Source organism: Bacillus sp. NS1, assembly GCF_058248265.1.
On sequence record NZ_JBZAZF010000006.1, the window covers coordinates 57672 to 115342 of the forward strand.

At 45.4% G+C, this 57671-nt stretch carries 55 protein-coding genes, 2 pseudogenes and 1 other annotated feature (2 of these 58 cut by a window edge); of the genes and pseudogenes, 39 read left to right on the top strand and 18 right to left on the bottom strand.

Going from position 1 to position 57671, the window contains the following annotated elements; translation table 11 throughout:
* A protein-coding gene (locus AC4CV5_RS18715) for an MFS transporter (RefSeq protein WP_490923656.1) crosses the window boundary here: on the top strand, positions 1-878 show its 3' portion. Its footprint begins 376 nt before the window's first position; the window shows 878 of its 1254 coding nt (coding positions 377-1254); its start codon lies off the left edge, out of view; the stop codon is at positions 876-878.
* Positions 879-909: 31 nt separating this feature from the next.
* Here AC4CV5_RS18715 and AC4CV5_RS18720 read toward each other — a convergent pair whose 3' ends face one another.
* From AC4CV5_RS18720 to AC4CV5_RS18745, 6 genes are all read right to left on the bottom strand, one after another.
* Entirely contained in the window at positions 910-1338 is a 429-nt protein-coding gene (locus AC4CV5_RS18720) for a hypothetical protein (protein ID WP_166854437.1), read from the bottom strand.
* 60 nt (positions 1339-1398) lie between these two features.
* The gene (locus AC4CV5_RS18725; RefSeq protein WP_490923566.1) at positions 1399-3576 is read right to left on the bottom strand and encodes a glycoside hydrolase domain-containing protein; all 2178 of its coding nucleotides are present in this window, start codon (positions 3574-3576) and stop codon (positions 1399-1401) included.
* A 73-nt stretch (positions 3577-3649) separates the two neighbouring features.
* Positions 3650-4570 (bottom strand): DMT family transporter, encoded by a 921-nt coding sequence (locus AC4CV5_RS18730; RefSeq protein ID WP_490923568.1) that lies wholly within the window; start codon positions 4568-4570, stop codon positions 3650-3652.
* Complete coding sequence (locus tag AC4CV5_RS18735; RefSeq protein ID WP_490923570.1) at positions 4567-5394, bottom strand: AraC family ligand binding domain-containing protein; 828 nt, start codon at positions 5392-5394, stop codon at positions 4567-4569. The genes AC4CV5_RS18730 and AC4CV5_RS18735 overlap by 4 nt, the downstream gene beginning before the upstream one ends.
* Positions 5395-5563: 169 nt before the next feature.
* Positions 5564-6589 (bottom strand): ADP-ribosylglycohydrolase family protein, encoded by a 1026-nt coding sequence (locus AC4CV5_RS18740; protein ID WP_166854433.1) that lies wholly within the window; start codon positions 6587-6589, stop codon positions 5564-5566.
* A gap of 12 nt (positions 6590-6601) precedes the next feature.
* Positions 6602-8644, bottom strand: a complete 2043-nt coding sequence (locus AC4CV5_RS18745; protein ID WP_490923572.1) for a T7SS effector LXG polymorphic toxin — start codon at positions 8642-8644, stop codon at positions 6602-6604.
* 340 nt (positions 8645-8984) lie between these two features.
* On the opposite strand from AC4CV5_RS18745, the gene purT reads away from it, so the two are divergent.
* From purT to trhO, 11 genes are all read left to right on the top strand, one after another.
* Positions 8985-10169, top strand: coding sequence for a phosphoribosylglycinamide formyltransferase 2 (gene purT, locus AC4CV5_RS18750; RefSeq protein ID WP_490923573.1), 1185 nt, complete (start codon positions 8985-8987; stop codon positions 10167-10169).
* 141 nt (positions 10170-10310) lie between these two features.
* Complete coding sequence (gene mpr / locus AC4CV5_RS18755; protein ID WP_166854430.1) at positions 10311-11249, top strand: extracellular metalloprotease Mpr; 939 nt, start codon at positions 10311-10313, stop codon at positions 11247-11249.
* Positions 11212-11610 carry a YbfJ family protein gene (locus AC4CV5_RS18760; RefSeq protein WP_222143462.1) on the top strand — a complete coding sequence of 133 codons (399 nt, stop codon included), beginning with the start codon at positions 11212-11214 and terminating at the stop codon, positions 11608-11610. Before mpr ends, AC4CV5_RS18760 begins: the two co-directional genes overlap by 38 nt.
* 172 nt (positions 11611-11782) lie before the next feature.
* The gene (cesB, locus tag AC4CV5_RS18765; protein WP_373923969.1) at positions 11783-12667 is read left to right on the top strand and encodes an enantioselective carboxylesterase CesB; all 885 of its coding nucleotides are present in this window, start codon (positions 11783-11785) and stop codon (positions 12665-12667) included.
* 198 nt (positions 12668-12865) lie between these two features.
* Positions 12866-13399 carry a CDP-diacylglycerol--serine O-phosphatidyltransferase gene (gene pssA, locus AC4CV5_RS18770; protein ID WP_166854427.1) on the top strand — a complete coding sequence of 178 codons (534 nt, stop codon included), beginning with the start codon at positions 12866-12868 and terminating at the stop codon, positions 13397-13399.
* On the top strand, positions 13390-13878 hold the full coding sequence (locus AC4CV5_RS18775) for a DedA family protein (protein WP_490923574.1): 489 nt from the start codon (positions 13390-13392) through the stop codon (positions 13876-13878). The genes pssA and AC4CV5_RS18775 overlap by 10 nt, the downstream gene beginning before the upstream one ends.
* On the top strand, positions 13871-14662 hold the full coding sequence (locus AC4CV5_RS18780; protein WP_490923576.1) for a phosphatidylserine decarboxylase: 792 nt from the start codon (positions 13871-13873) through the stop codon (positions 14660-14662). Before AC4CV5_RS18775 ends, AC4CV5_RS18780 begins: the two co-directional genes overlap by 8 nt.
* Before the next feature lie 54 nt (positions 14663-14716).
* On the top strand, positions 14717-14995 hold the full coding sequence (locus AC4CV5_RS18785; RefSeq protein WP_373923970.1) for a hypothetical protein: 279 nt from the start codon (positions 14717-14719) through the stop codon (positions 14993-14995).
* A gap of 104 nt (positions 14996-15099) precedes the next feature.
* Positions 15100-16440, top strand: a complete 1341-nt coding sequence (locus AC4CV5_RS18790) for an erythromycin esterase family protein (protein ID WP_490923578.1) — start codon at positions 15100-15102, stop codon at positions 16438-16440.
* A 107-nt stretch (positions 16441-16547) separates the two neighbouring features.
* Entirely contained in the window at positions 16548-17435 is an 888-nt protein-coding gene (locus AC4CV5_RS18795) for a helix-turn-helix transcriptional regulator (protein WP_490923579.1), read from the top strand.
* Positions 17436-17634: 199 nt separating this feature from the next.
* The gene (gene trhO, locus AC4CV5_RS18800) at positions 17635-18603 is read left to right on the top strand and encodes an oxygen-dependent tRNA uridine(34) hydroxylase TrhO (RefSeq protein ID WP_166854421.1); all 969 of its coding nucleotides are present in this window, start codon (positions 17635-17637) and stop codon (positions 18601-18603) included.
* 37 nt (positions 18604-18640) lie between these two features.
* Here trhO and gltP read toward each other — a convergent pair whose 3' ends face one another.
* From gltP to nagB, 3 genes are all read right to left on the bottom strand, one after another.
* The gene (gene gltP, locus AC4CV5_RS18805) at positions 18641-19885 is read right to left on the bottom strand and encodes a glutamate-aspartate/proton symporter GltP (protein ID WP_490923580.1); all 1245 of its coding nucleotides are present in this window, start codon (positions 19883-19885) and stop codon (positions 18641-18643) included.
* A gap of 142 nt (positions 19886-20027) precedes the next feature.
* The gene (ptsG, locus tag AC4CV5_RS18810; protein ID WP_490923582.1) at positions 20028-21923 is read right to left on the bottom strand and encodes a glucose-specific PTS transporter subunit IIBC; all 1896 of its coding nucleotides are present in this window, start codon (positions 21921-21923) and stop codon (positions 20028-20030) included.
* A gap of 11 nt (positions 21924-21934) precedes the next feature.
* Positions 21935-22684, bottom strand: coding sequence for a glucosamine-6-phosphate deaminase (gene nagB, locus AC4CV5_RS18815; protein ID WP_166854418.1), 750 nt, complete (start codon positions 22682-22684; stop codon positions 21935-21937).
* 218 nt (positions 22685-22902) lie between these two features.
* Between nagB and gamR the strand changes: the two genes are divergently transcribed.
* The 3 genes from gamR (at position 22903) to AC4CV5_RS18830 (ending at position 25199) form a co-directional block, all read left to right on the top strand.
* Positions 22903-23610 carry a transcriptional regulator GamR gene (gene gamR / locus AC4CV5_RS18820; RefSeq protein WP_166854417.1) on the top strand — a complete coding sequence of 236 codons (708 nt, stop codon included), beginning with the start codon at positions 22903-22905 and terminating at the stop codon, positions 23608-23610.
* A gap of 33 nt (positions 23611-23643) precedes the next feature.
* Complete coding sequence (locus AC4CV5_RS18825; protein WP_166854416.1) at positions 23644-23919, top strand: DUF1648 domain-containing protein; 276 nt, start codon at positions 23644-23646, stop codon at positions 23917-23919.
* A gap of 212 nt (positions 23920-24131) precedes the next feature.
* A complete protein-coding gene (locus tag AC4CV5_RS18830) occupies positions 24132-25199 on the top strand; it encodes a branched-chain amino acid aminotransferase (RefSeq protein WP_490923584.1) in 1068 nt (355 codons plus the stop codon).
* A 35-nt stretch (positions 25200-25234) separates the two neighbouring features.
* Here the strand turns inward: AC4CV5_RS18830 and mmuP are convergent, their stop codons facing one another.
* From mmuP to AC4CV5_RS18850, 4 genes are all read right to left on the bottom strand, one after another.
* Positions 25235-26647: an S-methylmethionine permease gene (gene mmuP / locus AC4CV5_RS18835; protein WP_166854414.1), complete on the bottom strand. Its 1413-nt coding sequence runs from the start codon at positions 26645-26647 to the stop codon at positions 25235-25237.
* 120 nt (positions 26648-26767) lie between these two features.
* Positions 26768-27715, bottom strand: coding sequence for a homocysteine S-methyltransferase (mmuM, locus tag AC4CV5_RS18840; RefSeq protein WP_490923586.1), 948 nt, complete (start codon positions 27713-27715; stop codon positions 26768-26770).
* Positions 27716-27839: 124 nt separating this feature from the next.
* Positions 27840-29276 (bottom strand): alanine/glycine:cation symporter family protein, encoded by a 1437-nt coding sequence (locus AC4CV5_RS18845; protein ID WP_490923588.1) that lies wholly within the window; start codon positions 29274-29276, stop codon positions 27840-27842.
* A gap of 21 nt (positions 29277-29297) precedes the next feature.
* Positions 29298-30281 (bottom strand): glutaminase, encoded by a 984-nt coding sequence (locus tag AC4CV5_RS18850; RefSeq protein WP_166854411.1) that lies wholly within the window; start codon positions 30279-30281, stop codon positions 29298-29300.
* Between the two features lie 299 nt (positions 30282-30580).
* Here AC4CV5_RS18850 and glnK point away from each other — a divergent pair, with 299 nt between their 5' ends.
* The 15 genes from glnK (at position 30581) to AC4CV5_RS18925 (ending at position 46826) form a co-directional block, all read left to right on the top strand.
* A complete protein-coding gene (glnK, locus tag AC4CV5_RS18855; protein ID WP_166854745.1) occupies positions 30581-31813 on the top strand; it encodes a two-component system sensor histidine kinase GlnK in 1233 nt (410 codons plus the stop codon).
* Between the two features lie 10 nt (positions 31814-31823).
* Positions 31824-32768, top strand: coding sequence for a glutamine utilization two-component system response regulator GlnL (gene glnL / locus AC4CV5_RS18860; RefSeq protein ID WP_222143468.1), 945 nt, complete (start codon positions 31824-31826; stop codon positions 32766-32768).
* A 228-nt stretch (positions 32769-32996) separates the two neighbouring features.
* Entirely contained in the window at positions 32997-33923 is a 927-nt protein-coding gene (gene kdgD, locus AC4CV5_RS18865; protein WP_490923589.1) for a 5-dehydro-4-deoxyglucarate dehydratase, read from the top strand.
* 32 nt (positions 33924-33955) lie between these two features.
* Positions 33956-35422, top strand: coding sequence for an alpha-ketoglutaric semialdehyde dehydrogenase GucD (gucD, locus tag AC4CV5_RS18870; RefSeq protein WP_490923590.1), 1467 nt, complete (start codon positions 33956-33958; stop codon positions 35420-35422).
* Positions 35423-35506: 84 nt separating this feature from the next.
* Positions 35507-36874 carry a glucarate transporter GudP gene (gene gudP, locus AC4CV5_RS18875; protein WP_490923592.1) on the top strand — a complete coding sequence of 456 codons (1368 nt, stop codon included), beginning with the start codon at positions 35507-35509 and terminating at the stop codon, positions 36872-36874.
* A 36-nt stretch (positions 36875-36910) separates the two neighbouring features.
* Positions 36911-38278 carry a glucarate dehydratase gene (gene gudD, locus AC4CV5_RS18880; RefSeq protein WP_326222723.1) on the top strand — a complete coding sequence of 456 codons (1368 nt, stop codon included), beginning with the start codon at positions 36911-36913 and terminating at the stop codon, positions 38276-38278.
* Between the two features lie 69 nt (positions 38279-38347).
* Entirely contained in the window at positions 38348-39049 is a 702-nt protein-coding gene (locus AC4CV5_RS18885; protein ID WP_166854405.1) for a FadR/GntR family transcriptional regulator, read from the top strand.
* Positions 39050-39142: 93 nt separating this feature from the next.
* Positions 39143-40675 carry a galactarate dehydratase gene (gene garD, locus AC4CV5_RS18890; protein WP_490923594.1) on the top strand — a complete coding sequence of 511 codons (1533 nt, stop codon included), beginning with the start codon at positions 39143-39145 and terminating at the stop codon, positions 40673-40675.
* A gap of 272 nt (positions 40676-40947) precedes the next feature.
* Complete coding sequence (mphK, locus tag AC4CV5_RS18895) at positions 40948-41868, top strand: macrolide 2'-phosphotransferase MphK (RefSeq protein ID WP_166854403.1); 921 nt, start codon at positions 40948-40950, stop codon at positions 41866-41868.
* A gap of 56 nt (positions 41869-41924) precedes the next feature.
* Positions 41925-42173: a binding site (T-box leader), on the top strand.
* 95 nt (positions 42174-42268) lie between these two features.
* Positions 42269-42430 carry an anti-TRAP regulator gene (rtpA, locus tag AC4CV5_RS18900; RefSeq protein WP_003241325.1) on the top strand — a complete coding sequence of 54 codons (162 nt, stop codon included), beginning with the start codon at positions 42269-42271 and terminating at the stop codon, positions 42428-42430.
* Positions 42431-42450: 20 nt separating this feature from the next.
* Positions 42451-43389, top strand: coding sequence for a DMT family transporter (locus tag AC4CV5_RS18905; protein ID WP_490923596.1), 939 nt, complete (start codon positions 42451-42453; stop codon positions 43387-43389).
* Between the two features lie 96 nt (positions 43390-43485).
* The gene (ycbL, locus tag AC4CV5_RS18910) at positions 43486-44166 is read left to right on the top strand and encodes a two-component system response regulator YcbL (protein WP_490923657.1); all 681 of its coding nucleotides are present in this window, start codon (positions 43486-43488) and stop codon (positions 44164-44166) included.
* Between the two features lies 1 nt (position 44167).
* Positions 44168-45103, top strand: coding sequence for a HAMP domain-containing histidine kinase (locus tag AC4CV5_RS18915; RefSeq protein WP_490923598.1), 936 nt, complete (start codon positions 44168-44170; stop codon positions 45101-45103).
* A gap of 94 nt (positions 45104-45197) precedes the next feature.
* Positions 45198-46121, top strand: coding sequence for an ABC transporter ATP-binding protein (locus AC4CV5_RS18920; protein ID WP_166854400.1), 924 nt, complete (start codon positions 45198-45200; stop codon positions 46119-46121).
* Between the two features lie 18 nt (positions 46122-46139).
* Entirely contained in the window at positions 46140-46826 is a 687-nt protein-coding gene (locus tag AC4CV5_RS18925; protein ID WP_166854399.1) for an ABC transporter permease, read from the top strand.
* 20 nt (positions 46827-46846) lie between these two features.
* Here the strand turns inward: AC4CV5_RS18925 and AC4CV5_RS18930 are convergent.
* Both AC4CV5_RS18930 and AC4CV5_RS18935 read right to left on the bottom strand, forming a co-directional pair.
* Positions 46847-46909, bottom strand: a pseudogene (locus AC4CV5_RS18930) (hypothetical protein); the annotation flags it as partial.
* Positions 46881-47267, bottom strand: coding sequence for a YndM family protein (locus AC4CV5_RS18935; protein WP_166854398.1), 387 nt, complete (start codon positions 47265-47267; stop codon positions 46881-46883). The pseudogene AC4CV5_RS18930 and the gene AC4CV5_RS18935, both read right to left, overlap by 29 nt.
* Before the next feature lie 114 nt (positions 47268-47381).
* Between AC4CV5_RS18935 and AC4CV5_RS18940 the strand changes: the two genes are divergently transcribed.
* From AC4CV5_RS18940 to tatC, 7 genes and pseudogenes are all read left to right on the top strand, one after another.
* A complete protein-coding gene (locus tag AC4CV5_RS18940) occupies positions 47382-48617 on the top strand; it encodes a serpin family protein (RefSeq protein WP_326222728.1) in 1236 nt (411 codons plus the stop codon).
* 81 nt (positions 48618-48698) lie between these two features.
* Positions 48699-49127 carry a cell wall hydrolase CwlJ gene (cwlJ, locus tag AC4CV5_RS18945; RefSeq protein WP_166854396.1) on the top strand — a complete coding sequence of 143 codons (429 nt, stop codon included), beginning with the start codon at positions 48699-48701 and terminating at the stop codon, positions 49125-49127.
* A 78-nt stretch (positions 49128-49205) separates the two neighbouring features.
* Positions 49206-49915: pseudogene (locus AC4CV5_RS18950) on the top strand (vWA domain-containing protein).
* Between the two features lie 79 nt (positions 49916-49994).
* The gene (locus tag AC4CV5_RS18955) at positions 49995-50171 is read left to right on the top strand and encodes a hypothetical protein (protein ID WP_166854395.1); all 177 of its coding nucleotides are present in this window, start codon (positions 49995-49997) and stop codon (positions 50169-50171) included.
* 18 nt (positions 50172-50189) lie between these two features.
* A complete protein-coding gene (phoD, locus tag AC4CV5_RS18960) occupies positions 50190-51941 on the top strand; it encodes an alkaline phosphatase PhoD (protein ID WP_490923602.1) in 1752 nt (583 codons plus the stop codon).
* Between the two features lie 12 nt (positions 51942-51953).
* A complete protein-coding gene (gene tatAD, locus AC4CV5_RS18965) occupies positions 51954-52166 on the top strand; it encodes a sec-independent protein translocase protein TatAD (RefSeq protein ID WP_166854393.1) in 213 nt (70 codons plus the stop codon).
* Between the two features lie 60 nt (positions 52167-52226).
* Complete coding sequence (tatC, locus tag AC4CV5_RS18970; protein ID WP_166854392.1) at positions 52227-52952, top strand: twin-arginine translocase subunit TatC; 726 nt, start codon at positions 52227-52229, stop codon at positions 52950-52952.
* Here tatC and pcp read toward each other — a convergent pair.
* Positions 52949-53596: a pyroglutamyl-peptidase I gene (gene pcp / locus AC4CV5_RS18975; protein WP_166854391.1), complete on the bottom strand. Its 648-nt coding sequence runs from the start codon at positions 53594-53596 to the stop codon at positions 52949-52951. The genes tatC and pcp overlap by 4 nt on opposite strands.
* A gap of 79 nt (positions 53597-53675) precedes the next feature.
* Between pcp and AC4CV5_RS18980 the strand changes: the two genes are divergently transcribed.
* Positions 53676-54779 carry an aminotransferase class V-fold PLP-dependent enzyme gene (locus tag AC4CV5_RS18980; RefSeq protein ID WP_490923604.1) on the top strand — a complete coding sequence of 368 codons (1104 nt, stop codon included), beginning with the start codon at positions 53676-53678 and terminating at the stop codon, positions 54777-54779.
* Between the two features lie 48 nt (positions 54780-54827).
* On the opposite strand, the gene lmr(B) is transcribed toward AC4CV5_RS18980, so the two are convergent.
* Positions 54828-56261 (bottom strand): lincomycin efflux MFS transporter Lmr(B), encoded by a 1434-nt coding sequence (lmr(B), locus tag AC4CV5_RS18985; RefSeq protein ID WP_166854389.1) that lies wholly within the window; start codon positions 56259-56261, stop codon positions 54828-54830.
* Between the two features lie 48 nt (positions 56262-56309).
* Positions 56310-56876, bottom strand: a complete 567-nt coding sequence (gene lmrA, locus AC4CV5_RS18990; RefSeq protein WP_373923982.1) for a transcriptional regulator LmrA — start codon at positions 56874-56876, stop codon at positions 56310-56312.
* Between the two features lie 368 nt (positions 56877-57244).
* On the opposite strand from lmrA, the gene estA reads away from it, so the two are divergent.
* Positions 57245-57671: the 5' portion of a lipase EstA gene (estA, locus tag AC4CV5_RS18995; protein WP_166854387.1), read on the top strand. 212 nt of this gene lie beyond the right edge of the window; the window shows 427 of its 639 coding nt (coding positions 1-427); its start codon is at positions 57245-57247; the stop codon falls past the right edge of the window.

Consider the following 57671-nt stretch of genomic DNA (forward strand, 5'->3'; position numbering starts at 1 on the left):
ATTGGTTCAGCAAAAAGCGGGGACTAGCCTTTGGGATCATGGAAGCAGGCTTTGGCGCTGGGCAAATGCTTCTCGTTCCCGGCTCACTTATGCTGATCCATTGGTTTAGCTGGAAGCTGACGGTTGTGGTGTTGGGCTTGCTGTTAAGCGTGATTGTCTTTCCGGCTGCACTGCTGATGCTGCGGAACAATCCTTCAGAAAAGAATACAGAGCCGATTGGCGGGCTTGCTGCTGCGGAAAAAGAAACAGCATCTAAAACAACTGCTCTTTCAGTGACCGGAATGTTTCGGATGAAGCAATTCTGGTTTCTGATTTTGCCGTTTTTGATCTGCGGATTTACGACCGTGGGGCTGATGGATACCCATTTGATTCCGTTTTCTCACGATCACGGCTTTTCGACGACAGTCACAAGTGCTGCTGTCAGTCTGCTTGCCGGCTTTAACATTGCTGGGATCTTACTGTCCGGAATTGTAGCAGACCGGTGGAGCAGCCGGAAAATCCTGTGCTTTTTATATGCGGTACGCGCGCTGTCGATCGTGATTCTGATTTACAGCCACGAGCCCTACTTGCTTTTAGCCTTTGCGATTCTGTTTGGATTAGTGGACTTCGCCACGGTAGCGCCGACTCAAATGCTCGCTACCCAGTACTTTCAAAACTACTCGATCGGCCTCATGATCGGCTGGCTGTCTCTTGCCCATCAAATCGGCTCGGCACTCGGCGCATATGTGCCCGGCGTCATCTATACTGTAACGGGTGAGTATACACTGGCTTTTTATTTGTCGATTGGGATGCTCGTGCTGGCGAGCGTGATGAATGTGTTGCTGAGGGAGCCTGCGGGAGTCACACGTGACAGTGTGGCTGTGATAGAGAAGGGATGAGAGCAGAAAGTGAGCATCTCTGATTTCGGGATTATTCAGAGATGCTTTTTTTGTATTTTTGTTCTAATACGAAGTCAATCATACTGACAATGCGGGCGTTTTCGGATTTTTGTTTGAAGTTCTGGGAGATTTGAACTTTTCTTGAAAATGGGAAAACAATAAAAACCCAAAAAAGGCCGATCAAGGCAAAAAACATTTGTATAGCTAATTCTATTAATTCATTAAAACGAGTGCTAAAAAAATAAATATATAAAGTTACGAATGACACGAAACAAACGATTTTGACGGTGTGTTTGAATGTGAGCTGTGGTTCAGTTAAGCACACTTTCATTTGGCTGAGTGTGAGTGAGTCTTGTTGCATTAAGTATAAAAGTAAATCACTTTGATTTTGGCTAATTGGGTACAGATCCGTTTCTATTTTTTTGGTGATTTCCTGATACTTATGTATATTGTTTTTCATAAAGAATCCCCCTTAAGAATAACTCCATGAATCCTCTAAAAGGATCCATGGAGACCAAGATTATTTAAAAGCCGCTAATAATGTACGGAAGAGTACTGCAACTGCTCCTGCTTCAGCGCCTACCGTTAAAGCTAAGGCACCGATACCAGCAACAATAACAATACCTATACCTATCTGAACCATGTTGTTGACAATAGTATCCCAATCTGGTGAATATACTTCCTCAGTATCTGGTAATCTAAAGTGCTTCTGTTTTATTTTAAACGTAATCGTAGTTGTAAGTCCAGTTGTTGCACTGTCACCAACTGGAATATCAGGAGTATAGATTTTAACTTGAATATTTAACGATTGGGCAGTTGGATTTACATAAACCTCCAAATAACCGTTGCGTACTGACAAGCTGAGGCTGTTTAAAAGGTTTTGATAAGAGTCAATTTGTGACGCAGTGAGAGACGTTTGGGTGTCTCCCAATAAACCCGTGATATAGGCACCTGGTTTACCATTTGTAATGGTAATTGTGTTTGGTGAACCTTCACTTGGGATGGTTGCCAGAAGTGAAGTTGATAGAATAATATCCAACTCAGGTGATGTAAAAATGGTTTCTGTCGTATCAAATTCAAACATCGCGTTTGCAAGAGTAGATAGATTTTCTAAAGCCGGAATGGTAGATAAAATGTCTGTCAGTGTACGTAGTCTTGCATCATATACCGGATCAGACGGCGGATTCAAATTGCTTGCACCTGAGTCTCTTCCTGAAAATCCGTCTTTATCAATTCCGATGCTTCCAGAGCCGCTTCCGATTGTCCCCTCATAAAATTGATCAAAGGCCCAGTTGTTTGGCATCGGATAGCCGAGATTGCCGCTAAATCCAGTTGACATATTTGCCACAAAACTATATTTTGTCAGCCCGGCTTCTGAAGTGCGGATACAAATGTTTCTCGGTCCGTAAACCCCAATTTCATATTTAGGTGCGGTTGAAAATGTCTGCATTTTTGTAAATGCTGACTTGATCTCTTGAAAATAAGGGATAATTTTATCGGTCACTTCATAATCATATGCATCAAAGTCGACGGCAAAATAAATGATCGTGCCTGACGGGAAACCTAATCTTCGAGCCGCTGAAGCAGCGCTGTATGCATCTCTTGTGCCTTGGTCTTTTACAAAATAAGAAGATTCATAACCGCCGTCTTGATAAATTGGAAAAACCTTTAATCCGGCATCAACAATAACTGAAAGTTCCTCAGATGTCAGGGCCTTCGAAGTAAGGCCATTGCTTGTCCGCACATTTCCGGTCAAATATCTTCCAACTGTTTTATAACCGTTATTCCGCAGGGTCTGAGCTTTTTCTGCTGTTATTATTGTAGCAGTGTCACAAGCAGAAGCGGTCCGTGTTGTGTCTCCTGAGCTTGATAATAAAGCTTTGATGGTTGGCATGTCGGCATAACCTGTTTGAGGCAGGCACATGAACTCTTGAAATGCTTTAACGGCTGAAACAACACCGACGCCATATTTGCCGTCAAACTCACCAGGATCGAATGACTTTCCATTGCAATAAAGGGCGTACTGAACAATTAAAACAAAGCCTGTTCTTGAATCGCCGGGAGTTAAAGTAGGGCATAAGCTTGTTGTGCCGTTTCCGAAAAATCCATTGGCGACACTTGTGCTCATGCCTTCTTCTTTTTGCAAAGCATAAATAAGGGCCTTGTTGGTATCGCGGGCATATAGTCCGTCACAAGGCATTAAACCGATATAGTCATTGTAGTCCCGGTTTAAGTTTTGTTGAATCTGACGGATTCTTGGATCCCCCCCAGACACTAGCTTAAAAGCACTCATGTTCAATAAGGCTTTCATAATCAACGTGGTGACAATTCCATCCTGAGCTGTCAGTCCTGCAGCTTTCTGAAATTCCTTCACCGCATTTTCTGTTTTTTCGTAAAAGACACCTGTAAAACCGCCGGGATTAAAGCCTTTGCACCATAAAGCCCCCTGTAAAATAAAATTCATGTTGCTTGGTTCTGAATCTGGAGCTTGACGTTTAAGAGGCTTAAATAAGCGCTGTGTTGTCGGCCCGAAGTTATCAGCTGGCTCCGAGATACCCAGTTCAATTTGAAGCGCACGAGTCAGACCGTAGATCGTATCCCACCCAGTTTTCCCGCTTTCTTCTACTGGGTTATACCCGTGTTTGCCGCTGTACGTTTCGTTCAGCCACTGCTGTGTGATTAAGACCATTTCATCCATTTCGATTCCTCCTTCTTTAGGTCGCGTTCATTTATAGGTGGCAAACGTAGGACAAAATAAAAAATGGATGCCGTTAAGCATCCATATGACTTCCGTTCTCCATCAGCTTCGCTTTCGGTTTCTGCTCAGAAATGTAGAGTCCTAAAAGCGTAAGTGCACCTCCTAGAAGAGCGATCCATGTCATGTTTTCGTGAAGGATCAGGATGGAGGCTGTGATTGTGATGACCGGGACCATGTAAATATATGCGCTGGATTTTACGGCGCCGAGCACGCCGACAGAGTAATTCCATGTTGCGAAACACAGGGCGGAAGCACCGATGCCGAGGAAGAGCATGTTGAGTACATTTGAAGCGGATGAAAATCGGCTCAGTTCAAAATGAAAGTCGAACAAAAATAAAGCGGGAACCATAAACAACAAACCGTACAAAAACACTCTCTGTGTCAGCTCGATGATGTGATAATCGTAAGCGCTTAATTTTTTCATCAATATCGAGTAGCCTCCAAACACGAGAGCGGCCCCGACTGCCATGATGTCTCCGAACGGATTCAGCCGCAGTACGACATTGCCGTTGAACGTAATCAATAAAAGCCCGATCAGTGCTGCCCCAAATCCAATGAAAAAAGTCAGCCGCAGTTTTTCGCCTTCAAGCAGAAAGTGGGCAAGAACAGCAGTAATCATCGGGATAATGGATACAATCATGCCGACATTTGAAGCGTATGTATACGTAAGGGCTATATTTTCTAATAAAAAGTAAAGGGTGACGCCAAATAAACCTGCCTCGGCAAATAACAGCTCCAGCCGCCAATTTTTGAACGGAATTATTTTAGGACGTACGAGAATAAGTGCAATAAAGCCCATCAAAAACCGGTAAAATAATATTTCCATTGGAGTAAAGTCAGCCAGCAGAACCTTTGTCGAAATAAAGGTTGTCCCCCAAATCAGAATGGTCACAATGGCTGCGGTATGTCCGGCCGTTTCCCTTTGTATGCTCATCTTTGAAGCTCCTTTTCAAAAATCTTCATGTATTGTTTCGGCGTCAGCCCCACCTGCCGTTTGAAAAACTTCGTCATGTGGCTCTGATCGCTGAAGCCTGTCTGAAATGCCGCATCAATCGGTCTACCCCCTTGTTCCAGGAGTTTTTTCGCTTGATTAATCCGGATTGTCTCTAGGTAGCTATTAGGCGTAATTCCTTTTTGTTTTGTAAATGATCGCAATAAATGATACTTGCTCCAGCCTGTTAATTCACTCAAATCATTGAGTGTGACGTTCTCGGCATAATGTTCTTCTAGAAATCCGCAAACCATTTTGACTTCGTCGGATGGTTCCGGAATGCTGTTGAGGAACGTGACGTCTGAATAACGGCGGATCAGCTCTTCCAGCAAATGAAGAAACAGCTCCTCCTTGCGCAAAGCCTGCTTTTCCTCGGAAATCAGAATGTGCAATTCCTGCAGGCTGGATGTCAGCTCGTGGCGGAATAACACATGCTGGGAGAAATATGGGAGATGCCCGGCGCCAGTAATCTCTTCGACCGCCTTCTCCATGACATCCGGCATCACATTGATACAACGATAATCAAGCGTCCGCCCGTCAATCTGCTCACAGCTATGCGTGTCACGGGGGTTAAAGAGGAGAAGATCACCTGGATTGATAATATATTCTTGATCCTGACAGGCCAGATACCGCTGTCCTTTTTCGATAAAGCCAATCACATAATAATCGTGAAAGTGGTTCGGGAATTTTTGCATAATCCCCTTGAAGCGGTATGCTTCTATATTAAGGTGCGGGTCAAGCTGCAGTGTTCGGGTTTCGTTTTGCATGGGATGCCTCCTGTCGGTGTGGTGGTCTTGGGTTAAGTGTAGCATGATTTTTAGGGATTTCTTGTATGATGTTGCTGTTTGGAATAGAGAAAGCAGACCTTGATTGGTCTGCTTTCTTTTCCATCCCACATATGAAAATGCTAGATAGTGTTTTTCTTTTAACAAGAATTTAAAGATTTCCATATTCCTCAATAATAGCTTTATCTGCACAATACTCGTAGAAATTGTTTATTAATTTATCAACATCTTGCTTGCGAGCCATTTTGTCTAACCAATCTTCTGGGATTCCGTCCATCTTATAATACATTCCCGCTATTGATCCAGTTATTGATGCTACGGTATCAGTATCCTCTCCTAAGTTCACTGCTGCTAGTACTGCTTCGGTAAATGAAGATGTAGTGCCGAAACACCATATTGCCGCTTCTAAAGTATGAACGGCATACCCGTCTGATCGAATTTCTTCTCTTGGTGTATTCAAAAAACTTTTGTCGAAAATTCTTTCATAATGTGTTAATTCTTTATGGTATACATGTTCTTTTGCAAAATTCTCATCGAAAAGCTCTTTCACTTCTCTTAAAGATTTATCAATTGAATTGTTATAATATAGCCTTAGTAATAGCTCAACATAAATAATGGAACCAACTATAGCACGCGGATGGGCATGAGTTATTTCTGTATATTTCTTAATCATCTCCGCTTTTTTCACAAAATCAAATTCTTTATGCAAAATAAACACTAATGGTGAAATTCTCATTAATGCTCCATTTCCGTTATCGAATTCCGACTGACCACCGCATTTTTCTGGCAGAACACCTTTTCTAAATCGGGTAATCGCTTCAACAGTCGTCCTGCCAATGTCAAACATTTCACCATACGGCGTCCAGTAACCTTCATCTTGATACTGTTTAAATTTCTGCATTAAATCATTTATGTTCCCTTTTTCAATCATATTTTCCATCAGGCACAAGGTCAGAGATGTATCGTCAGACCAGGTTCCAGGAGGTTGATTATAGGTGCCGTATCCTACTATATCCTGCACATGAAAATCTCCTCTTTTTTTGAATTCAACTGGAACTCCTAACATATCTCCTATAATGCCACCGTATATTGTTGGAAGAACTTTGTTTTTTATATTAAGTTTAAGAAAACTCTTATTGTCATCTTCCCATCTATCTATCATTCTTCTGCTTCTCATTTTTTCACCCTCTTAAATTAAGTCTAAAATAATATGTAACTTATTGCTGCTATCAACATGTGCGCTTTTAATAACCATCTCTTGCCCAAAATTTAAAAGTAACTCAGCTTCATTAGGGAAGTGACTTATCTTTCCGAGATAGGCTGCATTAGTTCCTGCTGGAACATTTATTTCCCATGAGACTTTCATGTGATCAAAGGATGATTCTTTAACAATTGCAGTACTAATAAAACCATTGTCTCTGAAAGTCTTCCCAATTAACGATTCAGCATTAATGTCTCCATATTTGTCAAATTGGATTAATGATTCTAAAGGTCTTAGGTCTGTCCCTCTATAAACTTGCAAATTGTGTGGAACTCTCGCTTTATCCAACCCATTCTTTATATTATAGATTGTATCTAAATCAATGCCATCTAAAGAATCATTAATTCCTCTTAAATAATCATTTATTTTTTTATAATCGTCACCAGTATATTGCTTAATTGCAACTTGTTCACGTGGAGTTAATGAATTCATCCAATCGTCATAATACTTGCTCCCCCATTGGTGTGCTTCCTCTACTGTTTTAATATCACGTGTAATTTTAGAACTTTCATTGGGGCCTACGCCACCTGATTTGCTATGATCGCTGCCATTAATCTGGACAAAGTTTTCATGTTTTTTATCAAAATCCTTCTCCAGTTTCGAAATAGGGCTTTCAAAATTCTGTGCTCCTTGTATTGCAGGTTCTAGTTGATTGTTACTTGGCAATTTGAAATAAGGTTTTGCTTTTTCAGTAATGTTCTTTGCTAAAGATTTGTGATCGTTCAAAAATGTTTTTGTTTCTTTTGTCACGAATTTCCCAGCTTTTGTTGCTGATGCCGCTTTTCCGAGTCCTTTGGCCCCAAATAGGGAGGCAACTGCGTAGGTGATATAGTGGGAGCGGCTATAGACATCACCGTGAACCATGTTGTCGTTCCATGATTTTTTGAAGGAATCGACCATGTATTCAAAAGTTTCTGGCGCGCTATAGATGATATTTTGAAGTTCCTGTCCGGCTTTCACTTGTTCTTCGATGCCCATTCCACCCTGTGCTCTATATGACCATACAGCAAGATCATAAGCACCGACAGCAAGGTCGCATGCACCGGTGACAATATCCTTTCCGGCATCCCAGAGCCCGACAATTACACCTTTTCCACCTTCGACTAGCATTCTTCCTGCTTCCTGCTGGGCTTTCATTTGAACAATGCTTGAATAGTATTGTAATTGCTCAGCGCTCAGGTTGTCAGTGCCAATTTTGTCTGCAATTTTCAGGTATTCATCAGGGTCAGTAGTTTTGTCGAGTTTTTTCTTGAGAAACTCGATTTCTTCCTGTTTTTTTGCTTTGATGAACTGCTGTGCTTGTTTGTGAATATCCGCTTTGTTTTGATAAGCGTCCGTTTCATGAAAGGCTTTTGCGTTAAAGGTCATGGGATTTGTGTTTCCGCCTTTGCGGGTGGCACCGGTCAGTGCTTCGAAAAATGCACGAACCTCTTGTTCCACTGCTTCGGATGCTACGTAATCACTGTTTAGTTTCTCATCCAGGTTATGCAGATGTGTAATCGTTTTTTCTCGTTCTTTATTTGCTTTATCCAGTTCGTCGATGACTGTAGATTTATCAAAGAGAGATAACGGCAAGATGTCGTCAATAGAATTCAGGATTGATTTCATGTCTTTATGCTGTGCATCTATAATGCCGTCCGCTTTGATTAGACCGTTATGCAGTTCGTTATCGAGATAGGATTCCTCAACGTATGCATTGTCATCAAATGTTGCTTCCTCAATTGCGGCTGGAATATTTTTAAAAAAAGCGATTCTCATGTCAATAAGGTCCAGCCACAGATCTGCCCCTGCAGCTTGTTCCTTATAGAAAGCTTTAATTGCGTTAGCACCCTTGCCTGTCATGGCATCATCCAAGTTTGTCATCTCTTTGAACTGTTTCTTCAGAGCAGTCATATGCCCTCTCAATGTTTGATAGGCTTTAAGGCGCGTTTCAGCCGTTTCTAAAATCGTATTTGCTTCAAGTATCTTCAAGGTACTGTGTCCTTTCGCCTGAATTTTCCTGTAAATATGGTACCATGGTGAATTCAGGAAAGGAGTGAAAACTGAAAAAACAAGGAAAAAAGGTACTTTTTTACTGGTTCTATTTAATCATTTTAGGCACAGGCAGGAAAAGCTGCTGGAATCAGCATCCGCGCTAATTCTCGCCGGCTTCCTGTAGTGGTTTTCGCAAAAATAGATTTCAGGTGGTCTTTCATGGTATATGCAGCATTCGCTTCCATTTCTTTGTGAAAATTCCTTGATCATACAGTTCATGATGACTTCTTATTTTATCTTTTTAATAAAAATTTATTTTTCGAATATTTCAGTTATAATGGTTGGGAAACAGATAGGAGGGGCAAAGATGTATCAATCAAAGAAGGTTTTATTGTTAGGTTCAGGTGAGTTAGGAAAAGAGGTAGTGATTGAAGCCCAGCGTCTTGGGGTACAGACGGTGGCGGTGGACAGTTACGAGCATGCTCCGGCGATGCAGGTTGCGCATAACAGCTATGTTGCTGATATGCTGGACCGCGAGCAGATCAGAACCATCATTGAGAAAGAAAAGCCGGATTTGATTGTGCCTGAGGTTGAGGCGATTGCGACGGATGAATTGCTGAAGCTTGAAAAGGAAGGATTTCGCGTCATCCCGAATGCGCGTGCGGCGAAGCTGACCATGGATCGGGAAGGCATCAGACGGCTTGCGGCGGAAACGCTCGGACTTGCGACGGCTGGCTATGAATTTGCGAATACATATGAAGAATTTGTACAAGCGGCAGCTCAGATCGGCTTCCCTTGTGTCGTTAAACCATTGATGAGTTCCTCTGGAAAAGGCCAAAGCGTGTGCCGTTCTGAAGCGGATTTAGAGAGCTGCTGGGAGACGGCGATGGAAGGCGGACGGGTGAAAAACGGGCGCGTGATCGTTGAGGAGTTTATCCCATTCGAATCAGAAATCACGCTCTTAACCGTACGTGCGGTAAACGGCACGACATTTTGTGAGCCGATCGGTCATGTGCAAAAGGACGGAGATTATATCGAATCATGGCAGCCGCATCATATGACAGAGCAGCAAATGGAAGAAGCGAAACATATTGCGAAAGCCATTACGGATGAGCTTGGCGGCTACGGCCTGTTTGGCGTTGAACTGTTCCTTGCGAAAGATAAAGTGTATTTCAGTGAAGTATCTCCTCGACCTCATGATACGGGCCTTGTCACGCTGGTGACGCAAAATTTGTCAGAATTCGCACTGCATGTCCGGGCGATTCTCGGCTTTCCGATTACAGAAATCACTCAGCTTTCTCCTGGCGCCAGCAGGCCCCTCAAAGCTCCGGAAGAATCAGCGGATTACACTGTTGAAGGGCTGGAAAACGCCCTGGCAGTTCCGAAGACACAAGTCCGCGTCTTTGGCAAACCGATAACGAAAGCCGGACGCCGTATGGCGGTTGCGCTTTCTGCGGCTGATACAGTTGAAACAGCAAGAGAGAATGCAAAGAAAGCATTGGATCAGCTATCTATAAAATAGAGTTTGAGCGGGTCTTGTCTTGGACAAGGCCTTTTTTTTCATCCACCATAAAAGTTTTATCATAAGAATCAGAAACGCGATTATAATGTAAAAGTCTTCCACCTATAAGGGTGGTTGACACAAAAGGAGGGAGATGACAAAATGAAATTAGTTTCAACATTCAGAAAACAATGGTTCGTTTACTTAACAGTTTTGTGCTTGGCTTTATCAGCGGGGGTATCTTTCGGCGTACCGGCAAAAGCGGCAGAGAACCCGCAAATTTCTGTATCGAATACCGGTAAAGAAGCTGATGTCACGAAAAACCAAACGTCAAAAGAAGAACAGGTTTCCGCCCCTTATGAGGGAACCGGGAAAACAAGCAAATCGCTTTATGGCCAAACGCAACTGGAAAAAAACATTAAAACCATACAGCCTTCAAGTATCATCGGAACCGATGAACGCGTCAGAATCTCCAGTACAACATCTTTTCCTTACAGAGCAACTGTTCAACTGTCAATCAAGTATCCCAACACCTCAAGCACTTATGGATGCACCGGATTTTTAGTCAATCCGAATACAGTCGTAACGGCTGGACATTGTGTGTACAGCCAGGATCACGGCTGGGCTTCGTCGATAACCGCTGCGCCAGGGCGCAATGATTCTTCATATCCTTACGGAACTTATTCAGGCACGATGTTTTACTCCGTCAAAGGATGGACGGAAAGCAAAAACACCAATTATGATTACGGCGCTATTAAATTAAACGGTTCTCCGGGAAACACGGTTGGCTGGTACGGCTATCGGACAACAAATAGCAGCAGTCCTGTGGGTCTTTCCTCGTCAGTGACAGGATACCCATGTGACAAGACATTTGGCACGATGTGGTCTGATACAAAGCCGATTCGCTCCGCTGAAACGTATAAGCTGACCTATACAACCGATACGTACGGCTGCCAAAGCGGATCGCCTGTGTATCGAAACTACAGTGACACAGGGCAGACAGCTATTGCGATTCACACGAACGGGGGATCGTCATATAACTTGGGAACAAGGGTGACGAACGATGTATTCAACAATATTCAATATTGGGCAAATCAATAAATACAGCAAACTAGCTATTTTCATGTCTATTTTGTTTTTATGCGGATGCAGTTCACAGACGCATTCTGCTCAGAAAGAAACGGCTATTCCTGTCACTCTTCATGTGGAGGATGCCAAAGGGCTGCCGGTTGAAGGGGTTCAAGTGACAATTGTCGAAGCGCCGGCCTCAGATCAGGAGCCGAGTATAGAGATTGGCGAGATACTCGGTAAAACAGATAAAAACGGAGACATCAAATGGGATACAGGCAGAAAAGGGGACTACTCAGTCGCATTAACGAAGGGTGAAAAATCAGTAACCCATCACATCTCATTAACAGAGGATAAAAAAGATAAGGTCATTCCATTAGTTTTCAAAGAATAGGCGGTTTCTCTCTTTCGAGAGAAACTGCCTTTTTTATGTATCACAGGAAGCCAAGATATATACTGGAAATTTATAATGTGAGATAATAAGAAATAGGCATTTTTTCTTACGAGACAAAAGGAGCTTTATCCTTTATTTTTATATCAATCTAACCCGGAGGAAAAAGAAGAAGATGACACAAGATTCAATGCAGCTTGCCGCGGCTGAAAGCGGTCTTCGCTTTTACCAGGCATATGATCAAAGCCTTTCTTTGTGGCCGATTGAGTCGGAAACATTCTATGTTTCTACTCGTTTTGGAAAAACACATATCATTGCAAGTGGGCCAAAGGACGCACCTTCGCTGATTTTGCTTCACGGGGGCCTTTTCAGCTCTGCTATGTGGTATCCGAATATCGCGGAGTGGAGCAGTCAATATCGTACATATGCGGTCGATATAATAGGAGACAAAAATAAAAGTATCCCATCAGCTGCTCTGGATACGAGAGCTGATTGCGCAGAATGGCTGAAAGACGTCTTTGATTCTCTTGGACTTGAGAAGGCACACCTGGCAGGCCTTTCGATTGGCGGTTCCCATATCGTGAACTTCTTGCTCCAAGCGCCTGAAAGAGTAGAGCGGGCGGTTGTTATGAGTCCTGCTGAAGCGTTTATTTCATTTCATCCGGACGTCTATAAATACGCAGCGGGGCTTACAGGATCAAGAGGAGCTAAGGCATATCTTAAATGGATTACCGATAGCCGTTATGACCTGCATCCTGTGCTGCAAACACAAATTGTGGCAGGTGTGGAATGGCAGGATGAACAAAGAAGCCTGAAGCCGACAGAAAATGGCTTTCCGTACGTGTTCACAGACCGGGATTTGAAATCGATAACAGTCCCGATACTTCTGATGTTCGGTGAGTACGAGGTCATGTACCATCAGCAAATGGCTTTAGAACGGGCTTCAGTATTGGTGCCGGGAATTCAGGCAGAAATCGTGAAGAACGCCGGACATCTGTTATCTCTGGAGCAGCCAGAGTACGTCAATCAACGCGTCTTGTCCTTTTTGAGAGGAGAATAAAATAGTAAGAAACATGAAAAGACTGACATTCATTGTTCAAAAGGTAACAAATGTTGTATAATAATAGGATTTGAGTGCTGCTTTTTTGGGGGCATTCTATGTTATCATGCTTAATAGAGAAAATTTTTCCTGTAACGCTATTCGATCCATATCGTCGAATGATATAGATGGTTTTACAATTGGAGGTTTGGTTACACTGTGAATTATATCCCCTGTATGATTACGATAGGAAACTTTACTTGCGGACTGCTGGCGATTCATTCTTTGTTATATCACAACGTTCATTCAGCAGTGCTTTTCATTTTTACCGGCATGTTTCTCGATTTCTTTGACGGGATGGCAGCACGTAAGCTGAATGCTGTTTCTGATATGGGAAAAGAACTGGATTCATTTGCCGATCTGGTGACGTTTGGTGTGGCTCCTTCTATGCTTGCGTACAGTGTCTCATTATACGCCCTTCCGTTTATCGGGATTTTATGCGCATTGACGTACAGCATTTGCGGAATGCTTCGCCTCTCTAAATTTAACATTGAGCAAAGCAAGCTCCCGACCTTTATCGGAATGCCGATTCCATTTGCGGGTATGTGTCTCGTTATTCTAAGCTTCGTCTATAACCCGATCCTGCTGGCAATTGGCACTTGCGGACTTTCTTATTTAATGGTGAGTAAAATAAAATTCCCACATTTTAAAAAACATGCGGCAGAAAACCTGGAGTCCGAGAGATGGAATTAGTTCAGCAGCTCATAGCGGATTACGGTTATATCGCTATTTTTTTGATGCTGGTTCTAGGGATTGTTGGACTGCCGATTCCAGATGAAGTAATGATGACCGTTGTTGGTTACTTCACGCATACTGACGTGCTGAATTATGAGCTTTCAATTTTGATCAGCTTTGTCGGGGCTTTGTTAGGTATGCTGATCAGCTACATGATCGGCAGAAAAGCCGGGCGCCCGTTTATCGACAAGTACGGCAAGTGGGTCGGATTAAAAGAAAAGAGAATGATGAAGGTAGAGAAATGGATGAATAAATACGGTCCATATTCTCTTATTTTAGGTTATTTCATTCCCGGCGTCAGACATGTAACGTGTTACTTTTCGGGTATCGGCAAAATGAACCTGAAAACGTATATTGCGTTTGCGGCAATCGGCGCCTTTTTATGGTGCTTTGTTTTTATTACAATCGGAAGGGTTATAGGGATTATTCATGTTTAATACGGCTGTAAAGATTCTGTATCGATCATTGATAGAGCTGACGAATCATCGACTGTCATCCTATCTGATTAAAGGATTTTGCGAGTCTAAAATCAGCAAACCGGTCATTCCGCTTTTCTCAAAGCATTTTCGGCTAAATTGGGATGATGTAGACGGTTCGGCCGCTGATTACGGTTCGCTGTCCGAATTGTTCATTCGACATATTAATTTGGAGCGGCGCCCTGTTTCAAAAGAGGCGCACGCGGTGGTCAGCCCTGTTGACGGGGTGGTTCAGACGGTAGGAACAATCAACCCGAATCAAACCTTTACCGTAAAGGGGAAAGATTACTCTTTCGCTGAGCTGACCGGCTGTAAAAGAGCAGACCATCAATTCAACGGGGGGTACTTTGTCGTTTTGTATTTAAGCCCGCGGCATTATCACCGTTTTCATTCCCCGATCAGCTGCAGGTATCAAAAGCTGGCCGAGCTCGGAAATCGCTCATACCCTGTAAATCAATTAGGGTTAAAATACGGAAAAGATGTGCTGTCGAAAAATTACCGGTTTGTGTACGAGCTGAATAGCGGCACTCGAAATGTCCTGATGATCCCTGTCGGCGCGATGAATATTAATTCTATCGTGCAGACGAGTACACGGAACGAGCTGGAGATCGGCGAAGAGCTAGGATACTTTTCATTCGGCTCAACCGTCATTTTGATTTTTGAAAAAGACGCGTTCCAGCCGTCCGCCAATTTAACAGAAGGCCAAGAAGTCCAAGTCGGTGAACTGATAGGTTACGAAGAGTAAAAAGAGGAGCTCGCATAAACGCAGCACCTCTTTTTTTGAAGAAAGGTGAAACTCATGGAAAAACAAATCATCAGCTGGATCACAGATTATCAAAGCACCGGAGATGAAGCCGTCCTGCGGCAAGTGCGGGAAGCGTGCTGGCCAATTGTTGAAGCGGTTCTGCAAGAGAAGGCAAAGGATGAAGAGCAAGCGAGTGATTTACGTGAGAAAGGAATCGAGCGGTTTCCGTTCATTATCGGCAAATACCAGACGGACGTGCAGCTTCCGGTCGAGACATTTTTACGAAATACGTATCGGTTTTACTTTCATCAGGTGATGAGAGGATCCACCTAAAGCTTCTATTAATAGAGAAGCTTTTTTTGTTGGTGAAAAAAGGAAACTTTTTCTGTATCAATCTCGTAATTACTAGAGAACCTTGCAGAAAAGGAGAGATAGAATTGAAACGAATGATAGTGAAAACGGCTCTGCCCCTGCTGATTGTCTGTCTGGTGTTTACTTCTTTTTCAGCATCCGCCCGAGCTGATTCGGAAGAAAAACATTGGAATCGCTGGATTGAACAACATGCACATCCACTGGATTCTACCGATGACTCAAACAAAGACCTTCGATTTCTAAAGAAGGTGCTGAAAGGAAAACGAATCGTTCAGTTAGGGGAAACCACACACGGCGCTGGTGAAATCAATGCAACAAAGGTCCGTATGATCAAATACCTTCACGAAGAACTGGGATATGATGTATTAGCCTTTGAGTCTGACTTTACTGATACAAATGCATCCTACCTCAATACGGAGCAATCCACCTCTAAGAGCACGATGAAAAAATCCATTTACCCCGTATGGCACACAGAAGATGTTGTTGAACTGTTTGATTATATGAAAGAGCAAAAAGAGAAAGGCGATCCGCTCATCCTCACTGGATTTGATATTCAAAGCCTCAAGAATTCATTTGACGATGCTGCGAATCAATGGGTAAAGGCGGTAGACCCTGAAAAAGCTGAGCTGCTTTCCCAATCAGAAAATGACTTTTCATCATTGGTGACAGACAGCAGTACGTTTGAAGAATTTACGCAAAAGAAGGAAGCGCTTGTGAAAAACTATCAGGAGCTTATCAAGTTCGCTGAAACACATGCTTCAGCGCTTAAAGCGCACCTTCCGAAAGAGCCAAAGGCTTATGAGATCTTTATGCATTCCCTTCAGCTGAGAATTGACGTCATGGAAACATACATGCTAGAACAAATGAAAGAAAAGCTAGAGGATTATCCGGAGAATATTGAGGATTTTTCATTCTTTATGAGAGACCGCATGATGGCTGAACAATTTCAGTGGGTTGCGGAAACCCTTTATCCAAAAAAGAAAATCATCGTCTGGGGCCACAATTATCATCTTCGCAAGCAGAATACCAAAATGATAAAGGACTGGGTACAGCTAAACGGACCTAACATGGGTGATTATTTGCCGGAGTGGCTGAAAAAACAAGCTTATACGATTGGAATCTACGCTTACTCAGGTGCGAGTCTAGATAGCTCCGATAATAAGACGGTTAAGCCGGTCACTAGCCCGCCGCCACCAGGGAGTCTCGAAGCTTTGCTGAAAGCTGCGGACCATCCAGCTGTCTTTGTTGATTTTCTCCATACCAAAAACAAGAAAGGCACTTCGTGGATGTATACCCCGCGAACAGCACTCTATTGGGGATTCATGGAAGAGCAGATGATCTTAAGGGAACAATATGACGGTGTCATTTGGCTGGAGCATATTACGCCAGCTGTCATTATTAAGTGAGCGGTGTCCCCTGTGGTAAACAGGGGATTTTTACATATCGCAAAAATAATCAAAACATATAAGCCGTGATCCATTATTCTAAAACAGAAAGGAGATTGAAGCGTGCAATGTATTATGAAAAAGCTGTCCAGAAAACGATCGATTGGATTGAATCACATTTACATGAGCAAATATCAAATGAGGATATTGTAAACGTTTCAGGCTTTTCAAAGTTCCATTTTCATCGCATTTTTCAAAAAGAAGTCGGCGTGTCGGTTGCTTCTTATATTCGGTTAAGACGTCTTGCAAATGCAGCGGCAGCTTTGCTTTATACAGATCTTCGTATTATTGATATTGCTTTGTATTATCAGTTTGAATCTCAAGAATCATTTACGAGGACGTTCAAAAAGCTGTATCACATGCCGCCTGGAGCATATCGAACATTTATGAAGCGATTTACTTCAAAAAAGGAGGAATCTTGCATGGAGAAAAAAATGAAGGGCTGGGTATTGAGCGGGAGCCATCCGTTCCAATTCGAAATGGGGGTTGACCGGGAAAATGTACATCAGGGAAAAGCTTCAGGGTATTTAAAATCAACGATGGTGCAGGATATCGGTGAATTTGCGACGATGATGCAGCAATTTAAAGCAGATCGTTATTTAGGAAAAAGGCTTCGTCTATCAAGTTTTATCAAAACAAAAGAAGTGCAGCATTTTGCCTCACTTTGGATGCGGGTTGACAGTGCTGCTGATGATGTTCTCCAATTTGATAATATGAGCAACAGACCTATTACGGGAACAACCAATTGGAATCATTATGCTATCGTTCTCGATGTCCCTGAAAATAGCGCTGTGATATCTTTTGGTGTCCAATTATCTGGGCCGGGTCAGGTGTGGATGGATCATGTTGTTTTTGAAGAGGTAGATGAGAGCATTCCTTCAACAAACCTTGAAATGCCGGGAGAACTTTTAGATGAGCCGATAAATTTAACTTTTGAAGAGGAACTATTAAAATAGTTTTCAGATAACTACTTTTATTAGTAAGTTAATGGAAAATACCATTATTTATGAATGAACCCTTGTGCCGCGTGGGTTTGTAAGAGCTTGGATATTTTTATCAGTCTGTGCGGATATGTTCATCTTTGCGGCATTTTCCTGTATGATATAGTAAGAGTGTGCATAGCAACTAACTATAATTGAACAGGGTGTTTAAATCATGGAAAAACAATACAGAGTATTACTTTACTATAAATATGTTCCGATTGAAGATCCAGAGGCGTTTAGAGAGCAGCATCTGGCTTTTTGTAAGGAGCTTGGTTTGTTAGGCCGTATCCTTGTTTCTGCTGAAGGAATTAACGGTACGGTATCAGGTACGGTTGAGCAGACTGAAAAATATATGCAAACAATGAAAGCTGACCCTCGTTTTGCGGACATGGTATTTAAAATTGATGAAGAAGAGAATCATACGTTCAAAAAAATGTTTGTCCGTCATAAAAAAGAGCTTGTAACGCTTCGTCTGGAAGATGATGTGAATCCGAATGAAACAACAGGACAGCATTTAAAGCCTGCAGAATTTTATGAGAAAATGCAGGATCCAAACACAATTGTGCTCGACGCACGTAACGATTACGAGTATGACCTTGGCCATTTCAGAGGCGCTGTCCGTCCTGACATCGAAGCCTTCCGTGAATTGCCTGAATGGATCGAAGAAAACAAAGATATGCTTGAAGGCAAAAAGATTTTAACGTACTGCACGGGCGGCGTGCGCTGTGAAAAATTCTCAGGCTGGCTGATGAAGCAAGGCTTTGAAGATGTATCACAGCTTGACGGCGGAATCGTGACATACGGAAAAGATCCTGAGGTGCAAGGCAAACTTTGGGACGGCCAGTGCTACGTCTTCGATGAAAGAATCAGCGTACCTGTCAACCGTGTCGAGCATGTGATTGTCGGAAAAGACTACTTTACAGGTGAACCGTGTGAGCGTTATGTGAACTGCGCAAATCCATCTTGCAACAAAAAAATGATATGCACACCGGAAAATGAGTATAAATATATGCGCAGCTGCAGCCACGAATGCCGCACGAACCCAAGAAACCTGTATGTTTCAGAGCACAACATGACAGAGGAAGAAGTAAACGCAAGACTGGCAGTGATTGAAAAAGAAGATCACGCTGCTGCTGAATAATCGAAAGAACACCTCAGGAACGAGGTGTTCTTTTTTTCTATATGTTTTCGGTTTGTCCGTTTGCGGAGGCCCATTCTTTTTGGCGGAAGGCCTTTTCCCATTTTGACACCACGATACATGCCATCGCATGCCCCGGTACGTTCACGCCTGTTCTCGCCATGTCCATGACACGGTCAACGCCCGCAATAATAGCAACGCCTTCAGCAGGAAGCCCTACAGCATTGGCAGTCGCCAGAAGTACAACAAGTGAGCCCGACGGAACAGCTGCAATGCCTTTACTGGTCATGACAAGCACAAGCATCATGAGCAGCTGTTGGGACAATGTCATGTCTACATGAAAGGACTGCGCCAGAAAAATACAGGAAACTGATAAATATAAGCTGGAGCCGTCACAGTTCAGTGACAAGCCGGAGGGAACGACAAATGATACCACTCGTTTCGGGCAGCCGTATTTCTCCATTCTGTCCATCAGCTGGGGGAGAATGGTTTCGGTGCTGGTGGTGGAAAACGCGATCAAAAACAGATCCCATATCATTTTTAACACTTCGAAATACTTAATATGAAAGATGAGACCGACTAACGGAAAGAGGACAAAGAGGATCAGGAACAGACCAAGGAATACTGTGCCAACCAGTTTAAACATAGGGAGGAGGAGTTCGATGCCATATTGGCCTACAGAGGCTGCCATCAGAGCTAACACGCCAATAGGAGCAGTCACCATAACCATTTGCGTGAGTTTGAACATGATTTGAGCGGTGGATTCAAAGAAATTCATAACTGGTTCAGAGGCTTTGCCAATGCCGGCCGCGGCGACACCAAACAAAATTGCAAAGAAAATAACGGCAAGCAAATCATTTCTTGCCATGACATCAATAATGTTTGTAGGGATAATATCGAGGATCATTTGTTTGAAATCAACAACTTTGTCTGTGTAGCCGGATAGTTCATTGATATCCTTTTTCGCCAAATGGGAGAGGTTAAGCCCGACACCCGGTTTTAAGACATTCGCTAATACAAGTCCAAGCGCCAATACCAACGTGGTAATCACTTCAAACCAAATGATTGTCTTGATACCGAGGCTGCCCATTTTTTTCATGCTTCCGCTTCCTGCGGCTCCGATGACAATGGTAGAAAACACAATCGGCACGACAATCATTTTAATCAAACGGATAAACCCGTCTCCGACAGGCCTCAGTGCCATCCCGAAATCAGGAAAAAAGTGGCCGGCCACTGCGCCGACAGCCAAAGCGATTAAGATTTGGAACGCGATCAATTTTTTCAAATGAATCCCCCTTTTCATGATGATAGGATGAGGCATATTCATACCATTCGTGAATTAAATGAAAGCACCTTATTTCAAATTTTATTTTGATAGCGCTTTCATTATGTTGGCGAAAAAGTCCCCCGCAGCAGGGGGGACTTTTTTACTTCATTTGAATGTGCTTCATATCTTCTTCAGATGCATTTGTGAAAATAACCGGTGTCACAGCGGAAACGGCATGCTGCTTGATGTAATCGAGATTAAATGTAAGAAGCAGTTCGCCTTGTTTGACGGCTTGTCCGCTCGTGACATAGGTTTCAAAGCCTTCCCCATTCAATTTGACGGTATCAATGCCGACATGAATTAGGATTTCGATGCCACCGGCGCTCATAAAGCCGATGGCGTGCTTCGTCGGAAAAATGGAGACAATTTCGCCGTCGGCAGGGGCAATGACTTTTCCTTCCGATGGATCAATCGCAAACCCCTCGCCCATCATTTTTTCTGAAAAGACTTGATCAGGCACGTCTGTCAGAGAGACCGTTTCTCCTTTGAGTGGATAAATAAAAGTCTCTTCGGAAAAAGGCTTTTGCTGTTTGTTAGTCTCTGTATCCAGCGCGGCGGCGGTGTCAGGGACGCCTCCGACCATAATCGTTTTGATGTCGTCTTTTAAGGCATCGGATTTTGTTCCGAATATCGCCTGAAAGTTGTTGTTGATTTCGAGCACGCCTACTGCGCCTAGCCGTTTTAATTCATCCTTGCTGACTTGGCTCGGCTGATGAACGGTCACACGAAGCCTTGTAATACAAGCGTCAAGGTTGGCGATATTTTGCTGTCCGCCCAAGGCCTGCAGCACATGAAAGGCAAGCTGGTCTTTTGCTACAGGAGCTTTTGCCTCAGTCTGATCGGCTTCATCTGTTTCACGGCCGGGTGTTTTCAAATTCCATTTCAAAATCGCAAATCGGAACAAATAATAATAAATGAATGCAAACACGATCCCGACAGGAATGACAACCCAGCCGTTTGTCGACAGCCCGTAGTTCAAGACGTAGTCGATTCCGCCGCCTGAGAACGTATAGCCGTGGCGCACGTGGAATAAATCACAAACGACAAAGATAACGCCGGCAAGAATAGAGTTAATCAAATAAAGCACGGGTGCAACGAATAAGAAAGAAAACTCAACAGGCTCTGTAATGCCTGTCAGCATAGATGTGAGCGCCGCAGAAATCATCACGCCGGAGATCATTTTTTTCTTTTCCGGACGCGCGGTATGGATAATGGCAAGAGCAACTGCCGGCAGACAGAAAATCATGTAAGGAAAATCTCCCATCATAAAGCGCCCGGCTGTCGGGTCTCCTGCGAAAAACCTCGTCAGATCGCCGGTTACGGTGCTGCCTGTTGACGGGTCTGTGTATTCTCCCATCATAAAATAGAAAGGTGTATAAAAAATATGATGCAGGCCAAAAGGAATCAGCAAACGATAGATCGTTGCATAAAAGAACAGGCCGACCGTTGAATCGGCAATTAAACTGCTGGCAGCGTTAATTCCGTTTTGGATCAGCGGCCAAACAATTGAGAAAATCACGCCGATTCCCAATGAACTGATTGAAGTAATAATCGGGACAAACCGTTTTCCTGAGAAAAATCCAAGGACCGGATGCAGCTCGATTGATGAAAAACGTTTATATAAATAGGCGGCAAGAAGTCCGATAATGATGCCTCCGAATACCCCCATATCAATCAGGTGCTCGGCCCCTTCATAAGGAAGCTGAAGGCCGAGTAATTTTCCCATGTTGTCGAGGGTGACGGTCAAAATTAAATATCCGATGACAGCGGCAAGTCCGGCTACACCCTCTCCGCCAGCTAAACCGATTGCGACCCCCACGGCGAAAATAAGCGGCAGGTTATCGAAAACAACGCCGCCCGCATCCTTTATAATGGGGATGTTCAGTAAATCCTTGTCACCGAAACGAAGCAAAAGACCGGCTGCCGGCAGAACGGCAACCGGAGTCATCAACGCGCGGCCAAGCTGCTGCAGAATTTGAAATGCCTTTTTAAACATGATAGTCTCCTTTATGAGTATGATGCTTTCTTAAGTTTTTGAGCTGCTTTTTGATCGGCGATAACGGTTACATAATTGTGTTTTTGAAGAATGGAGGCTGGTACATCTGTCGTGACAGGGCCTTCTACCATTTTTTGAATGGCATCTGCTTTTCCCTCGCCGCTTGCTAAAAGCACAATATGTTTGCTGAATTCCATGATGGTTTTAATGCCCATTGAAATTGCAAGTCTTGGTACCAGGACAGCATCACCGCCGAAGAATCTGGCATTTGCCTGTATTGTGCTTTCTGACAGCTTAACAATTCGAGTCCGATCCTCAAAATCAGATCCGGGTTCATTAAAACCGATATGGCCATTGGCGCCGATGCCTAGGATTTGAACATCAATGCCTCCCGCCTGACGGATGAGATCCTCGTACACCTTGCATTCAGCCTCAAGCTGCGGATTGTCTCCTTGTGGGATATGGATATGGCCAGGCTGCATATTGATATGCTGAAAAAGATGTTCGTGCATAAAATGGTTATAACTTTGCGGATGAGATGGAGAGAGCCCAGCATATTCATCTAAATTAAATGTAGTAACCTTTGAAAAATCGATTTCGCCTGCCTGAAAGTCTGAAATCAGCTGCTTATACAAGCCGACCGGCGTGCTTCCTGTTGCCAGCCCGAGAACAGAATCTTTCTTAGCCTGTATCTGCTCTTTAATAATGTTAGCGCTTAACTTACAGAGTTCTTCATAGTGATCGGCGATAATAATCTTCATGTGACACCCCCTCAAAGAGATAGACAAGCACCATATTTGTTATAATCAATTTATGATAGTTGTCATTACGAATTTAGCACCACCCTCATCAAACTGTCAATATAAATTTCTGAAAATTTGTTATAAAAGCAGGATACAAATCTTTCGTATTTGGAGGGCAAGTGGTATGATGGTCTCAATCAAAAAGAACGGTTTACATACAGAATGGGGAGAATGAAATGACAGCTTTATATTCTGTTATCAAGTTTAAAATCATTGAATTAATTAAGTCGGGCAAATATCAGTCGAATGATCAGCTGCCGACGGAGAGCGAGTTTTGCGAACAATATGATGTCAGCAGAACAACTGTGAGACTGGCTCTGCAACAGCTTGAGCTTGAGGGATATATTAAGAGAATTCAAGGAAAAGGAACATTTGTATCGGCGGCAAAAATACAAACGCCGATTCCGCACAAGATTACGAGCTTTGCAGAACAAATGAGAGGTTTGCGTTCTGAATCAAAAGTGCTTGAACTTGTGGTGATCCCTGCTGATCACTCCATTGCCGAGCTTTTGAAAATGAAAGAGAATGAACCTGTTAACAAGCTTGTCAGAGTCAGATACGCCGAGGGGGAGCCCTTGCAGTATCACACCTCATATATTCCTTGGAAAGCGGCACCGGGGCTGGTGCAGGAAGAGTGCACCGGCTCGTTGTTTGAACTGTTAAGAACAAAATACAATATTGAAATCAGCAGGGGCACGGAATCGATCGAGCCAATTTTAACGGATGAAACGATCAGCGGCCACTTGTTAACCAACGTCGGAGCGCCTGCGTTTTTATCAGAATCCCTGACCTATGATAAAAATGAAGATGTGGTGGAATATGCGCAAATTATTACACGGGGAGACCGAACGAAATTCACCGTAGAACAGTCATATCATTCATAAAGCAATGCGTTTTAAGAAAGGAATGGTGGTTCTATGTTTTTATTGACGAATGGAAAAGTGCTGTGGGGGGCTGTCATTGCTGCTTTCATCCTTTCAATCGTGTTTTACCCGTTTCTGCCGGCGGAGATGCCGATTCATTATGATGGAACGAACAGTCCGGATATGACGGTTAACAAGCTGGCGGGGATAGTGATACTTCCTGTTTTGATGGTGGTGTTTGCATGGGCACAGAAGATCAATTGGCAATTTGTGATTGCGGTGTATATTTTGCTGATTTGCCATATTGCCGTCCTTTATTTAGCAATCTAAATCAGACAGCCGGAATGAATCTGGCTGTTTTTCTTTTATTTCATCTTCATTTGACAATGAATGTGGTGTATAATAGCTGATGATCCTAAAGAATATTCTGAAATTTAAAGGTGTGGAGCGGCGTATAATCAAAGAAGAGGCTGTATACTTTTTTTAGTTTTAAAAAGACTGAATATTTAAACAATTACGTTGTGAAAGGTGTGCTGATTAGATTGAATAAGCTTATTGAACGAGAAAAAACTGTATTTCATAAGGAAAAGCCCGACCCGTCATCCTTGGAATTCGGGAAGTATTTTACAGATTATATGTTTGTGATGGATTATGAAGAGGGAATGGGCTGGTACCATCCGAGAATTGAACCGTACGCGCCGCTTACGTTAGATCCGTCTTCATCTGTTTTTCACTACGGCCAGGCTGTCTTTGAAGGATTAAAAGCGTACAGAACGGAAGATGGCAGGGTGCTGCTGTTCCGCCCGGATCAAAATATCAAAAGGCTGAACAGATCTTGTGAGCGCATGAGTATGCCTCCTTTAGACGAAGAGCTAGTGCTTGAGGCATTAACTCAATTAGTTGAGCTGGAGAAAGATTGGGTTCCAAACGAAAAGGGAACGTCACTGTATATTCGTCCGTTTGTCATTGCCACAGAACCGAGTCTCGGTGTGAAGGCATCCAAAAGCTATACATTTATGATCGTGCTTTCTCCTGTCGGCTCCTATTATGGTGATCAGCTGAAGCCGGTGAGAATCTATGTCGAAGATGAGTACGTGCGGGCGGTGAACGGCGGAGTCGGAAGTGCAAAAACGTCCGGAAACTACGCGGCCAGCCTTCAGGCGCAGCGGAAGGCGAATGAACTGGGCTATGACCAGGTGCTGTGGCTGGACGCCATTGAAAAGAAATACGTGGAAGAAGTGGGGAGCATGAACATCTTTTTCGTCATTAACGGGGAAGCTGTCACACCGGCTTTAAGCGGAAGTATTTTAAGCGGAGTTACACGTGCGTCTGCGATTGAACTGATTCGTAGCTGGGGCATTACGGTTCGAGAAGAGAGAGTTTCAATTGATGAGATTTATGCGGCGTCTGCACGCGGCGAATTGACAGAGGCCTTCGGCACGGGTACGGCGGCGGTCGTTACGCCTGTCGGTGAACTGAATATTCATGGTAAAACGGTGATTGTCAACGACGGAAAAATCGGGGATATCTCGAAAAAGCTGTATGAAACGCTAACAAATATTCAGCTTGGAAAAGTGAAGGGCTCGTTCAACTGGACGGTGGAAGTTTGAAGATGAAAAAGAACCTGCTTGGAGGCAGGTTCTTTTTATTTTGAATGAGTCATATCAGCAGGCGGCTGGCTTTTGCGGTTTTTCGCATAATACACTGCATAGCAGATGGCCATAAACGGAATGCCGCAATACAGTGCGATTCTTTGATTTGGATCAAAGGCAATGCCGATGACGGATGCCAGGCATAGCAGGAACGCGGCAATTGGCACGAACGGATACCAAGGGGTGCGGTATTTCAAATCGGCGACCTTGTTTCCCGCTTCAATATAACGTTTTCTGAACATGAATTGAGAAGCGGCGATTCCCATCCATACAACAACGACCGCAAAACCGGAAATCGACACGAGCACAACGTATACCGTGTCCGGCGCAAATACGCTGGACAGCAATGATAGAATGCCGCCGATCATACTGAATATCAGCGCGTTAAACGGGGTTCCTTTTGATGTCAGCTTTGCAAATGTCGGGTGAAGCGTTTTTTCTTTTGATAAAGACCACAGCATCCGGGAAGAAGCGTAAAGCCCGGAATTAGCCGCTGACAGGATCGCTGTCAAGATGACAAAGTTCATGATATCGGCTGCATACGGGACACCGACTCTGTCAAAGACCGCGACAAACGGGCTTTTGATGACGCCTGCATCTTGGATCGGAATCAGCCCTGACAGCACAAAAATCGTTCCGACAAAAAAGAGTGAAAGACGCCAGACCGTTGTTTTAATTGCTTTTGGTATCGTCTTGTCGGGATCAACGCTTTCTCCGGCGGCGATTCCGATCAGTTCAGTTCCCGAGAAGGCAAAATTGACGGACAGCATTGTCATCAAAATCGGGACAAATCCATTTGGAAAGAGCCCGCCTTCCGCTGTGAAGTTGGACAGCATCGGAGCAGCTTCTTCGCCTTGAATCGGGATGATGCCGAACATGGCAGAGCCGCCTAAAAGAATAAACAATATAATGGCTAATACTTTGATGCTGGAAAACCAAAATTCTGATTCAGCGAAAAACTTGACTGAAAATGCGTTCAGCAAGAAAATGAACACCGCAAAGACGGCACTCCACATCCAAACGGACGTATGGGGGAACCAGCGCTGCATTAACAGGCCGGCTGCGGTGAATTCTGATCCTAATGCTACAGTCCATGTCAGCCAGTACAGCCAAGCGACCGTAAATCCGGTGCCCGGCCCTATGTATTTGGCTGCATAGGTGTGAAAGGCGCCCGTGACAGGCATGGCTACTGACAGCTCACCGAGGCACAGCATGACCAAATAGACGATGCCGGCGCCGACTAAGTAGGCGAGTATCGTTCCTGCTGGGCCTGCCTGCTGAATGGTATAGCCCGAGCTTAAAAACAGTCCGGTTCCGATGACACCCCCTAAGGAAAGCATAAAGAGGTGCCGGCTTTTCATACTTCTCTGAAAGTTTGTCTCATTCTTGTTGTGGGCAGATTTCATCTTTTTCCAACTTTCTATCGGCGATTTATTTCCTACCTAATAAAAAGTCTCATGTCAGCGAGTGACACGAGACTCCGGCGAACCGGCTTTTAGATAGAATATACAAACAATTCCGATAAGTCAAGTTGTTTTTAAAGAGCGCGCCCAAGCCGCAATTTCTTTAATATCTTCAGGTTTTGTCCGGCAGCAGCCGCCAATCAGCTTCGCTCCTTTTTCATGCCAAGTGCGGGCGCTTTGTCCGTAAGGTTCTGCACATGCTGCGCCGTTCCACGTTTTTGTCTCCGGATCATATTGCTCGCCTGAATTTGGGTAGACGGTGATCGGTTTAGATGTGTGCTTTTTTAACTTTTCTATTAAAGAAGGGATATGCTGAAGCGGCGTGCAGTTGATGCCGATCGCTGCAATTTGGCGGTGCTCATCAAGCCATGATGCGCAGTCAGCCGCAGGTGTTCCGTCACTGATATGCAGGCCGTCTTTTGCACTGAAGCTGATCCAAGCATACGTTTCAGGAAATTCCTTCAACAGCCGCACAATCGCTTTTGCTTCGGTCAGACATGGAATCGTTTCGCATGCCAAAACATCAGCTCCGGCTTCGATTAGCGCTTTCATGCGGGGGCGATGAAAATCAACAAGTTCATCCTCTGAGATTCCGTAGTGACCGCGATACTCAGACCCGTCTGCAAGATAAGCACCATAAGGTCCTACAGAAGCAGCAATGATTGGTTTTGGCCGATTCGGACGGTTCTCTTCAAGTGACCAAAATTCATCACGTGCTTCAGCTGCGATGCTGACGGACATCTCGATGAGCCGGCGTGCTTCCGCTTCGCTCAGCCCGCGTGCAGCAAAGCCTTCAAACGTAGACTGATAGCTGGCGGTGATCGCACAGTCGGCGCCTGCCACGAAATAATCAGTATGAACTTGTTTAATCAGGTGTGGCTCTTCCATCAGGATTTTTGCCGACCATAGACTGTCGTTCAAATCACAGCCCTTGCGTTCAAGCTCAGTCGCCATGGCGCCGTCTAGCACAATAAGCGGGTATGTATCTAGTATGTGTTGGATAGGGTTCATAGAATGTACCGATGCCTTCTTTCAGATTTTTTGAAAAAGATATGAAAATCGTAATGGAGGTTTACGTGTTTGTCAATAAACGCAAAAGGGAAAGGTGTTCAGCCGTATGTCTGAACACCCTTTTTTATGATATTTGTTTGTTGTTTGTGTCAGCCTGTGTCTCAGAAAGCGGCCAGCATTCAATGCCATTGTGGTTTTTGAGTACACTTTTATAAAAGACCGGATCTTTGCCTGCTTTTTTCTGGCGTGTATAGTCTTGGAGCGCCGCAAAAACGACTTTTGATAATAAGAAAATCGCGATTAAATTCACGACGACCATCAGGCCCATGAACAAATCAGCCAGATCCCAGACGAGCTGGACTTTGGCAACACAGCCAAACACAATCATCGCCAGCACGCCGATACGGTAGACAAAAATCAATTTTTTGCTTTTGTTCAAAAAGCCGATATTGGTTTCGCCATAATAATAGTTCCCGATTAAAGCACAGAAACCGAATAACAAAATCAGAATGGCGAGAAAGCCTGATGCCCAAGATCCGACATGGGAGCTCAGAGAGGCTTGTGTCAACGCGATTCCGCTCAGTCCCGGAGTATGGTAGGCATCTGAAAACAGGATGATAAAAGCGGTGCTTGTACAAATGATTAGTGTATCTGACAGGACACCAAGCGCTTGAATCAGCCCCTGTTTGACAGGATGGCTTGTCGTTGCAGTGGCAGCGGCATTCGGTGCGCTTCCCATTCCCGCTTCGTTTGAAAAGATTCCCCGTCTGACACCCTGCATTAACGCCGCTCCCAAAGCGCCGCCAGCAGCCTGGTCAAAACCAAACGCATTTTTCACGATGAGCGCGATTACGTCCGGCAGCTGCGTAATATTGGTGAAAATCACGAAAAACGCAACTCCGATATACAGAACAGCCAATACGACGACAATGGATTCAGCCAGTTTCGCAATGCGCTTTACACCGCCGAAAATAATCGTGCCGAACACAGCAATTAAAATGAGCCCCAAAGTCAGGCGGTTTGTGCCGAACGCATTTTCAAAGGCGAGGCTGACTGTATTTGATTGAACCGAGTTAAAGACGATACCGAACGATAAGGTAATTAACACTGCGAAAAGCGCGCCCATCCACCTTTTGTTCAACCCTTTTTCCATGTAGTAAGCCGGACCCCCGCGGAAGCCGTTTGCATCTTTTACTTTATAAATCTGAGCCAGTGTGCTTTCCACGAAGCTTGATGCTGATCCGATAATGGCGATAATCCACATCCAAAAGATTGCGCCTGGTCCGCCGAGAGCAATGGCGATGGCAATGCCTGTAATATTTCCCGTTCCGACACGGGCGGCCATGCTGATGCAAAACGCTTGGAACGGAGAAATGCTGTTTTTCGACCGGGAAGCAGCACCTTCTCTTAATACCCTGACCATTTCTTTCAGCATCCGAACCTGTAAAAACTTAAGCCTGAACGTAAAATAGATTCCCAGAGAAAGGAGCAAAACAATTAATAGCTTTGACCACAAAAAATCATTTGCGATACCGACGATATGTTCCAGGATTTGCTGCATACAATCACCTCTTTTTTATGTTTAAAAAATGCTGAGCTCCCACTCCTGTGCCATATGCTTCAGCAGCATACCGCCGGTGAGGCTGTTGCCGTATTCGTCAATGGCAGGCCCATAAATGCCGATGCCGCATCCGGATTGAAAAGGCTGTTCTCTTCTGGCGCTTGGAGGGACGAGAGCCATGATGCCGCCGGAGACGCCGCTTTTGGCCGGCACGCCGACAAAGGCCGCATATTTGCCTGAAGCGTTGTACATGCCGCACGTCAGCATTAACGCCTTGGCCAATTTTGCCACGTCTTTGGGAATCACCTGCTGGCGGCGAATCGGATGATAGCCGTCATGGGCAAGGATCAGGCCGATCAATGCGATGTCTTCTGTGGTGCCCTCCATGGCGCATTGCTTCAAGTACACCTCAAGCGTTTCTTCTACATCTGCTTCTAAAAAATTTGTTTCTTTTAAATAGTAGGCCAGCGCTCTGTTGCGGTGGGCGGTTTCCCATTCAGACCTGAACACTTCCTCATGAATTCTCGGCCGTTTTCCTACCAAGGTTTCCATCACTGAGTACAGAAACTCGAGCTTATCGTGTGCCGACTCACCCGGTAGAAGTGAGGCGATGGTGAGGGCACCCGCGTTGATCATAGGATTAAATGGCTTTCCCGGCTTGTTGATTTCGAGCCGAATGATTGAATTAAAGGCGTCACCTGTCGGCTCGACATCTACGCGGTCCAGCACATAAGGAATGCCGCGGCTCATGCAGGCGGCAATAAAGCTGATCACTTTTGAAATGCTTTGCAGGGTAAAAGGGACGTTCCAATCGCCGGCATGTATCATTGTTCCGTCAGGCTCCAATATACAAATGCCGAGCTGTGAGTCATTGACTTTTCCTAAAGCGGGGATATAGTTTGCACTTTGTCCATTGGCGGCAAAGGGGCGATAGTGCTCAACCCAATCATGCAGCTGTGATGCCGGGTCTATTTCTGTTTGGGGCTCTTTTATCAATTCTTTCATCGAATTCCTCCTTACTGTTTTTCTTCTTTAAGGACTGAGGTTTATCAAAACGAAGGCTGAAGGGGCATTAAACGCTTTCATAAAAGCGGAAGTATATTTACTGTATAATGGCGACTACAGAATCATACAAAATACGACAAAACTATTTTGAAAATAAGCCGTAAGATTTATAAAAAGCTCATGTTCTGGGTCAAAAGAAATTTGCAGGTTTTCTGCTGTTTCCCCAAAATAGAAGCGAGGATGTGATCATGATAAAATTGGAACGTTTTTTTGAAAAAGACGGATATATACTGGCTCTCATGCTGATTACGGTGCCGCTGGCAGGTGAACTGAAATTTTATCCCCTTAATGAAGAGTTCCGGATCAGCTTTGGCGCACCCGCTTTTTTCTTCTTCTTATCGCTGCTGCGGCAAGTGCCCGCTGTGCTGCCGGGATTTCTGACTGGAGCGGCTGTTTTCATCTTTCGCGTCTTCCTGGAATTATGGGGCGGGGGACACAGCGGACTGACTCCGATTCTGTATGACCAAGCGTCTGGCTTTTTCTTTTATATGACTTACGCCTGTCTGTTTTCCGTATTAAAGGCTAATCGTTTCCGCGAACGGCCGGTTATGCTCGGTTTTATCGGGTTTATGATTGAAATTGTGTCAGATTGTGTCGAGCTGGCCGTGCAGTTTCTCATTTTCCATACGGTTGTCACGCCTGAGAAAATCACGGATATCGCAGTGATTGCGATTTCTCACACATTTATCGTGATGAGTTTTTATACTGTGCTGAAGCTTTATGAAACGCAGTCGAGAGAAAAACAGACGAGGCGGCAGCATGAGCACATGCTGATGATCGTTTCGAATTTATACGAAGAAACGGTGCATTTAAAAAAGACGCTGAAAACGACAGAGCAAGTGACGAACGATTCGTATCAGCTCTATCGGGAAGTGAAGGGCAAGGATGATCAGCTCAGCGGCAGAATCCTGAGGTTGGCCGGAGAGATTCATGAAGTGAAAAAAGACAACCAGCGGATTTTCGCAGGGCTTTCAAAACTGATTTCGAATGAGAGTTTAAGAGATTATATGAGGGCTTCTGATTTGCTGCAGCTTGTGATTCGAATGAATGAAAAGTACGCTGAATCACTGAAAAAGCAGATTGATTTTCACTGCTCGATAGAGGGAGAGCATGACGAATATCACGTATTTATCGTGCTTTCGATTATTAATAATCTAACGGCAAATGCGGTAGAGGCCATGGGAGAAGAGGGGATGATCAGCCTGAGCCTGCGTAGGCCAAATGAGAGTATGGTAGAATTTCAGGTGGAAGACAATGGTCCCGGTATTCCTGAAAAAATAGGAGACATTGTGTTTGATCCGGGCTTTACTTCAAAATATGACGAATTTGGCACGCCTTCTACGGGAATCGGACTTTCCTATGTGAAGGAAATAGTGACTGAACTAGATGGGGATATTACGTTTGATAACCAGCAGCGGGGTGTGGTGTTTGCCATCACGCTGCCTGTCCGGCATTTGATTCAGAAAGGATGAACCGAAAGATATGCGTTTTTTTATCGCTGATGATGACCGTGCAGTACGGTCAATTTTAAGGCAGATCATTGAAGATGAGGATCTCGGAGAAGCTGCTGGTGAAGCGGACGACGGGAGCCAGGTGGAAGGGCATATGCTGCAATTCAAGCAGATTGATATTTTATTAATTGATCTGTTAATGCCCGGAAGAGACGGCATTGAGACGATTCGCCAGCTCCAGAATACGTACTCCGGCAAAATCGTGATGATCTCACAAGTGGAAGCGAAGGAAATGGTCGGGGAAGCGTACTCGCTCGGCATCGAATATTTTATCCATAAGCCGATTAACCGCATAGAAATTGTCACGGTTCTCCAAAAGGTGAAGGAGCGGATCGAGCTTGAGCAATCGATTGGGGCTATTCAGCACTCTCTAAGCCGGCTTGTCAATCGGACTGAACAGAAAGCGCGCCCTCAGCAGCAAAGTGACAGCGGCTTAAAAGAAGCAGGAACATTCCTGTTGTCCGAGCTGGGCATGATGGGGGAAGGCGGCGCACATGATCTCATGGCCGTGCTCCAGTATTTGGCAGAACATGAGCAATCTGAGCCGTACGAAAAACATATCCCTTCGCTCAAACAGATCTTCACCCAAGTAGCGGAACGGAAGCTGGGGGCAGGGGCATCCGAAACGGAGGTCAATCGAGAAATGAAAGCCTCAGAGCAGCGCATCCGCAGAGCGATTATCCATTCACTGCACCATTTTGCTTCATTAGGGACAACTGATTTTTCAAATCCGAAATTTGAAACCTATGCATCGAAATTCTTTGATTTTCCGGTTGTCAGCCAGAAAATGAAAGAACTCCAATCCAAGGATGCAAAACCTCTCGCCCCTGCAAGAGTGAATATGAAAAAATTCATTCACGTGTTCTTTTTGGAAGCGAAGCTTTTGCACGAGACGATGAAACAAAGAACGATGTAAACCAAAACAGCCGCCGGTCCGGCTGTTTTTTTGTTGCTACAGAACCCCGGTGGGACAGCGGTTTACTGGTTAATTTATAAAATATCAGAAAATAAAGATATTGACTTATTGTTTATTTGTCTTACAATTAAACAAAAGGATATAGGGAAGGAGCGGATGTAAAACCAAAAAATAATAAAAGCGCTTTCAGTTAGGGGCTGTATATACAAATAACAGGAGGTTATGTTGATGAGCCATATCAGAAAAGCACCCGCTGGAATATTAGGTTTTCCGGTTGCACCTTTTAATACACAAGGAAAACTGGAGGAAGAAGCTCTTTTTCAAAATATCGAGTTTTTGCTTGAAGAAGGCTTGGAAGCGATTTTTATTGCTTGCGGGTCTGGTGAATTTCAATCCCTCAGCCAGAAAGAATACGAGCAAATGGTGGAAGTTGCAGTCTCGGCAGCCGGAGGAAAGGTTCCGGTTTATACGGGGGTGGGCGGTAACCTCAGTACAGCGCTTGAATGGGCGCAGCTGTCGGAGAAAAAAGGCGCCGACGGATACTTGATCCTGCCTCCGTATTTGGTGCATGGCGAACAGGAGGGGCTTTATCAGTATGCGAAAACGATTATTGAAAGCACCGATTTGAATGCAATTCTTTATCAGCGCGATAACGCCGTTCTCTCTCTTGAACAGATCAAGCGGCTGACAGAATTTGAACAGCTGGTTGGTGTGAAGGACGGGGTGGGGAATATGGATTTGAATATTAATCTCGTCTATACGCTCGGCGACCGCTTAGGATGGCTCAACGGAATGCCGATGGCTGAAGTGACGATGCCGGCTTACCTGTCGATCGGGTTTCACTCCTATTCTTCAGCGATTTCAAATTATATCCCGCATATTTCCCGGATGTTCTATGACGCATTGAAAAACGGAAATAACGAGCTTGTGAAGGAGCTCTATCAGCATGTGATTCTTCCAATCAACAACATTCGCAAGCAACGGAAAGGATATGCCGTATCTTTGATTAAAGCGGGCATGGAGATCATGGGATTGAATGTGAGAAACACAGCCAGACCGCCAGTCGGCCCGGTTGAAAAAGAGCACTATCAGCAATTAGAAGCGATTTTGAAGCAGGCGGCTGACCGTTTTCCGAAAAAAGCCGCGACGGTTTGATAAACAGAAAAAACATGAAAGGGGCAATGGGCATGTCTGTGATCACGGAACAAAATAGGTATCTCAACTTTATTAACGGAGAGTGGGTTAAGTCTCAATCAGGCGATATGGTCAAGGTCGAAAACCCTGCGGATGTAAACGATATTGTCGGCTATGTACAGAATTCAACGGCTGAAGATGTGGAACGGGCCGTTGCGGCCGCCAATGAAGCCAAAACGGCTTGGAGAAAGCTGACGGGAGCCGAGCGGGGCCAATTCTTATACAAAACAGCGGATATTATGGAGCAGCACTTAGAGGAAATCGCCTCCTGTGCAACGCGTGAGATGGGAAAAACACTGCCCGAAGCGAAAGGCGAAACAGCCCGCGGAATTGCCATTCTGCGTTATTATGCCGGAGAGGGGATGCGCAAAATGGGTGACGTGATTCCGTCTACTGACAAAGACGCGCTCATGTTCACCACCCGTGTTCCGCTCGGTGTGGTCGGCGTGATTTCTCCGTGGAACTTCCCGGTGGCGATTCCAATTTGGAAAATGGCCCCGGCATTGGTATACGGCAATACCGTTGTCATCAAACCGGCGACAGAAACAGCTGTGACATGCGCGAAAATCATTGCCTGCTTTGAAGAAGCAGGGATCCCGGCAGGGGTCATCAATTTGGTGACAGGCCCGGGTTCTGTTGTCGGGCAGGGACTTGCTGAGCATGAAGGTGTAAACGCCGTTACGTTTACGGGTTCAAATCAAGTCGGGAAAATCATCGGGCAAGCCGCTTTAGCGAGAGGAGCCAAATATCAGCTTGAAATGGGCGGCAAAAACCCGGTCATCGTAGCCGATGACGCTGACCTTGAAGAGGCAGCAGAAGCTGTCATTACGGGTGCCTTCCGTTCAACCGGCCAGAAGTGCACCGCGACAAGCCGCGTCATCGTGCAAAGCGGAATTTACGACCGTTTTAGAGAAAAACTCCTCCAGCGCACAAAGGATATTACGATCGGAGACAGCTTAAAAGAGGATGTCTGGATGGGACCGATCGCCAGCAAGAATCAGCTTGACAACTGCCTGTCGTACATTGAGAAAGGTAAACAAGAGGGCGCTTCCCTTTTGATTGGAGGAGAAAAGCTAGAGGACGGTAAGTATCAAAACGGCTATTATGTTCAGCCCGCCATTTTTGACAATGTGACATCTGAGATGACGATCGCCCAAGAGGAAATTTTCGGCCCAGTGATCGCCTTGATCAAGGTGGACGCGATGGAGGAGGCACTGAATATCGCCAATGATGTAAAGTTCGGCTTAAGCGCATCCATTTTCACGCAAAACATCGGCCGAATGCTTTCATTCGTTGATGAAATTGACGCGGGGCTTGTCCGGATTAACGCGGAAAGCGCGGGTGTTGAGCTTCAGGCGCCTTTTGGCGGCATGAAGCAGTCGAGTTCTCACTCCCGCGAACAGGGTGAGGCGGCGAAGGACTTTTTCACGGCAATCAAAACCGTGTTTGTAAAGCCGTAATGGTGCTGGAAAGAGGCGGACGTCTCTTTCCCAGCTTTATCACAGCCAGCATATGATTCTCTACTTTGAAAAGGAGAAGATACTATGAAAAAAGACTATGCGAATGTTTCGCCGGCGGGCAAAAAAACGTCTGTACGCTGGTTCATCGTTTTTATGCTGTTTCTTGTGACTTCTATTAACTACGCGGATCGGGCAACGCTTTCCATCACCGGAGATTCCGTCCAGCATGATCTGGGATTGGACTCGGTCGCTATGGGCTATGTCTTTTCTGCTTTTGGCTGGGCCTATGTCATCGGGCAGCTTCCGGGCGGCTGGCTGCTGGACCGGTTTGGTTCAAAGACTGTCATTGCGTTGAGCATCTTTTTCTGGTCGTTTTTTACGCTGCTGCAGGGGGCGATTGGTTTTTTCTCCGCCGGCACAGCGATTATCCTGTTGTTTGCACTGCGTTTTCTGGTCGGCTTGTCCGAGGCGCCTTCATTTCCCGGAAACGGCAGAGTTGTTGCCTCATGGTTCCCAAGCTCTGAGCGCGGGACAGCTTCAGCCTTTTTTAATTCAGCTCAATACTTCGCAATCGTCATTTTTTCTCCTTTAATGGGCTGGCTCACCCACTCTTTCGGCTGGCATTCTGTCTTTGTTGTCATGGGTGCCGCGGGCATTCTTCTGGCTGTTATTTGGCTAAAAACAGTGTATGAACCGAAAAAACATCCGAAGGTCAACGAAGCCGAGCTCGCGTACATCGAAAAGGGCGGCGGGCTGATTTCTATGGATGACAGCAAAAGCAAGCAAGAAAAAGAATCGAACTGGCCGTATATCAAACAGCTGTTAACGAACCGCATGCTGATTGGCGTGTACATCGCGCAATATTGCATTACGACTCTCACCTATTTCTTTCTCACATGGTTTCCGGTATATTTGGTTCAGGCCCGCGGCATGTCTATTCTCGAAGCAGGGTTTGTCGCTTCTCTTCCGGCGCTGTGCGGATTTGCCGGCGGCGTGCTTGGGGGCATTGTGTCAGACATCTTACTCAAAAAAGGCCGTTCGCTGACCTTTGCAAGAAAAGCGCCGATCATTGTCGGCATGCTGCTGTCTTGCAGTATGATTGTCTGCAACTATACAGATTCAGCGTGGCTCGTCGTTGTCATTATGTCACTTGCTTTTTTCGGAAAAGGATTCGGCGCATTGGGATGGGCTGTCGTGTCGGACACGTCTCCGAAAGAGTGTGCAGGATTAAGCGGCGGTTTGTTCAACACGTTCGGAAATATAGCCTCAATTACAACGCCGATTATTATCGGCTACATCGTAAATGCCACAGGATCTTTTAATGGCGCGCTCGTGTTTGTCGGTGCTAATGCTGTTGCGGCGATCCTCAGCTATTTGCTGCTGGTCGGGCCGATCAAACGGGTCGTGTTAAAGAAGCAAGAGCAGGACCCCGATCAATCATTGCCTGTCTAATATTTATGAAAGCGCTTTATAAAAGGAGGAAAATACATGAGTTCACCAATACAAGAGCAGGTTCAAAAAGAAAAGAGATCGAATATTCCTTCAATTTGTGAGATGAAGGTGATCCCTGTTGCGGGACATGACAGCATGCTGCTGAATCTAAGCGGCGCACACAGCCCATTTTTCACCCGGAATATCGTGATCTTAACTGACAGCAGCGGAAATCAGGGAGTCGGAGAGGTGCCTGGTGGAGAACAGATACGCCGTACACTCGAGCTGGCAGAACCGCTTGTTGTCGGAAAATCCATTGGTGCGTACCAGTCAATATTGCAAACGGTTAGAAAGCAGTTTGCCGATCAAGACAAGGGAGGACGCGGCATTCAGACGTTTGATTTGCGCACCACGATACATGCCGTCACAGCGCTGGAAGCGGCTTTGTTAGATTTGCTTGGAAAGTTTCTTCAAGAACCGGTCGCGGCTTTGCTTGGCGAAGGGAGGCAGCGTGATGAAGTGAAAATGCTCGGCTACCTCTTTTACATCGGCGATCGAAAGCGGACGACCTTGCCATATCAAAATGATGAGCAGTCAGATTGCGGGTGGTTCCGTCTCCGCCATGAGGAAGCACTAACCCCAGAGGCCATTGTACGTCTTGCTGAATCCGCGCAGGAGCGCTACGGCTTTCAGGATTTCAAGCTGAAAGGCGGGGTGCTGCGGGGAGAGGAGGAAATTGAAGCTGTTACCGCATTAGCAAAACGTTTTCCAGAGGCAAGGATCACTCTTGATCCGAACGGGGCTTGGTCATTAGAGGAAGCTATTGCATTATGCAAAGGTAAACATGATGTGCTCGCGTATGCGGAAGATCCGTGCGGGGATGAGAACGGCTACTCCGCCCGAGAAGTAATGGCTGAATTCCGCCGCGCGACAGGGCTTCCTACCGCAACAAATATGATTGCGACCGACTGGCGGGAAATGGGTCACGCGATCCAGCTTCATGCGGTGGATATTCCGCTGGCTGATCCCCATTTCTGGACGATGCAGGGTTCGGTGCGGGTTGCGCAAATGTGCCATGATTGGGGTTTGACATGGGGATCTCACTCCAACAACCACTTTGATATCTCCCTTGCAATGTTTACCCATGTGGCAGCAGCGGCTCCGGGACGCATTACGGCGATTGATACCCATTGGATTTGGCAGGACGGGCAGCGTTTAACGAAACAGCCTTTTGAGATTTCTGAGGGTTGTGTCAAGGTGCCGAATAAGCCCGGTCTCGGTATTGACATTGATATGGAACAAGTGGAAAAAGCCCATGAACTCTATCGAAAAATGAATTTAGGCGCGCGGAATGATGCGGTCCCTATGCAGTTTTTGATCAGCAACTGGGAGTTCGACCGCAAACGCCCTTGTCTTGTGCGATAAGTTTTATTGCAAATATTGTCATATTGGCTGTTTTGTCTTACAATTGAACAACTGAAGGGAGAGTTGTTCGTGTACGAAGGTTTAGAAGATCTGAAAGTCGATACAGTCAATCGGAAAACATTAGCCAAGCAGGTCATTGAACGGATTGTCCATTTATTATCGAGCGGACAGTTAAAGGCTGGAGACAAATTGCCGACAGAAATGGAACTGATGGACATTTTGCATGTCAGCAGGCCGGTGCTTCGCGAGGCCCTCAGCTCACTAGAGACACTTGGGGTGATTACGAGAAAAACCCGCGGCGGCACGTATTTCAACGATAAAATCGGCATGCAGCCATTTTCCGTCATGCTTGCCTTGGCCACTGATAATCTTCCGGCTATCATTGAAGCGCGGATGGCGTTAGAACTCGGACTTGTGACGATTGCTGCGGAAAAAATTAATGAGGATGAGCTTCAGCGTTTGCAGAAGACAATCGACGACATCGCCAGCAGTACTGACAATCTTTATGGTGAAGCAGATAAAGAATTTCATCGAATTATTGCATTAAGTGCCAATAACCCCGTTGTTGAAGGGATGATTCAATCCCTGCTGATCACCCATGCGAAAATTGACAGCCAGATACCGTACAGGGAGAGAGATATAACGGTCGAATATCACAAAAAAATCTACGACGCTCTTGCTAAAAGAGACCCCTACAAAGCGCATTACCACATGTATGAGCATCTGAAATTTGTCCGTGACAAAATTTTGAAGGGCATGGATAAGAAATAATTGTAGACTACAGCCGCAGTTGAAAGGGAAGAGCTGCGGCTTTTTTGAACCGATATAGAAAACGCTTACTATGATATGAGGAGTGATTTTCAGATGGCGATGAACCTCAGAAAGAACCAAGCGCCCCTTTACATCAAAGTGAATGAAACAGATAACACGGCGATTATTGTTAATGACGGAGGACTGCCAAAGGGCACTGTTTTTTCATGTGGACTCGTACTTGAAGAGGATGTACCTCAAGGCCATAAGGTGGCCTTAACCGATCTGAATCAAGGAGATGAGATTGTTCGTTACGGTGAGGTGATCGGATTTGCCGATGAGACGATCAAACGCGGGAGCTGGATAAGGGAAGCCCTCGTAAGAATGCCCGCTCCTCCGGCTTTAGACGATCTTCCTCTCGCAAACAGAGTGCCCAAACCGCTTCCGCCTCTTGAAGGCTACACGTTTGAAGGGTATCGAAATGCGGACGGCAGTGCGGGGACGAAAAATATTCTCGGTATCACTACAAGTGTTCAATGTGTGGTTGGCGTTTTGGATTATGCAGTCAAACGGATAAAAGAAGAGCTGCTGCCGAAATATCCAAATGTCGATGATGTTGTACCACTGCACCATCAATACGGCTGCGGTGTGGCGATCAATGCGCCGGATGCCGTCATTCCGATTCGCACGATTCAAAATCTGGCGAAGCATCCGAACTTCGGCGGGGAAGTGATGGTGATCGGATTAGGATGTGAAAAGCTCCTCCCGTCAAGAATTGCTTCTGAGAATCAGGATGACATTCTATCACTTCAGGATCATCAAGGTTTTGCGGCAATGATTCAGTCCATGTTGGAAATGGCGGAAGAACGGTTGATCAGGCTGAACAGCAGAACCCGTGTGACCTGCCCTGTTTCTGATCTTGTCATCGGCCTGCAATGTGGCGGCAGTGATGCGTTTTCCGGCGTGACAGCGAATCCCGCGGTGGGGTATGCAGCTGATTTATTGGTTCGCGCAGGTGCAACTGTTTTGTTTTCTGAGGTGACAGAGGTGCGGGATGCGATTCATTTATTAACGCCGCGGGCTGTGAGTGAAGAGGTCGGACATACGCTGATCGAAGAGATGAAGTGGTATGACAGCTATCTGCGGCGGGGGGAAGCAGACCGAAGCGCGAACCCGTCACCAGGCAATAAAAAAGGCGGATTATCCAATGTGGTGGAAAAAGCGTTAGGCTCGGTAGCGAAATCAGGCACAAGCCCCATCTCCGGCGTGCTCGGCCCAGGTGAAAAGGCGGAGCGAAAAGGCCTGCTGTTTGCGGCGACACCGGCAAGCGATTTTGTGTGTGGTACCCTGCAGCTGGCGGCAGGCATGAATCTGCAGGTTTTTACGACAGGAAGGGGAACACCGTACGGCTTGGCCGCTGCACCGGTACTGAAAGTATCGACACGTCATTCATTATCAGAGCATTGGGCGGATTTAATCGATATTAATGCCGGGCGAATCGCAACAGGTGAAGCCAGTATTGAAGACGTAGGCTGGGAAATCTTCAGGACGATTCTGGATGTGGCAAGCGGCCGAAAACAAACGTGGGCGGACCGGTGGGGCCTTCATAATGATTTGTGCTTGTTTAATCCTGCACCAGTGACTTGATTCATTGTTCTAGCAGCTCATAATTGGAATATGATGTAAAAAGGTAAACGACATACAAAGAACGGAGGGGTTACAGCATGGCATTCATTAGATTCCGATTGATACGAATTCAATAGTGAACGACTCTCGCCTGATTGCGGAGAATCGGGATGAATCTGCCTATGTATGAGCCCTTATATTGTCATCAAAAGAGGGTAGCGATGCGGCCCTCTTTTTGTGCTTCAACATCCCTTCTCTCTACGACAGGCGGAACATGAGAAAGGGGAAAAGAGATGACAAACCAGAACGACATACAGCTGATCACAGAGACTGTCGCGCTTGCACGCAACCAAGGTTTGGCGGTTCACTCTGAAAATGCGAAATTAAATGAAACTGGAATGGATTTTCAAGTTGTATTCGCCGAAGACGATACAGGTATGCCATGGGTGCTGCGAAAACCGCGGCGAAGTGATGTTGTTGAAAGAGCAGTTTCAGAAGGCAGAACGCTTGCCTTTCTCCGCACGGTTCTTACAGCTGATGTACCGGATTGGAACATTCACACACCGGAATTGATTGCTTACCCAATGTTAAAAGGAACGCCAGCTGCTGTGATTGATCTGGAACAGAAACAGTATGTATGGAATATGAATCATCAGCCGCCGTCAGACCATTTTATAAGGACACTAGCCGAGATACTGGCTGAATTACATGGAGTGAACCCAGCAGACGCTTGCCAATCTGGTATAAAAGTGATGAGTCCGGAAGAAGTCAGGCGAAACATAGTTGAATCTATGGATGACGTAAAGAACAAGCTTGGAGTGTCTGAACAGCTTTGGCAAAGATGGCAAACGTGGATAAATGATGATGCATATTGGCCGGAGTTTTCCGTACTGATACACGGTGATCTACATCCACCGCATATTTTGATTGGCCAAAATGAACATGTCACAGGCCTTCTAGATTGGACAGAGGCCAAAGTCGCTGATCCTGCAAAAGATTTTATCTTTTATCAAATGCTGTTCGGGGAAGAGGAAACTGCCCGTTTGCTTGAATACTATCATCAAGCAGGCGGCCGCGTATGGGCAAAAATGCAGGAACACATTTCAGAGATGCAAGCGGCATATCCGCTGGAAGTTGCCAAGTTTGCTCTTCAGACACAGCAAGAGGAGCACATCAAAATGGCGCTGGAGGCACTCGGCGTAAAATCGGATTAAGAATTGACTTCTTAAAATTAACCGAGTATTATAAATTTTACTAACAAAAGAACGGATCAACAATCGTGAGGAAGAGTAAGTACGCGTCAGTGTGTGAGGTTCAGAGAGTCGGTGGCAGGTGTGAACCGATCCTCCCCTGATGCCGAATGGGCTTCTGAATTGCTTTGCTGAACGGATAGTAGGCGAAGCCGGGATTCTCTCCCCGTTACCAAGAGAGGCGTATCGAAACGGATGTTTTCTGTACTGAGAGTGAACGGCTGTATAGCTGTTAATAAAGGTGGTACCGCGAGACCCTCGTCCTTTGCATAGGACGGGGGTTTTTTGTGTCTTAAAGGAGGTGACGGCCAATGGATGATGGCTGGTGGGTGCATAACAGATGAAGAGGAAAGGAGGATGTCATGTGGTCATAGCAACTGATGATCTTGAGGTCGCATGCCCTGAGTGTGAAAGAGCAGGAGAAATCGAAGGCAGCCCATGTCCAGCTTGCGGCGGGAAGGGCGTCATTCTGACGGCTCAAGGAAATACGCTTCTGGATTTTATACAAAAGCATTTGAACAAGTAAAGGAGAAAAGCTGAGCTGAGATGAGAGTAGAAGAGCAGAGTAAGATTCGCAAGGCATCGGCAGGTACGGTTTTTTTGCTGATCGGAACGGCTTGTTTTGCATCTAAGTCGATTTGGATTAAATGGGCATATCAAATGGGTGCTGAGCCAGACGCGGTATTGTTATACAGACAGCTGTTTGCTGTTCCGCTGTTTTGGCTGATCTTTTTGTTATACCGTCCTCCAATGCCAGACGATATGAAAAAAGGAGATCTATGGAGGGCGTGTGTCGCGGGAGTGTTTTGTTTTTTTCTGTCTCCCTTGTTTGATTTTATCGGGCTGAACCATGTACCCGCAATGGTTGAGCGTATTTTGCTGATGAGCTATCCGGTGTTTATGATCGGATTCAACGCGTGTTATGACCGGAAAATGGTTTCCATCCAAGACCTTTTCGCAGTGTTGATGGTCATGATCGGTTTTTTCTTTGCGCTCGGCGGCTGGAATGCTGAGCTTTTTCAGGCGAATATGATTGGATCTGTATTCATTTTGTTATCCTCGGCCGTTTATGCTGGTTATCTTGTCCTTTCCGGGCGTCTCGTCCATCAAATCGGCGGCATCCGACTCAATGCTTACGGGATGACAGCAGCCGGAGCGGCCATGATGCTTTACACAGGCATAAAGGCGGCGATCGGCATGAATACGCCAATGACAGCATATCCGCTTGCTGTGTACGGTTTGTTTGTGTTCACCGCAGTCGTCTCCACTGTAATTCCATTTGTGCTGATGCTTGAGGGCATAAAACGAATCGGGGCACTGCGAGCTGCCACTATTTCAATGGCAGGGCCTGTCCTGACGATTTTCTTTGGAGCCTTATTTCTCGGTGAGCGGCTCCAGCTTACTCAAACCATTGGATGCGCAGCTGTATTTATTGTCATAACGGGCATGGAATATAGAAAACTGAAAACAGGTAAAAATGAATAATTTTTGTAAAACACACACGTTTTTCAATTACAATAAGTGTAATCACGTGTTTGTTTTTTGATTTTGCAAAGGTTAGGTGAGAAGATGCAGCGCATATTGCTAGTAGAAGACGACCATTCAATCAGTGAAATGGTGGGTCATTATTTAACAAAAGAAGGCTTTGAGATGGTACATGCTTTCGACGGTGAAGAAGGAATCCGGCTGTTTCAGCACGATTCATATGATTTGATTCTCCTTGATATCATGCTCCCGAAACTGAACGGCATGGATTTTTTGAAAATCATCCGGGAAAAAAGCAACGTTCCGGTTTTGATGATTTCAGCAAAAGACGGAGATGTGGACAAAGCATTGGGACTGGGATTTGGGGCGGATGATTATATTGCCAAACCGTTTTCAATGATTGAGCTGACAGCCAGAGTAAAAGCCGCGATACGGCGGGCGACGCAATATTCGGCGGAGGAACCGGCTAAGAATAGGGTGATCCGGATTCACCAGCTTGAAATAGATATAGACAATGTTTCAGTTTTGAAAAACGAAGAACCGCTTCAGCTGACGTCAACAGAGTGGCAGCTGCTGTGCCTATTTGCGGCAAATCCCAAAAAAGTGTTTACGAAAGAACAAATCTACCGTTCCGTCTGGAATGAAGAGTACTTTGGTGATCAAAACATCATTAACGTACATATGCGGCGGCTTAGAGAAAAGATTGAAGACGATCCCTCTTCCCCTCAATATATTAAAACGTTATGGGGCATCGGTTATAAATTAGGAGAGTTTTAGAATGACAGTGTTATGGATGGCCGTTGTCATCGTTCTGGTATGTCTGAATGTCATTCAATTCATGATGAAAAAGAAGCGGGACGGGAATCTGGCTTACACGGCAGAACAGCTTGGCTCCATGCTCAGCCGGGATTCGGCGGGACAAATTTTGCTTCCTACAGATGATCATGCGCTCAAAGACCTGCTTGTCAACATCAATCTTTTCGTTGAGAATCGTCAGCAGATCAGCGCTCAGTTTGCCAAAACAGAGCAATCCATGAAGCGGATGCTGACCAATATGTCGCACGACCTGAAAACGCCGTTAACGGTCATTCTCGGTTATATCGAAGCCATTCAAAGTGACCCAGACATGCCGGATGAAGAGCGGGAAAGATTACTGGGGAAGCTCCGCCAGAAAACAAATGAACTGATTCAGATGATCAACTCCTTTTTTGATTTGGCGAAATTAGAATCTGAAGATAAAGACATTCCGATCACCAAAGTACATATGAACGACATATGCAAACGAAATATCCTGCACTATTATGACGCTGTTCAGTCAAAAGGTTTTGAAGCTGCCATCGATATCCCGGATACGCCGGTGTATGCCCGCGCGAATGAAGAGGCACTGGACAGAATCCTGCAAAACCTATTGTCCAATGCGATTCAATATGGCGCGGCCGGCAAGTTTATCGGCATAACGCTGTCGTATGATGAGACGAGCGTTGCCATCACCGTATGGGATCGGGGAAAAGGGATTAGTGAAACCGATCAGCAGCGTGTGTTTGAGAGGCTGTACACGCTTGAAGAATCCAGAAATAAAGCATTTCAAGGTAGCGGTCTCGGCTTAACCATCACGAAACGGCTTACAGAGAAAATGGGAGGCGCCATATCGGTTCAAAGCAAGCCGTACGAACGGACTGCATTTACGATCACATTGAAACGAATGACATATTAACAAACGTAAGAATTTCTTAAGATTTGAGAAATAAAAATGACAGGGCTCGCCGCTACAATAGAAAACAGGAAAAGAGAGGGAAGGAGAAACGAACTTGACTTATATCGTACAAACAAACGGACTGACCAAAACGTATCAGGGCAAAGAAGTCGTATCCAATGTCAGCATGCATATAAAAAAAGGCGAAATTTATGGCTTTCTCGGCCCGAACGGCGCGGGTAAAACAACCATTATGAAAATGCTGACGAGCCTTGTCAAACCGACAAGCGGTGAAATCAGTATCCTAGGGAACAAGCTTACCCACACGTCATACGAGGTGCTGGGGAGCATCGGCAGCATGATTGAATATCCGATTTTTTATGAAAATCTGACAGCAGTAGAAAATTTAGATCTGCATTGTGAATACATGGGGTACCACAATAAAAAAGCCATTCAAGAAGTGCTGGATATGGTCAATTTAAAACAAATCGACAAGCAGCCCGTCAAAACATTTTCGCTCGGTATGAAGCAGCGCCTTGGGATTGCGCGTGCCATCCTCACGAAGCCGGATCTGCTTATTTTGGATGAGCCGGTTAATGGTCTTGATCCACTCGGCATCAAAAAGATCAGGCAGCTGTTTCAAGTGCTGAGCAAAGAGTACGGTATGACGCTGCTGATCTCAAGCCACTTGCTGAGTGAAATCGAACAAATTGCAGACACGATCGGCGTCATTCGGGACGGCAGGCTGCTTGAAGAAGTGTCAATGGAGGATGTAAGAGGACAGAATACTGAATACATCGAGTTTGTCACACCGAATCAGACAAGGGCCTGCTTTGTGCTGGAGAAAGAGCTGCGATTAACCAACTTTAAGATTTTAAACGAGAAAACGATTCGAATTTACGAGGCTGAAGCCTCTCAGGCTGCCATATCTAAAGCGCTGGTTTTACATGATGTAGACATTGAATCAATGACCAAAAAGTATACGTCGCTGGAGGATTATTTTATCAACTTGATCAACGGCAATAGCATCAGTGCGTAAAGGAGGAGAGACACGTTGATGAATTTGATCAGAATCGAATTGAGAAAAATGAAGATGGGCTGGTATGTCAGAGGTGCCCTCATTGCCAACTTGATCATCATGGGCTTTTTGTGGCTGATCTGTTATTCAGAAAAAGCTGAAAGTGGGGTTTCGTTTCAAAGCACGGAGGAAGCGTTTCTCATCATCGGCACTTTCGTCAGAGCGGTATTTATCGTTTTTGGCGCAGTGCTGATCGCAAAATTGGTGATTTCGGAATACAAAAACAAAACCATTCTTGTGATGTTCACGTACCCGATCAGCCGGAAAAAGCTGCTCACTGCTAAGCTCATGATCGCGGGCGGACTGACGTTTATCACAATCTTACTATCAAATATACTCATAGCCGCCAATTTCTTTTGGCTCAACTCGATCTACCATTTCATACCGGGAGAGCTTACTTCCGAAATCATGTCTCAGCAGGCGGTAAAAATGGCGGTTTTCGCTTTTGGCGCCGCTGGAACCAGTTTAGTTCCCATCTTTTTTGGGATGCGTAAACACTCGGTTCCGGCTACCATCATATCATCTGTAGTGATTGTTATGCTCATCAGTTCAACAAACCCTGGTTTCTCCATTTCGTCTGTTGTTTATATCCCATTATCTTTAGCGGCTTTCGGTTTGGTTTTTTCCTACATGGCGATCAGGAACGCAGACAAGCAAGATGCGTAAACAAAGGCGCCCAATATTCATAAAAGGCCGATGCTGACAGCACCGGCCTATCTATTATGAATCTGTTCTTGTTTCAAGATAATGCTTCTTGCCAATTTCTTTGCTCATCATATAGAAATGGAAGCAATATTCACCGATTGCCATGGCGATCGCGCCGAATAAAGCCGCCAATGCAACCTCACCGCCAGTCATCCCCATAGAAAGCGGCATGCCCATCAGCCAAATGACAAGAAAGGCCAGACCGAAATCAGCTAAGGTCGCAATCATATTGTTCCATCTCGGCAATACATAAAGATCGCCAAGCAAATAAGAAATAATCCCTAACACAAGCGTCATTAAGAGCGTATCACCGAACGTGAAACCAAAGCCCAGACCAAGCACTAGATACAACACAATAATTGTCATAATACCTTTAATCGCGAGCGCTTTCACATGTGTCATTCCAAAGTTCCTCCTTCTGTATTTTGATTTGTTATGTATGATTCCTCAAATGCAAAAAGTTAAACCTTATATTGTGTTTTTTACAGTCCATATAAAGGGGGTGAATGGGTTTTTATGAAAGGAAAGATGTTCACAGTTGTGCTGATGTGTATGCTTTTTGGAGGAGGCTGCAAACCCGCTGAAGAACCGGCATCATCTGCTCAATCACCTTCTCCATCTGACTCTGCAAAAAACAAAGCTTACAATATTCATAAGGGTTTTATTGAAGCGGAGCGTAGATTCGGAACCGAGTTGTTTCAAAATATGTCAGAACAAGACGGGTTAACGGACAACCTGCTGATCTCCCCATACAGCTTGCAGCAGGTGCTGATGATGACTGCAAATGGAACGGAGGGAGATACATTAAAAGAAATCAAAGCTGCTTTATATTTATCGGGCCTTCATGACAGCGCCATAAATGAGTCATCGTTCGCGCTCATGAAAAGATTTGAATCCTTGCCTGAAGGTGAACTGCTGACGGCCAATGCCGTATGGACAAGGATTGAGACCAAGCCAGACTTTAAACAAACGATTAAACAATTCTTCTCGGGCAGAGTCTTTAAAATGGATGACAATATTCAGACCGCAAAGAACTTGATCAATCAATGGACAGCTCACCAAACGAAAGGGCATATTGATGACATCGCGGATCATCTTTCGCCGGAAGCTGTTTCTCTTTTGGTAAACGCCGTCTATTTTCAAGAAAAGTGGGCGCTGCCGTTTGACCAGTATGTGACCGCTGAAGAGCATTTTTTTCTGCCTGACGGCTCGGCCAAAAAACTGCTGCTGATGAAGCAGACTGCACGACTTGCTTACTTAGAAAATGAACTGTTCCAAGCAGTCAAGCTTCCATATGAAGATCAACAACTTACTTTCACTTTATTTCTGCCGAAGAAAAAGCCGGCTTCTTTCATGTCTCTTTTTACAAGTCAAAACATAAAAGCATGGGACAGCGCATTTCAGCCAAAAACAGTGAAGCTGAGCATGCCACGCTTTACACTGAAAGGGCAGTATAACGTAAAACGCGCTCTTCACGATATGGGGATGAAATCGGTCTTTTCCGCTGCTGACTTTTCCAGCATGTTTACTGAAGGGCGCGGTGTTTCAATCGATGATGTGAATCACCACACATTTATCAAGGTGGATGAAGCAGGAACCGAGGCTGCGGCTGCCTCGTCAGTGGAAACTGTTGAGTCCGCACTCACGCCAGATGTTACCTTGATGGCCAACCGCCCATTTTTCTTTGTCATCACAGATGAACAAACATCAAGCCTTTTGTTTTTAGGCTTTGTCGCACATCCAAATGAATAAATTTAAAAACTCACCTGTCCCTCCGTCATCACTTCTGAAGTACTGAAATATGATGAAAGGAGATCAAGGGGAGGTGACGTGATGGCGGTCGTGAGAGCAACGAGTGCGGATGTCGATTTACTGGCAAGGCTGCTCAGAGCGGAAGCGGAAGGCGAAGGCAAGCAGGGGATGCTGCTTGTCGGCAACGTGGGAATCAATCGGCTGCGGGCAAATTGCTCAGATTTTAAAGGCCTCCGCACCATCAGACAGATGATTTTTCAGCCGCACGCGTTTGAGGCTGTAACTCATGGATATTTTTATCAAAGGGCGCGGGATAGCGAGCGGAGCCTGGCACGCCGGTCAATAAACGGTGAAAGACGCTGGCCTGCAAAATTTAGTTTGTGGTACTTCAGGCCGGAGGGAGACTGTCCCTCCCAGTGGTATAACCAGCCGTTTGTGGCCAGATTTAAGTCACACTGCTTTTATCAGCCGACAGCGGAAACGTGTGAAAATGTATATAACACATTTTAGAGACAGGACGCCGTTCAAATTGAACGGTGTTTTTCTTTGAAGAGATATAGAGAAAAAAGAGCTGACGGAGATGACAGAATGGCAACAATTGATTTGCAAAAGATAAAGGTCGTACTGGAAAAAAAGCAATTAACAAAGGTGACGGTTCGTGTCGGACTGGTTCTTGATATCACGGGTTCAATGAGAACCAAAAACGGGACGGTGTGGAGCGGATTTTGGCAGTGGCTGGTCAATTTGATGATAACGGGTTGCTGGATGTATGGGTGTATGATAACGAATTCTCCTGATTAAAGCCAGTTTCTGAAAAAGATTTTTCGGGCTATGTCGATCGTGAAATTTTAAATAATGACCGCTTGCATAAATTCGGCAGAAATGATGAGCCGCCGGTCTTGAAAGATGTGCTGCGTAAATATATTGCGGAGGAACCTAGTTCATATCCCGCTTTCGTCGTTTTTATCAATGACGGAGGCTGTAAAAAGCCGATTAAATCGATTATTGAAGCCTCTTCTGATAAGCCGGTGTTTTGGCAGTTTGTCGGCGTTGGAAACGGAAGCATCGATTTTCTCAATAAGTTGGATACGTTAGAAGGACGTGCTGTTGATAACACGAACTTCCTTCAAATCGAAGAGATTGACAGTATTTCCGATGATAAGCTTTATGACACTCTGCTTACTGAATTTCCATTTTGGCTGAAAGAAGCGAAGAAAAAAGGAATTGTAAGAGAACAAGAGCCTCCTGCTGAAAATCCGAGAAAGAAGGGTTTTTTCAGCAGATTATTTTCGAAATAACTGATAAGGCACTGAGTCATTCTGCGAAATGGCTCGGTGTTTTTGTTTTTTTAAGATCATGTGAAGAAAAATAGTCCGAATGGGCGGCTTGCAAACGACAAGATATGCAGAGAACGCGCCAATTAGCCATCTTTCGGCACGTTTCAGCGGCAGGCTTGTGAGTGAAGACCTGTTTCTGATGTTCAGTGCTTACAATCGGTTCACACTTCTTCACAGCCATTTAACAATGATTTTCTATAATGGAGGCGATCAATGAGAAGAGAGGGGATCTTGAATGGCATACGACAATCGTTTTGATGAATGGGTACAGAAACTGAAAGAGGAAAGCTTTCAAAACAATACGTTTGACCGCCGCAAATTTATTCAAGGAGCGGGGAAGATTGCAGGACTTTCTCTTGGACTGACTATTGCTCAGTCAGTTGGTGCATTTGAAGTAAATGCCGCGCCTAAGTTCACGAGCTATCCGTTTACGTTAGGGGTTGCGTCTGGAGATCCGCTTTCTGACAGTGTCGTGCTGTGGACGCGCTTGGCACCAGATCCGCTGAACGGCGGGGGAATGCCAAATCAGGCGGTGCCTGTCAAATGGGAAGTCGCAAAGGATGAGCATTTCCGCAAGATTGTGAGAAAGGGCACTGAAATGGCCAAGCCGAATCTCGCTCACTCCATTCACGTGGAAGCGGAGGGGCTTGAGCCGAACAAAGTGTACTATTATCGTTTCAAAACCGGACATGAACTAAGCCCTGTCGGAAAAACAAAAACGCTGCCTGCCCCTGGCGCCAATGTGCCGCAAATGACCTTTGCGTTTGCTTCCTGCCAGCAATATGAGCATGGATATTATACGGCCTACAAGCATATGGCGAAGGAAAAGCTTGATCTTGTCTTCCATCTCGGTGATTACATATACGAATACGGTCCCAATGAATATGTCTCAAAAACAGGCAATGTCCGCACGCACAACAGCGCGGAAATCATTACGCTTCAAGACTATCGGAACCGTCATGCCCAATACCGATCTGACGCCAATTTAAAAGCTGCACATGCGGCGTTCCCTTGGGTTGTGACGTGGGATGACCATGAAGTCGAAAACAACTATGCCAATAAAATACCGGAAAAAGGACAGTCGGTTGAAGCATTTGTGCTCCGCCGCGCGGCTGCGTACCAGGCGTACTATGAACATATGCCGCTCCGCATCTCCTCTCTGCCGAATGGTCCGGATATGCAGCTGTACCGGCACTTTACGTACGGAAACCTGGCTTCCTTCAATGTCCTTGATACCCGCCAGTACAGGGATGACCAAGCCAATAACGACGGCAATAAGCCGCCTTCTGATGAATCGCTCAATCCGAATCGGACCCTGTTAGGAAAAGAACAGGAGCAGTGGCTTTTCAACAATTTGAGCAGCTCGACCGCCCACTGGAATGTGCTGGCGCAGCAGATTTTCTTTGCGAAGTGGAATTTTGGGACAAGCGCAAGCCCGATCTACAGCATGGATTCGTGGGACGGCTACCCGGCTCAGCGCGAACGGGTTGTCAATTTCATTAAAAGTAAAAATCTAAATAACGTTGTCGTGCTGACAGGAGATGTACACGCAAGCTGGGCATCAAACCTCCACGTTGATTTTAATAAAACAAGCTCAAAAATTTTCGGGGCTGAATTTGTCGGCACCTCAATCACCTCCGGAGGAAACGGAGCGGATAAGCGAGCGGATACAGATCAAATTTTAAAGGAAAATCCGCATATCAAGTTCTTTAACGATTATCGCGGATATGTCCGCTGTACAGTGACGCCTCACCAGTGGAAAGCTGATTATCGGGTGATGCCGTTTGTGACAGAGCCGGGCGCGGCCGTTTCAACACGGGCTTCATTCGTTTACCAAAAGGATCAAACTGGATTGAGAAAGGTATCATCCACAATGATCCAAGGCGGGGTGAAGCAATCCGATGAAGTCGAAGAGGATCGTTTCTTTGCACACAACAAAGCCCACGAAAAACAAATGATTAAGAAACGGGCAAAAATCACGAATTAAGGAGTGGAAAAAATGTTTTCAAACATTGGTATACCGGGCTTGATTCTAATCTTTGTCATTGCCCTCATTATTTTTGGCCCTTCAAAGCTTCCGGAAATCGGGCGTGCTGCCGGACGGACACTGCTGGAATTTAAAAGCGCCACAAAATCACTTGTGTCTGGTGATGAAAAAGACGAAAAATCAGCTGAGCTGACAGCGGTAAAGCAGGACAAAAACGCGGGCTGAGTGCTGATGAGGCAGACACCGGGTCTGCCTCTTTTTTTATGAAAGGGAGGGCTTTTTTGAATGGATAAAAAAGAAACCCATCTGATCGGGCATTTAGAAGAGCTTCGCCGCCGGATTATCGTGACTCTCGCGGCATTTCTTCTATTTCTCATCACGGCTTTTTTGTTTGTGCAGGATATTTATGACTGGCTGATCAGGGATTTAGACGGAAAGCTGGCTGTGCTTGGCCCGAGTGAAATCCTCTGGGTGTATATGATGCTTGCCGGCATTTGTGCCATTGCGGCTTCCATCCCTGTTGCCGCGTACCAGCTGTGGCGTTTCGTTGCCCCGGCGCTCACGAAAACGGAGCGGAAGGTGACGCTCATGTACATACCCGGGTTATTTGTGTTGTTTTTGGCGGGCATCTCCTTTGGATACTTTGTCTTGTTTCCAATCGTGCTCAGTTTTTTGACTCATTTGTCTTCCGGCCATTTTGAAACAATGTTTACGGCTGACCGCTATTTCAGGTTTATGGTGAATTTGAGCCTGCCGTTTGGCTTTCTGTTTGAAATGCCTTTAGTGGTCATGTTTTTAACAAGGCTGGGCGTCCTAAATCCCTACCGGCTGGCCAAAGCGAGAAAGCTGTCCTATTTTTTGCTGATCGTCGTGTCTGTATTGATTACACCGCCTGATTTCATTTCTGATTTTCTCGTCATGATCCCGCTGCTTGTCCTGTTTGAAGTAAGTGTCACCCTATCGGCGTTTGTATACAAAAAGAGACTGACAAGCGAAACAGCGGCCGCTTAGTGCAGCGTACCGCCCGGTGTCTTCAAATCCTCATCGTATTGTGCGGCCGTAACAGCGGCGATTCTCAATGCTCGGACAATCGTGTCTAAGCTGAGGCTCGGCGCTGTTTTGTCGATTGTTTGCTCTGGAATGAAAGGGATATGAATAAACCCGCCGCGAACGTGGGGGGATGTCCGGCTAATGTGATCCATTAACCCGTAGAACAAGTAGTTGCATACAAATGTGCCCGCTGTATATGAAACTGCGGCTGGAATGCCATTTTCCTTCATTTTCGCAGTCATTCGTTTCACGGGAAGTCCCGTCCAGTAGGCAGCGGGCCCTCTTGGAGAAATCTCTTCATCAATCGGCTGATGTCCTTCATTATCGGGGATGCGCGCGTCTGCAAGATTGATTGCTACCCGTTCTGGCGTGATCTGCATCCGCCCTCCGGCTTGGCCGACACAAATCACGATATCGGGCTGATGCTTCTGAATGGCTTGCCGCAGAGTGTCCAGAGCAGTTCTAAAGACAGTCGGAATTTGTTCTGCTTTAATGATTGCTTCATCCGTCTCTAAGCCATTCAGTTGTTTCGCCGCTTCCCATGATGGATTAACGGTTTCTTTGTCAAAAGGGTCAAAGCCTGTGATCAGCACTTTTTTTCTCATCTTCCCATCTCCTTTTTACTTTTATTCTATTGTTTATTTTTGGGTTTTTCATCAAAATAATAAAAAGGAGTGAATCACAATGGAGCATTTGCCGCAGCAGTATCGCCAGCTGTTCCCAACCGTACAGACACATACGATGCTTGCCAGCTGTTCTCAGAGCGCGTTGGCAGAGCCTGTATCAAAGGCGATTAAAGACTATCATGACAGCCTGCTGCATATGGGGACGAACTGGAATGAAGCGATCGAAAAAACAGAAAGTGCGAGAAACGAGTTTGCAAAGATGATAGGGGCTGAACCGGATGAAATTGCAATTGTGCCGTCAGTTTCTGATGCGCTCATTTCCGTAGCATCATCTTTATCTGTTTTTGGAAAGAAGCATATTGTGTATACAGAGATGGATTTTCCGGCGGTGTCTCATGTTTGGCAGGCACAATCGGATTATACCGTATCCGTCATTCCATCGATAGACGGCGGGCTGCCGCTCGAACAGTATGAAACGCATATTACAGATGAAACAGTGCTGACGTGTGTTCCGCACGTTCATTATCGTGACGGCTTTGTTCAGGATGTAAAAGCAATCGCTGAAATTGCTAAGAGAAAGGGTTCTTTTTTATTTGTGGATGCCTATCAGTCAGCGGGGCACATTCCCATTGATGTGAAGGCGTGGGGTGTAGATATGCTGGCGGCTGGCACCCGGAAGTATTTGCTTGGCATACCGGGAATGGCATTTCTTTATGTGAGAAAGGAGGTCGCGGATGCACTGAAACCGAAAGCATCAGCTTGGTTCGGGCGGGAGAGCGGATTTGATGCAGCTTATGCGAAAGGCACGCGGCGTTTTCAAACAGGCACCCCTGCTTTTATCAGTGTATACGCAGCGGCAGCGGCCTTATCATTGCTGAATCATATCGGGGTTTCTCATATCCGGGATCATGTGAAAACGATCTGTGCCGATGCATGTCAATATGCTGCTGAAAAAGGCTTGCAGCTGGCGGCATCAGTGGGAGAGCAACCGGGCATGGTTGCGATCCGGGATGAGCGGGCATCGGAAACGGCGGCGCTGCTGAAGAAGAGAAAAGTGATTTGCGCGCCGCGGGACACTGTCATTCGTCTCGCTCCTCACTTTTATAACACGAAGGATGAATTGCGTCATGCGATTGATGAAATCGCGTCGAAAACGCTCTGAATGTAAACATACAAAAGCCCCTGAACACAAGGTCAGGGGCTTTTCATATTAATGATCTACCTTAACTCGCTTCAAGAAGAAAGCGCCAATTAAACCGATAACAGCAACAATCATCGCAAACACAAACGCGTGCTGCACGCCCGCAGTCAAAGCCTGCGGGATGACTGCCGGATCGGCAGGGTTTTTGACTGTGCTCATATAATCATGCTGGCCTGCAGCCATAATGCTGACCGCAACCGCTGTTCCGATAGCGCCCGCCATTTGCTGCAGCGTGTTCATAATAGCGGTGCCGTCAGGATAAAACTCTCGCGGCAGCTGGTTTAAACCGTTTGTCTGCGCCGGCATCATAATCATAGATATCCCGATCATTAAGCAGGTGTGCAGGATGATAATCAGCACAGCCGTTGAAGTGGTCGTGATGTTTGAGAAGAGCCAAAGGACAACAGTAACAATCACAAATCCCGGAATGACAAGCCATTTTGGTCCGTATTTGTCGAACAGACGGCCTGTAACAGGGGACATAAAGCCGTTTAAAATGCCGCCCGGCAAGAGAATAAGGCCAGAAGCAAATGCCGTCAGGACTAAGCCGCCTTGCAGATACATCGGCAGAAGCAGCATAGATGACAGGATGACCATCATGCAAATGAATACCATAATAACACCCAAAATAAACATCGGATATTTGAACGCACGCAGGTTCATCATCGGCTGCTTCATCGTCAGCTGGCGGATTGAAAATAGGATAAGACCGACAACCCCGACAATCAGTGAGACGATCACAGTCGGACTGGACCATCCGCCGGAGCCTTCACCCGCGTTGCTGAATCCGAACACAATGCCGCCGAAGCCAATCGTCGACAGGATGATAGACAATACATCGATTTTCGGCTTTGTAATGTCTGATACATTTTGCATGTATGCGATACCGAAAACAAGCGCCAGCACAAGGAACGGAAGAGAGATCCAGAAAATCCAGTGCCAGTTGAGATGCTCCAGAACCAATCCGGAGAAAGTCGGGCCGATAGCGGGCGCGAACATAATGACAAGCCCGATCGTTCCCATCGCCGCGCCCCGTTTATGAGGCGGGAAAATTACCAAGATTGTGTTAAACATCAGCGGCAGTAAAAGACCGGTTCCGAGTGCCTGAACAACCCTTGCCGCTAATAAAAACGGGAAGCTTGGCGCAAGCGCCGCAATCAAGGTTCCTATAATTGAAAAGATAAGTGAAACGGTAAAAAGCTGTCTTGTTGTGAACCATTGTAATAGCAGTCCTGATACAGGAACGAGGATACCGAGTACAAGCAGGTAGCCCGTCGTCAACCATTGAACGGTTGCCGCTGTAATGTTCAATTCCTTCATAAGATCGGTTAAAGCGATATTCAGCGCTGTTTCACTGAACATGCCGATAAAACCGGCCAACAGCAAGGAAATCATAATCGGCATCACTTTGTATTGCTGAGATGCTTTAGCTGCTGTTTCCAAAAAACATTTCCCCTCTCTATTCGAACGTAGTATAAGTATGTCTTATTTTTATCTCTTCAGCAGGTCAGGAATGCAGCTGGAGATATGAAGGAGCGGTGTGCTGTTTTTTGCCGTCAAAGATAAAAGAATACCGCCTTCAATCATGGCGTTAATCACAGTGCTGACTTCCTTAGCATGGCTTTCGCTGCAGCCTGTTTGCCGAAGCTTTTCCTCATACACAGAGGCCCACTCTTTGTAGGCTTCATGGCAGGCTTCCCGCAACGGTTCGCTTTCCAATGACGTCTCAGCCGCAAGCAAGCCGACAGGCAAGCCTTCAATGTCTTCCGTGCATGAAAATTGACAGGAAAGCTCCTTCAAAAAGGCTTGAATGCCTTCCGCTGGATCGGTGTAAGCTTTCATGCAGTCCGTAATTTTCTGGCGGATATATTCCTTCATCTCATTCACCGCTTCGATCGCCAGCTGTTCTTTGCCGCCGGGAAAGTGGTAGTAAAGAGAGCCTTTAGGCGCGCCGCTTTCCTTAATAATCTGGTTCAGCCCCGTTCCGTAATACCCTTGCAGCTGAAACAGCCTGGTCGCAGCTGAAAGAATTTTCTCACGGGAATCTCCATAACTCATAACATTCCCACCTTACTGAATTGCAATCAAAAATATAGTGACTGGTCTATTATCTTGATTCACTCATCAATTGTCAAGAAAAATTCATTGCATGAAAAGACAAAAAAGAAGTATATTACAACGAAAAAAGCCGTAAGTAGACAGATGCTCGTGCTCACCAAAACAGACGATCCTCAAAAAATCCAGGCCTATTTCAATGAGTATTAAAGAAAAGAAGGCAAATAAGCCTTCTTTTTTTGCAATTTTAGGACCAAAAATCCCCTCCGAACCTTAAAATCTCTTTAAAAATAAGTAAAAATTACCCTTTACTTAATTAATTTGGTAACGTAATATAATTGAAGAATTTGTTACAAAAAAAGGAGGATATTATGAAATTTGTAAAAAGTAAGTTCATTGCACTTGTAACAATTTTGGTGCTGTCAGTCACATCGCTGTTTGCGATGCAGCCGTCAGCAAAAGCTGCTGAACACAATCCGGTTGTTATGGTACACGGTATTGGAGGAGCATCATACAATTTTGCAGGTATTAAGAGCTATCTCGTATCTCAGGGCTGGTCGCGGGACAAGCTGTATGCAGTTGATTTTTGGGACAAGACAGGCACGAATTATAATAATGGCCCGGTATTATCACGATTTGTGCAAAAGGTTTTAGATGAAACAGGTGCGAAAAAAGTGGATATTGTTGCTCATAGCATGGGTGGCGCGAACACACTTTACTACATAAAAAATTTGGACGGCGGAAATAAAATTGAAAACGTCGTAACGCTTGGCGGCGCGAATCGTTTGGTGACAAACA

Coding starts and splice junctions, on each gene's coding strand:
- AC4CV5_RS18720 (WP_166854437.1), bottom strand. CDS start 1,338: ATGAAAAACAATATACATAAGTATCAGGAAATCACCAAAAAAATAGAA.
- AC4CV5_RS18725 (WP_490923566.1), bottom strand. CDS start 3,576: ATGGATGAAATGGTCTTAATCACACAGCAGTGGCTGAACGAAACGTAC.
- AC4CV5_RS18730 (WP_490923568.1), bottom strand. CDS start 4,570: ATGAGCATACAAAGGGAAACGGCCGGACATACCGCAGCCATTGTGACC.
- AC4CV5_RS18735 (WP_490923570.1), bottom strand. CDS start 5,394: ATGCAAAACGAAACCCGAACACTGCAGCTTGACCCGCACCTTAATATA.
- AC4CV5_RS18740 (WP_166854433.1), bottom strand. CDS start 6,589: ATGAGAAGCAGAAGAATGATAGATAGATGGGAAGATGACAATAAGAGT.
- purT (WP_490923573.1), top strand. CDS start 8,985: ATGGTTGGGAAACAGATAGGAGGGGCAAAGATGTATCAATCAAAGAAG.
- mpr (WP_166854430.1), top strand. CDS start 10,311: ATGAAATTAGTTTCAACATTCAGAAAACAATGGTTCGTTTACTTAACA.
- AC4CV5_RS18760 (WP_222143462.1), top strand. CDS start 11,212: ATGTATTCAACAATATTCAATATTGGGCAAATCAATAAATACAGCAAA.
- cesB (WP_373923969.1), top strand. CDS start 11,783: ATGACACAAGATTCAATGCAGCTTGCCGCGGCTGAAAGCGGTCTTCGC.
- AC4CV5_RS18775 (WP_490923574.1), top strand. CDS start 13,390: ATGGAATTAGTTCAGCAGCTCATAGCGGATTACGGTTATATCGCTATT.
- AC4CV5_RS18780 (WP_490923576.1), top strand. CDS start 13,871: ATGTTTAATACGGCTGTAAAGATTCTGTATCGATCATTGATAGAGCTG.
- AC4CV5_RS18785 (WP_373923970.1), top strand. CDS start 14,717: ATGGAAAAACAAATCATCAGCTGGATCACAGATTATCAAAGCACCGGA.
- AC4CV5_RS18795 (WP_490923579.1), top strand. CDS start 16,548: ATGTATTATGAAAAAGCTGTCCAGAAAACGATCGATTGGATTGAATCA.
- trhO (WP_166854421.1), top strand. CDS start 17,635: ATGGAAAAACAATACAGAGTATTACTTTACTATAAATATGTTCCGATT.
- ptsG (WP_490923582.1), bottom strand. CDS start 21,923: ATGTTTAAAAAGGCATTTCAAATTCTGCAGCAGCTTGGCCGCGCGTTG.
- nagB (WP_166854418.1), bottom strand. CDS start 22,684: ATGAAGATTATTATCGCCGATCACTATGAAGAACTCTGTAAGTTAAGC.
- gamR (WP_166854417.1), top strand. CDS start 22,903: ATGACAGCTTTATATTCTGTTATCAAGTTTAAAATCATTGAATTAATT.
- AC4CV5_RS18825 (WP_166854416.1), top strand. CDS start 23,644: ATGTTTTTATTGACGAATGGAAAAGTGCTGTGGGGGGCTGTCATTGCT.
- mmuP (WP_166854414.1), bottom strand. CDS start 26,647: ATGAAATCTGCCCACAACAAGAATGAGACAAACTTTCAGAGAAGTATG.
- mmuM (WP_490923586.1), bottom strand. CDS start 27,715: ATGAACCCTATCCAACACATACTAGATACATACCCGCTTATTGTGCTA.
- AC4CV5_RS18845 (WP_490923588.1), bottom strand. CDS start 29,276: ATGCAGCAAATCCTGGAACATATCGTCGGTATCGCAAATGATTTTTTG.
- AC4CV5_RS18850 (WP_166854411.1), bottom strand. CDS start 30,281: ATGAAAGAATTGATAAAAGAGCCCCAAACAGAAATAGACCCGGCATCA.
- glnK (WP_166854745.1), top strand. CDS start 30,581: ATGCTGATTACGGTGCCGCTGGCAGGTGAACTGAAATTTTATCCCCTT.
- glnL (WP_222143468.1), top strand. CDS start 31,824: ATGCGTTTTTTTATCGCTGATGATGACCGTGCAGTACGGTCAATTTTA.
- kdgD (WP_490923589.1), top strand. CDS start 32,997: ATGAGCCATATCAGAAAAGCACCCGCTGGAATATTAGGTTTTCCGGTT.
- gucD (WP_490923590.1), top strand. CDS start 33,956: ATGTCTGTGATCACGGAACAAAATAGGTATCTCAACTTTATTAACGGA.
- gudP (WP_490923592.1), top strand. CDS start 35,507: ATGAAAAAAGACTATGCGAATGTTTCGCCGGCGGGCAAAAAAACGTCT.
- gudD (WP_326222723.1), top strand. CDS start 36,911: ATGAGTTCACCAATACAAGAGCAGGTTCAAAAAGAAAAGAGATCGAAT.
- garD (WP_490923594.1), top strand. CDS start 39,143: ATGGCGATGAACCTCAGAAAGAACCAAGCGCCCCTTTACATCAAAGTG.
- mphK (WP_166854403.1), top strand. CDS start 40,948: ATGACAAACCAGAACGACATACAGCTGATCACAGAGACTGTCGCGCTT.
- AC4CV5_RS18905 (WP_490923596.1), top strand. CDS start 42,451: ATGAGAGTAGAAGAGCAGAGTAAGATTCGCAAGGCATCGGCAGGTACG.
- AC4CV5_RS18915 (WP_490923598.1), top strand. CDS start 44,168: ATGACAGTGTTATGGATGGCCGTTGTCATCGTTCTGGTATGTCTGAAT.
- AC4CV5_RS18925 (WP_166854399.1), top strand. CDS start 46,140: ATGAATTTGATCAGAATCGAATTGAGAAAAATGAAGATGGGCTGGTAT.
- AC4CV5_RS18935 (WP_166854398.1), bottom strand. CDS start 47,267: ATGACACATGTGAAAGCGCTCGCGATTAAAGGTATTATGACAATTATT.
- AC4CV5_RS18940 (WP_326222728.1), top strand. CDS start 47,382: ATGAAAGGAAAGATGTTCACAGTTGTGCTGATGTGTATGCTTTTTGGA.
- cwlJ (WP_166854396.1), top strand. CDS start 48,699: ATGGCGGTCGTGAGAGCAACGAGTGCGGATGTCGATTTACTGGCAAGG.
- AC4CV5_RS18955 (WP_166854395.1), top strand. CDS start 49,995: ATGGGCGGCTTGCAAACGACAAGATATGCAGAGAACGCGCCAATTAGC.
- phoD (WP_490923602.1), top strand. CDS start 50,190: ATGGCATACGACAATCGTTTTGATGAATGGGTACAGAAACTGAAAGAG.
- tatAD (WP_166854393.1), top strand. CDS start 51,954: ATGTTTTCAAACATTGGTATACCGGGCTTGATTCTAATCTTTGTCATT.
- tatC (WP_166854392.1), top strand. CDS start 52,227: ATGGATAAAAAAGAAACCCATCTGATCGGGCATTTAGAAGAGCTTCGC.
- pcp (WP_166854391.1), bottom strand. CDS start 53,596: ATGAGAAAAAAAGTGCTGATCACAGGCTTTGACCCTTTTGACAAAGAA.
- AC4CV5_RS18980 (WP_490923604.1), top strand. CDS start 53,676: ATGGAGCATTTGCCGCAGCAGTATCGCCAGCTGTTCCCAACCGTACAG.
- lmrA (WP_373923982.1), bottom strand. CDS start 56,876: ATGAGTTATGGAGATTCCCGTGAGAAAATTCTTTCAGCTGCGACCAGG.